Here is a 57049-nt window from a genome sequence, read left to right on the forward strand (position 1 = left end):
GCGGCCAGCTCACGGCCCTCGGCGGGCAGCGGCTTGCCGTCGATGGCGATCTCGCCCGAGTCGATCGTCTCCAGCCGGTTGATGGCCCGGCACAGGGTGGACTTGCCGCCACCGGACGGCCCGATGACGACGACGACCTCGCCGCGGTCGATGCTCAGGTTGATGTCCTTCAGCACGTGCAGCGCGCCGAAGTGCTTGTTGACGTTGCTCAGCACCACCAGGGCGCCGTGCGTGTCCACCGTGTCATGTGTATTGGCCACTGCTGCTCCCTCATCGGCTTCATCCTCCATCCGCCTCCCGCCCGCCGCACGCCGAGACCGCGCCGGGAGGGACGGGCGGTGGCGGACCGGCCGGGAGCCCCGCCGCCGCCGTGACCGGGCCGGACACGGGCGCGCTGGTACATTGGGGGCACGCTTCGACACCGCCGGGGCCCGTACCGAGGGGTACGGGCCCCGGCGCGTTCCGGGCGCCCGACCGAGGAGAGTTCCCCATGAACGCGAAGCCGCCCGTGCCCGGACACGCCCGTGCCGGTAAGCCCCAGGAGCCGACCGCCGCCGCGCGGGGCGACCTGCCGGCGCCGGGCACGGTGGTTCCGGGCCGGCAGCCGGCCGAGTCCTTCGAGGCGCTCGGGCTGCCGCCGAAGCTGCTGGAGACGATGACCCGTCTCGGGGTGACGGAGCCCTTCCCTATCCAGGCCGCCACCCTGCCCGACGCGCTGGCCGGCCGGGACGTCCTCGGCCGCGCGCGGACCGGGTCCGGCAAGACGCTCGCCTTCGGTCTGGCGCTGCTCGTCCGGACGGCGGGCCTTCGGGCGGAGCCGAAACGGCCGCTCGGCCTGGTGCTGGTGCCGACGCGGGAGCTCGCGCAGCAGGTGGGCGACGCGCTGGCGCCGTACGCGCGGGCCCTGGGCGTACGGATGGCGACGGCGGTCGGCGGGCTGTCGATCAACCGGCAGGTGGCGGAACTGCGGACCGGTGCCGAGGTCGTCGTGGCGACGCCGGGGCGGCTGGCCGACCTGCTGTCGCGCCGGGACTGCCACCTGAACCAGGTGCGGATCACCGTCCTGGACGAGGCGGACCAGATGTGCGACCTGGGGTTCCTGCCGCAGGTCTCGGAGATCCTGGGCCAGGTCCGCCCGGACGGGCAGCGGCTGCTGTTCTCGGCCACGCTCGACCGTGACGTCGACGAGCTGGTACGGGGCCACCTGCACGACCCGGTGCTCGTCTCGGTCGACCGGGTGGCGAGCCCGGTCGACACGGTCGAGCACCATGTGCTGAACGTCCACGCCGCCGACAAGTACGCCACCGGCACGGAGATCGCCGCGCGGGACGGCCGGGTGCTGATGTTCCTGGACACCAAGGCCGGCGTGGACCAGTTCACGCGCCACCTCCGGGCCGTCGGCGTGCAGGCCGCCGCCCTGCACAGCGGGAAGTCGCAGCCGCAGCGCACGCACACGCTCGCCCGGTTCAAGGAGGGCGAGATCACCGTGCTGGTGGCCACCAACGTCGCGGCGCGGGGCATCCACATCGACGCGCTCGACCTCGTCGTCAACGTCGATCCGCCGGCCGAGGCCAAGGACTACCTCCACCGGGGCGGGCGCACCGCGCGCGCCGGGGCGTCCGGGAAGGTGGTCACCCTGGTCACCCCGGGTCAGCGGCGCGAGGTGAACCGGATGATGTCCGAGGCCGGCATCCGGCCCACGGTCACGCAGGTGCGTTCCGGCGAGCAGAGCCTGACCGCCATCACCGGGGCGAAGCGTCCGCCGACGCCCTCCGGTGAGCGGACCGGCAACGGCAACGCGCCCTTCCGCGGCCTCGGCACCCGTCCGGGCCGCCCCGCGAAGGAGTCCCGTAAGGCCACCGAGGCCCGCAGGATCGCCGAGGCCCGCGCGGCCGCCCGGGTACGCAAGGGACGCTGACCCGGGCGGGCCGGGGTGCCTGCCGCACGGGACGCTGACCCCGGGCGGGCCGGGTGCCTGCCGCACGGGACGCTGACCCGGGCGGGCCGGGTGCCTGCCGCACGGGACGCTGACCCGGGCGGGCCGGGGTGCCGGCCGGGGCGGGTCAGCGGCCCCCGTCGCTCGCCGGCCCGATGCCCTTGATCGTGGTCGGGGTTCCGTCCGGGGCGAACGGGTGGCGGAAGGTGAAGGCGTGCGGCGCGGAGCCGTGGTCGCGGAGGTTCTCCAGCCGGGAAACGCCCTCCTGCCAGGTGGGTATCACGCCGTCGGACACCCACCAGAACACGTGGTTCGGGTGTTCCGTCCGCTCGAACCAGTCGTACCGCCTGTTCAGCGCCTCCCGGTGGAGACCGGTGTAAATGGCGTCGAAGGCGGGGCGCAGGCCGGTCCAGAGCGAGAGGGACGCGGCCAGGGCGGTCGTTTCCACCGTACGGCCCTTGGTGTACCAGGCCGGTACGGCGAATTCACCCCATGCGCCCCAGTCCAGATCGAAGTGCGAGCCCGCCTCGCCGTCTGCCGCTTCGGCGTGAGCGAGGTACCCGGGGTGCCGGCTGATCCTCTGGTAGATGGCCTCGCCGCTGTCGTGGAACGCGCGCGTGAGAGGTGCGGGATCGGCGAGAGGTGACTTCAGGACGCCGAACGTGTACAGCGCGAGATGGGGCATGCGTCTCTCCCTGGGGGGTGTCGTGGGGACCCGGTGCGGGCCTGCGGGCGACGGCTCTTGGGCGTGACCGACCGGCCCCGTCGCGGGTGGTTCGGCCCGGAGCAACTCCGGTGCGACCGTGGGCGATCGCCGGAGACCCGGTGAAGGTAGCCGCCTTCGCGGGCGCTGTCGAAGTTGCGTTTTCCCTGTTCGGATGGCCTTTCGCACCGGTCATCGCGGGGCCTGGGCGGGACACGTCGCGAGCCTGGACGCAAGGGGTGGGCGGGATCGCGTACGGGCGGTACGGCGCGGACCGCCGGCCCGGCGTCGGGCACGAGAAGTGACCCGTTCGCCGGTCCGGTCGGTGGAACACCCCTTACGTCACCGCTCTACCCGTGAGTAACATGCGCGCACCACCCGGCCCCCATCCGCCCGCTGCCCCCAACGGCGGCTAGGAGCACGTCCATGTCCCATCAGCACCCCTTCCCGGACCCCCCTCCGTACCGCCACCCGGACGAGGTGGCCCGCTCCTTCTGGGACGCACCCGCGCCGCAGCATCCGGAACCCCGCGAGCCCCGCCGCCCCCACGGCGACCTGGACGCGCTCCGTTCCGGATACCGCAGGCTGCGCCGCGTCTCGACGCTCACCGCCCTCGGGTACTTCACCCTCTTCCTCCTCCTGGCGGCCTTCGCGCCCGGGCTCATGACCAGCGAGATCTCCGGCGGCCTCAACGTCGGTCTGCTGCTCGGGCTCGGCCAGTTGCCCGTGGCACTCGCCGCCATCGCGCTGTACGAGCGCATCGCCCGCCACCGCCTCGACCCGGTCGCGGCGGCCGTCCGGGAGCAGCACCCCTGGCAGTCGGCGGCCGAGACGCGCGGCCCCGCGGCCCGTGGCGGTCACCCCGGCGGGCAGGAGCAGTGGCCGTGGGCGAGCGGCCGCGCCGGAGGTGGCCGGTCATGATCGAGTTCGGCCCCGACGCCCAGACCATGTCGCTGGTGGCCTTCATCGCGGTCATCACCGTCACCCTGCTGGTGTGCGTGATGACCGGGCCCGCCCACGGCGACCTGGACGAGTTCTACACCGGCTACCGGTCGCTGTCGCCCGTACAGAGCGGCCTTGCCATCGCCGGCGACTACATCTCCGCCGGCACCGTGCTCGGCACCGTCGGCATCATCGCGCTCCTCGGCTTCGACGGGATCACGCTCACGCTGAGCACCGTGCTCTCACTGGTCCTGCTGATGTTCCTGCTCGCCGAACCGCTGCGCAACACCGGCCGGTTCACCACGGGCGACGTCCTCACGCGACGTACCCCCGGCCCGGCCGTACGCGTCACCGCGGCCCTGGTCACCCTCACCGCGCTGCTCCCGCTGGTCGTCTTCCAGCTCGCCGGCGCGGGTGACCTGCTCGCCGTGGTCCTCGGCTTCCACGCCGACGGTTTCAAGACCGGGGCGATCGTGTTCCTCGGTGTGCTGATGATCGCGTACGCGGCGATCGGCGGGATGAAGGGCACCGCGTTCATCCAGATCGTCAAGACCGTCGTCCTGCTCGGCGCCTCCACCGCGATCGCGCTGCTCGTGCTGGACCGGTTCGACTTCAGTCTGCCGGTGCTGCTGGACGCCGCCAAGGACGGGAGCGGGGCGGGAGACGCGTACCTCGCCTCGGGGCTCCAGTTCGCGGGCGACGACATCGACATGATCGGGACGCAGATGACGGTCGTGCTGGGCGCGGCGGTGCTGCCGCACATCACGATGCGCATGTTCAGCTCGCGCAGTGCGGCGGCCGTGCGGCGCTCGATGTCCTGGGCCGTGTCGACCGTCGTCGTCACCTGCCTGCTGCTCGCGCTGATCGGCCTCGGCGCGGCCGCGATCGTCGGCCACAAGGGGCTCGTCGCGGGGGATCCGCAGGCCCAGACCGCGTTGCTGATGGTCAGCCAGGCCGTGATGGGGACGGACCCCTCCACGGTCGAGACCCTGCTGTTCACGGCGGTGACCACGGCCGTCTTCCTCACCCTGCTGGCCTCGGTGGCCGGGATCACCCTCGCCTGTGCCAACACACTGGCGCACGACCTCATCGCGCACGGAGCGCGCAGGAACCCTCTGAAACGCTCCACGGAGATGGCCCTGGCCCGGGCCGCCACCGTCGGCGTCGGACTCGCGGCGATCGCCATCGCGGCCGGCGCGCGGCATCTGAACCTCCAGGCCCTGCTGACCCTGTCCTTCTGCGTCGGCGCCTCCGCGATCGCCCCGGCGCTGGTCTACAGCCTCTTCTGGCGCCGCTACACCCGCACGGGACTGCTCGCCACCCTCATCGTGGGCACCGCCGCCACCCTGCTCCTGATGAGCGGCAGCAACCTGGTGTCCGGGTCACCGCAGTCGATGTTCCCGGAGCGGGACGCCAACTGGTTCCCGTTCACGACGAGCGGCATCGTCTCCGTCCCGCTCGGCTTCCTGGCCGGCTGGCTCGGCACGATCCTCGGCGAGGGCCGCGACACGGCGGGCGGCCATCGCCGGTACGAGGAGGTGGAACCGACGATCCTGGCCGGCGCGCCCACCCCGACGACCGGCGACGCCCCCTGAGGCCCGGCCCGTGGCGGGTCGCGGCCCCGCCACGGCACCGGAGGTACTAGTACGGAACGCCGGCCAGGGGTGTCCCGGCCGCGCCCTGTGCGCGCACCCGCCGTGCGACGCCCGCCACCGCACCGGCCATCAGCATGGCGGCGGTCAGCCGGCGCATCGCGGTACGGCGCCGGCCGCCCCATCCGCCGTGCGCGGCGCCCGTACCCGGCGCCGGGACGTGGAGGTTGCCGTGTCCCGCGGGGGCGGACTCCTTGCGGGACAGGTGCGCCCTGTCCACCTGGCGGGCCATCATCCGCTCCGCCAGACCCGGCACGATCCTGGACTCCAGCACCATGGAACGGCCCGTGGGCCCCACCACGACCTCCCGCCGGGGCGACCGCACCAGGTCCACGATGGTCCGGGCGACCCGCTCGGGGCTGTACACCGGGGGCATCGCCAGCGGCTTGCGGCCCGTGTAGTTCGCGGCGTGCTCGAACAGCGGGGTGTCGATGGTGGCCGGCAGCACCGTGCACACGTGCACGCCCTTCGCCCTGTCCAGCCGCAGCTCCTGGCGCAGGCTGGCGCTCAGCGCCCGGACGGCGTACTTGGACATGCCGTAGGCGTGGGTGTACGGCTGGCTCACCACGCCCACGACGGACGACACGTTGATCAGCGTGCCGCTGCCCTGCTCGCGCATCACCCGCAGGGCGGCGCGGGCTCCGTGCACGTACCCCATGACGTTGACGTCCAGGACCTTGCGGAAGTCCTCCATCGGGACCTGTTGGAAGGGACCGAACACGGTGACGGCGGCGCAGTTGACCCACACGTCGACGCGGCCGAAGCGCCCCACCGCGCGCCGGGCGAGGTCGTCGACCGCCCCGGCGTCCGTGACGTCGGTCGGCACGACGAGGGCCTGCGCGCCGCGGTGCCGTTCGCACTCCCGCGCCACGGCCGCCAGGGCCTCCGCCCGCCGCGCCGCCAGGACCACACGGCCCCCCTTGCGGGCGAACGCCAGGGCGGTCGACCGCCCGATGCCGCTGGACGCGCCGGTGATCACGACCACGGAACCCCGCACACGCATGGATGACCCTTTCCTCGCATATTGTCCGATACATCACTTAAGCATCGACCCCGGGCCTTCACCTGTCGGCGAGCACCTGTGGGGTGGGGGCCGCTTCAGCCCCGCCGAGCGAGCGGGAGTAGACGGCACCCCGCCAGTCCGTGGCCGCGGCCCAGCGCGGGGACTCCCGCCCGGCGCGCACGCCCGTCATCTGCTCCTCGTCGGACTCGGTGCCCGCCTTGTCGAGCTCCTTGGACTCCGGTGAACCGCGTTGCGGCAGCCAGACGGTGGCGAACACGTAGAGGAAGAACTGCAGGCCTGCCCGGCCGACTGCTCCAGTTCCTCCTTGCTGGAGGGCGCGAGAGCGGCGCACAGCCGCCCGTACCGTCCGGCGTCCAGGGCCTGCTCGAACCGGGTGACTTCCTCGCCGACGCGCTCACGCCGCTCGGGCGGCGATCCGCATCCCACCACGAGCACCGCCACCACCACCGCCGTGATGCCCGGCCCGGACCACCGTCGTGACATCCCGCCTCCCGCGCGGCCCCGGGCCGGCGCCCGGCCGCCCGGCCGTCCCTGTGCACAGCGGCTAACCGCTCGTCGCGCATCCACCCGTCCGGTTCCGGCCGGGGCCACGGCGACGGCGGAGACGCCGCGGGGACACCGGGGTGACGCGGCCGTCACGGCCGTCTTGGCACACTGCGCCGGAGTGTCCCTGGAGCACCGGCTCCTGTCGCCACCGACGTGCTGTGGGGAGGGATTCCGTCCGATGCCAGCGCCGAAGGCTCTCGCGGTGCGGCCGGCGGCGTCGACGGCGGTGACCGCGCCGGCGAAGCAGCGGCCGGAGACGACCGGTTCCGCCCGGCCCCCGGCGGGTCACTCCAACGCGGCGGTGACCGCCGCGCTCGCGGGAAGAGGGGCACCGGCGGCACCGCCCTTCCCCGCCCGGCTCACGCCCACCGCCCAGGACATGGTCGGCAACGGCGCCGTCGCGGCGGCCGGCCGTGGCGGCCCCGGGACAGCCCCGCAGGCGCCGGCCGCGGAGAGCGAGGCGCCGGCGCCCGCCGGAGGGGACCGGAAGGCGAAGGCGCGGCCCGGCCCGGAGGCCGACCCGAAGTTCGCGGCGCTGAAGAAGGACGTACGGAACAAGAAGCGGGCACTGGCGTCCTCGCATCCCCCGCCGCGTACCGAGGCGGTGGCGGCGCAGGACGCCGCACTGCCGCCCAAGGACGACGAGGTGGCGCAGGGCAAGACCGCCAACGCCGAGAAGATGAACGAGGCCGAGCCGAAAGCGTTCGACAAGGACGCGTTCATCAGGGCGGTCGAGAAGGCGATCGCGGACAAGGCCCCGAAGAACCTCGACGAGGCGGACAAGTTCGCCGGCTCCGGCAAGGCGGACGAGGTCCGGGCGGAGGTGCACGGCAGGGTCGGCGAGGGCAAGTCGGACTCGGCGGAGCAGATCGCCACCACGACCGCCGCCCCGCCGGACACGTCGGCGGCCGCGCCCAAGAAGGTCGTGCCGATGAGCCCGGACCGGCCGCCGGGCGCCCCGGGCGCGCCCAACCCCGCGCACGCCGTGCCGGACAAGCTGCCGGCGTCGGCCACCGACATGTCGGCCGGGCCGGCCGACGTCGAGCGCCGGATGTCGGACGCGCAGGTCACCGAGGGCCAGTTGCAGAAGTCCAACGAACCGGCGTTCACCAAGGCGCTCGGCGAGAAGAAGGCCGCCGAGCGGCACTCCGGCACCGCGCCCGGACAGTTGCGCAAGCACGAGGCCGCGGAACTGCGCGCCTCCACCGCGCAGGCGAAGCGGCTCGGCACCGCCGCCATGGGCGCGATGGGCGCGCAGCGGACGCGCACCGGGCAGCAGGTCGACACGGGCAAGAAGGGCACCAAGAGCCGGGACGAGGAGAAGCGGGCCCAGGTCACGGCGGTCCTGCAAGGCGTCTTCGACACGATGAAGAAGGACGTCGAGGCGATCCTGGAGGGCCTGGACAAGCTGGTCGACGACCAGTTCGGCCGGGGTGAGAAGGCGGCCAGGGACGCGTTCACCGCCGAACACCGGCGGAAGATGGACGAGTACAAGGACCGCCGGTACTCGGGCGCGACGGGCAAACTGCGCTGGGTGCGGGACCTGTTCGCGGGGCTGCCCGCCGAGGCCGACAGGATCTTCGAAGAAGCGCGCGACAACTACGTACGCCGCATGCGGCAGGTGATCTCCGACGTCGCCGACACCATCGGGGCGGAGCTGAACCGGGCCAAGCGGCGCATCGCCCAGGGCCGGGCCGAGATGCGGGACGCGGTACGCAAGCTTCCGGCCGACCTGCGGAGCATCGGGCAGCAGGCGGCGGCCGAGTTCACGGACAAGTTCGACGAGCTGACCCAGGCCGTGGACGACAAGGGCACGCAGCTCGTCGACACCCTGGCCACCAAGTACACCGAGGCGCTCAAGTCGGTCGACGACGAGATCGCCGCGGAGAAGGAGAAGAACAGGGGGCTGGTCGCCAAGGCCGTGGACGCGGTCAAGGCCGTCATCAACACGATCCTGGAGCTGAAGCGGCTGCTGCTGGCGGTCCTCGCGAAGGCCGCCCAAGCGGTCATGCTGATCCTCAAGGACCCGATCGGCTTCCTGCGCAACCTGGTCTCGGCCGTCGGCGCCGGTCTGCGGCTGTTCCTCCAGAACCTCGGCCGCCACCTCCAGCAGGGCATCCTGTCGTGGCTGCTGGGCAGGACGGCCGAGGCGGGCCTGGAACTGCCCGCGAAGTTCGACACCCAGGGCGTGGTGAAGATGCTCGGCGGGCTGCTCGGCCTGTCGTGGCAGAACATCCGTGCCCGCATCACCCGCAAGGTCCCCGAACCGGCCGTCGCGGCGGCCGAGACGGGGGTGCCCCTGCTCGCCGACGTCCGCAAGCGGGGCGTCACGGCGATGTGGGACGACCTCAGGACACGCGTCGGCGACCTGCGGAAGAAGCTGCTCGACGACGTCATCGCCTATGTCACGCCGACGATCGTGGTCGCCGGCATCACGTGGGTGATCTCGCTGCTCAACCCGGCGTCGGCGTTCGTGCGGGCGGTGAAGCTGATCATCGACTTCATCCGGTTCATCGTCACCCAGGCCCGCCAGATCTTCGACTTCGTCAACGCGGTCCTCGACGCGGTCATCGCCATCGCACGCGGCGGCAGCGGCGGCGTCCCCGCCCTGATCGAACGCGCCCTGGCCCGTTCCATCCCCGTCCTGCTGGGCGTCCTCGCGGCCATCCTGGGCGTCGGCGGCATCGCCGGCCGGGTCCGCCAGATCGTCCAGCGCCTGTCCGCCCCGGTCAACCGGGCGGTGGACTGGGTCATCGACAAGATCGTCGGCCTGGTGAAGAAGCTGTGGGCGAAGCTGAAGCCGAAGCCGGGCAAGAAGAAGCCCACGCCGAAGCCCGTGCCGAAGCGCCGCCCGGACCGGAAGCGGCCGGGCGGGCCGCGCCGGCGGAAGCGCCCGGACCAACGGAGGCGTCCAGACCAGCGGCGACGGCCGGACCGGCGGAAGCCTCAGCGGAAGGACCGTCGCGACCCGAACAAGAAGCGGACCGACAAGCGGTCCGAGGCGGAGAAGAGGGCCGCACTTGACGCCGCCCTCCGCGAGGCGAACCAACTCATCGGCGAGGACTCCGCGACCGTACGGTCCGTCCGGCAAGGACTCCCCGCGATCAAGCGTCAGCACCGGCTGACCTCGATACGCCTCGTCAAGTCCGGTGAGCTCTACCATCTCAGACTGACCATCAACCCGGGTGCCGACTCCGATCCGGCTGCTCTGGATCTCCGGCTCGTCGAAGCCGCGAAGAAGTACGTGAAGGAGGTCCACGAGCACTGGTGGTCGCAGATCCTCAGCAAGGCGAAGCTCGGTTCTGCGGGCACGGCGGTGTGGAACCGCTCCGTTCTGAACAACACCGAATCCGCGGCGCTGAAGTACATCGAGGCGCAGGACGTAGCCGCGTTCAGGAGAGCTCATCCGCGCGCGGCAGCCGACAAGGACACCGTCAAGAGCTACCTGTTCGGGAAGACCGCCCCCACCCGCCACCCGTTCCTCGACAAACTCGGCGGCCAAGAGGGTGCGTTGGGGAAGCTCAAATCCGCCGGGAAGGCAGCAGCCGCGGGCGACGAGAAGACGGTGGAGATCATCGATGAGATGGCGTTCTTCGCCGACCGCCCGAGCTACGGTCGCTGGGACCCGTTCCCCGGCCGGGAAGCCGATGCCGACCAGGAACTGAGAGCAGCGGTCAACGCGAAGGGTCTGCGCGCGTTCCTGGAGGCCATGGTCCGGGCGGGTCAGGCCGGCACGATCACCTGGGCGAGGTTCCGTGACCTCTGGGACAACGACACCCCCAGCCGCGAGTTCGTCAAGAGCCGCTTCCGCGACCTCGATGACGGAAAGCACGAGTGGATTCCCACGGATCACCTGCTGGAGGTGGTCGAGTCCGCGATCGACCACCACAAGAAGGGTGACCTCGAGAAGGGCCTGGACTGGCTGCGTCTGCAGGATGCCCTGCGGTCACCGACGAATCACGTCATCTGGCGTGTTCTGGACCCCGAGGGTCTTCTCTCGCTGGGGGCCCACGTCGGTACCTTCTACACGAGGGAACGCAAGTCCACTCTCACCAATGGCACCAAGGAGTTCCACGACGGTCTCCGCAACCTGTACATGCAGAACAAGTCGGGCACGGCGCGGGCGTTCGTGGACCTGCTGCTCGGCATCCTGGACAGCGACGCGACGGCCGGTGTGGCCGGGTTCAAACTCGTCTGGAGCGGCGATCTCGGAGGCGTCCCGACCGCCGTACTCAACCAGCCGATCAACGCGCTCTTCCGCGTGCAAGCGGGCTCATTCCTGGAACTCACCCTGGCGGAACTCGGTACCCGGCAGAAGGCGGCCTTCGAAGCCGTACGGAATGATTTCCGGAGCGCCAAAGCCGCACTCAAGCGATGACCGAACAGAGGAAGACCGATGGAACCCGCGATCGCCCGAGCGATCTCCCTCGAGGTGGGACACCCTGAGCCCTTCGCTGACGACGAGCTCGACACCATCGTGACCCTGGGGGTTCTGCATGCCCGCAGCATCTCCGGACTCGAGCGCTGTCCCTCCCTCCGAGTCCTGGTCCTGTCCGGCTACGGCGCCGGTGACCTCCCCGACCTCGGAAGGTTTTCCGACCTGTCCAGCGTCACGGTCTCGGACAGCGACCTTCGCGATCTCAGGCTGGTGCACACGGCGACCTCGCTGCTTTCGCTGAACGTGGAACGCAGCCTCGTCTCGGACATCTCTCCCACCGTGGAATGCGCCGGGCTGGGTTGGCTCGACGTCACGGGCAACCCCCTGTCGGACGAGTCGTACCGGGAGGTTCTGCCCGAACTGCGCGCCAAGGGCGTGGACGTACGGGCTTCGGAGGAACGGGAGTGGTCCCTCACCCGCGCGCTGCACGATGCGGGCCTCCCGTTCGCCTACTGCCTTCACGGCGACCACCACCGTCTGTCCCGTCCGGGCCTGACCCGCACCGGCAACCCCGAGGGGGGCCACATCAGCATCTCCCCCGAGGAGTTGGAGCACCTCCTGGCGACCAGCCCCGAGGACATCGAGCCCCTCTTCGACGACCCGAACCGGACACCGCGTCACGTGTGACGCCACGAGGCGAGTGAGAGGATCTCACCGACCGGGGGTGTCCTTCCGCCGCGTCGCCAGCGGCACCATCGGCACATGCGGTGCGGCCCCGGCTGCCTGCGTCACGGCTTTCGCCACGGCGGCGTTACCGGCCTGGTCCTGAGCAGCCGCGAGCATCGGTGCTCCGTGGATCGGCGGCTTCGCGTGCGCGGCCCGGGCTGTCAGAGCGTTGCTCACCAGCACCGGCACCACCTGTACCGGCACCGGTGCCGGGGTGGTGGCCGGTGGGGAGTGGTGGGTGGCTGTCGCGGTGTCCTGGGCGCGGGCCGGGGGGACCGGGGCGAGGAGGCGGTGCAGCGAGAGCGGGGGTTCGGTGGGCAGCATGCGGGTCACCCCTGGTGTGCGGCGTCGAGGAGGTGGGCGTGGGGGCCGAGTTCGGAGGGGCGGAGCAGGCGGGCCTCGCGCTGGAACTGGCGCGCCACTCCGCGGACCACGTGCCGCATGTGGATCGCGTCGCCGCCGCTGTCGGCCGCGGCCAGGGCGGCGGTGCGGGCCGCGGCGGTGATGCCGGCGCCCGTCATGTCCAGGCGGGCCAGCGCGTCCAGGTCGACGTTGGGGGCGAGCGGGGCCTCGTCGGGGAAGGCCAGCCGCCACAGGCGGCGCCGCTCGGATGTGCCGGGGCGGGGGAAGTGGACCACGAAGTGGAAGCGACGGGTGAACGCGGGGTCGATGTTGTCCTTGAGGTTGCTGGTGAGGATCACCAGGCCGTCGCTCGCCTCCAGGCGCTGGAGCAGGTAGCCGACCTCCATGTTGGCGTAGCGGTCGGTGCCGTGCTTGACGTCGCCGCGCTTGCCGAACAGGGCGTCGGCCTCGTCGAAGAGCAGCACCGCGTGGCTCTCCTCGGCCTGCCGGAACGCGGTCTCCATGTTCTTCTCCGTCTCCCCCACCCATTTGGAGACGACCTGGGCCAGGTCCACCTTGAGCAGTTCCAGGCCGAGCATGCCGGTGACGATCTCGGCGCTCATGGTCTTGCCGGTGCCGGGCTCGCCGGTGAAGAGGGCCTTGACCCCGCCGTGCGCCGAGCGGCGGGCGAAGCCCCAGGTCTCGGAGATGCGGGGCCAGGCGCGGAACGCCGAGGCGATCTCCAGGATCTGCTGGAACTGGACGTCGGGCAGCACCAGGTCGTCCACGGTGCGCCGGGGCGCGATGGAGCGGACGGCGCTGCCGCTGCGCCCCCGGGTGACGGTGGCGATGGCGGGTTCCACGTGGTCGGCGACCGGTTCGGGCTGTCCGTTGCCGGCGAGGCGGGCCCCGGCGTCCGCGACCGAGGCCACGGCGCGCAGTTCGCCGCCGCTCATCCGGTACCGCACGGCGAGGTCCTCCAGGAGGGTGCCGTTCAGGTCCGGGAGCGCGGCCGACCACATGGCGCGCCGGTCGGTGAACCCCGGTGCGGGCACCGTGAGTTCGGCGTACGCACGGGCGGCGAGGAGGGGTGCCGGGCGCCATGGCTTGAGGCCGGTCAGGCACACCGGGACGCGTGAGCGCAGCAGCGCGGCGGACAGGTGGTCGGCCCGCTCCCGCCCCTGTTCGCCGAGCAGGTCGTCGGTGGGGACCCACAGCACCGCGCCCAGGGCGCCGGCCATCCGCAGGTCGGCCTCCGGGTCGCCGGTCAGGGTCCGCAGCGGTGTGCCGGCCGCCCGTGCCAGGGCCTGTACGGCGTCCATCTGGCCGTCGGGCGGGGAGCCCCACAGCCCGGCCAGGTCGATGCCGCCCGTGGCCAGTGCGCGGCCGAGGCGGGTGAGCCGGTCGGAGGCCAGGTGCGGGGCCAGGAGGCGGTGGTCGGGCGGCGGGACCTCGCCGGGGTCGTGGCCGAGCAGTCCGGCGTCGGTGCCCCAGCCGAGCAGGAAGTCCAGGACGCCGGGGCCCAGGACGAGTTCCTGCGCGAGCTCGACGGCGGACTCGCCGTGGGTCCGCAGCAGCCCGTACCGCCGCAGGGGCCCGGCCGGTCCGAGGGCCCGGCGCAGGGCGAGCCGGGCGGACGCGCCCGTGTCGCGGTCGCCGCCGCCTGGGTCCTCGGCGCTTACCGGGGCCTCGGGGTGCTGGGAGCCCGCGGTGTTCAGTGCGCCGACCGTGACCAGCAGTTCCACGCTCGGCAGCCGCCGGTTCAGGTTGTCGACGATGTACGCGTAGATCCGTTCGTACCCCCGGTCGAGTTCGGGCGCGGCCACCAGGAGCAGGGCGTCCTGTTCGGCGCGGGTCAGGCCGAACCTGGTGGCGAGCGCGTCCAGGGGCAGGACCGCGCCCCGGGCCGAGGTGCGGCGCCTCAGCTCCCGCTCGGCCTCCGGTTCGGGGCGCGGGGGTGCCTCCGGTCCGGGCAGGGCGTCGGTGAAGGCGTGCACCTCGCCGAGCAGCACGTCGACCTGCTCGTCGGTCACGCAGTACGGCGTGAGGTCCGGGCGGGTGAGGCGGGCCGCGAGCCGGGCCTGCCGCTCGACGGCGGCGCGCAGCGCCCGGTGCAGGTCCGCGAGGCGGATGCGCAGGTGTTCCAGCGCCGGTTCCCCCATGTGGGTCACCCTCCCGAGAAGGTCAGGGCCCGCCCGCCCAGCCACGGCACGTCCGCGACGTCGGCGAGCAGCCCGCCGCGCAGGAGGTCCGCGTGGCGCCGTCCCATGGGGACGCGTACCCGGACGGCGGCGCGCTCGAACCGGACGGTGGCCTCCAGGTCGGCGAAGCGGTGCAGGGCGGACAGCGGGTCCGGGGTCTCACGGTCGCGCCAGAGCGTCCAGGCGATGGTGGACAGGCCCAGGGCGGCGGCCAGGGTGACGGTGCGCTCCAGTGCGCCGTCGGCCGCGAGCGGTACGGCCCGGCGCTCGGCCACCAGGGCGGTGACGAGGTCGGCGCACCGGTCCGCGTGGGCGGGCAGTGAGGCGGCCGGGCGCGGGTCGGCCGGCCGCCGGGTGGCGCCGGTCCACAGGGGCGTGCGCCAGGGCAGCCGCGTGACCGGGTCGCCGCGCAGCGGCCGCACGCCGGTCAGGAACGGTACGCCCGCCGCGTCCAGTTCGCGCAGCGTGCCGGTGGGCAGGGGGCCGTCGCAGATCAGCACGGCCGGCCGGCCGCAGGCCCGCCAGTGCGGCAGCAGTGCCGCGGCGTCCGTGGTCCAGGCGACGGGGAACATGCCCTGGGCGTCGACGAGGAGGAGCCCTCCGTCGGCGCCGGTGAGCAGCAGGGGGTCGGCGGGGTCGTGGCCGCGGCACACCGCGAGCGCGAGGACCCCGTCGAGTACCGGGAGCGCGGGGCGGGCGAGGCGGGCGAACGCGGCCAGCCGCTCCTCGGGGACGGGCGGTTCGAGCCCGGCGAACACGGCGGCCGTCTCGGTGTCGTGTTCGCCGCGCCGCCAGCCGCGCTCGGTCACGCCGAGGACCTTGTACGCGAGGGCGGCGGCGAACAGCGGTGCGTACTCGGTGAGTTCGGCACCGGCCAGGGCGGGGCCGATGGCGTCGAGGTACCCGATCCGGGCCAGTGGGCCGGTGAGCAGGAAGGGCAGTGCGGAGCGGACACGCACCTCTCCGGTGGCGCGCCCGGCAACGGGGCCCGGCGGCGGGGCCGGTTCGGCGGTGTCCGGGGAGGGCTCGCCCGCGAGGGCGCGGGCCAGGCGTGCCACGTCCTCGCGGTCGGCCGTGGTGACGTAGGCGGCGAGCAGTCCGGGCAGGTCCCCGGTGGCGGCGCCCGCGAACGGGTCGCGGAGGGGCTCGGGCAGCAGATCGGCGGGCCACCCGGGGCCGGCCCGCCGGGCGAGTTCGGTGAGGAGCCGGGCGGCCGCGGTCCGGTCGTCGGCGAGCAGGGCGGTCACGTAGGTGACGAGGGACTCCTCGGGCAGCAGGGCGAGCAGCGCGTCCAGTTCGCCCCGCTCGGCGAGTTCGCCGAAGAGGGCGGCGGCCACGGGCGCGGCCCACGGGGCCGCCGGGGCGGCGAAGGACTCCTCGAACGACACCTCGTCCGGGGGCGGCCCGGCGGGGACCTCGGCCATGGTGACGGGTGAGAAGCGGACCTCGGCGGAAGTGGCTGAGCGGCCGAACCGGCCGAATGCGCCGGGCCGGACGGTGACGATCACCGGTTCGGTGATCTCCACGTCCGGTCCGTCGCCGGCCAGTTGGGGCGCGAAGTGGTCGGCCAGCAGGTCCGGGAGGGTGTCGACCACGTCGCGCACCAGGGCGCGCGGGTCCGGTCCCCAGCTCCACCCACCGCGCCGGACCACCGTCACGGTGCACCGGTGCACCGTGATCTCACCGGTGTCCCCGGTGTCCCGGGGGTCGCCGGTGTCCCCGGTGGTCCGTGCGGCGGGCCCGGTCACGTCACGGCCTCCTTCTCCAGGCGGCCCGCCCAGCCCGCCACCAGCGCCAGCACGCCGTGCGTGCCGCCGGAGGTGAGGGTCAGGGGCAGTGTCACCTCTCTGTGCTGGGCGGGGATCTCCCCGGCGAGTACGTGCGTCTCCTGGTCGTCGGAGACCAGGACGACCGCCTTGGCGGCCCGGGGCACGGGGACCTTCACGGTGAGGGTGACCCCGTCCGCCGCCAGGGCGATGCCGCCGTCGCCGGTCCAGGCGGGCAGGCGCAGCAGGGTGGGTTTGGGCTTGCCCTCGGGGCTCAGCTCCACGCCGAAGGCCAGCGGGTCGGCGAGGACCCCCGGTTCGTCGTCCACGGACGCCACGGCGAGTTCCCTGGCGTTCAGCGGGAGGGTGGCGGTGCGGCCGCCGCCGAGGGAGACGCGCAGCGGCAGCTCGCGTCCGACGAGCGTCTCCGGGCCGGGCGGGGTGCCGCCGGCCCCGGTCAGGTCGAGCGCGCCGACGACGTGGCCCGTGCCGATCGCGTACACCACGGTGAGAGCCACCGTCAGCCACCTCCGTTCGTCGCCGCGACCGTCGCCAGGACGAGGAAGTCGACGGCTCCGGGTCGTTCGACCACCGTGACCGGGATGGCCAGAGGGTCGTACAGACGCTGCCGGCACCTGACTCTGCGGTCGTCGTCCACGGCCGCCTCGACGGTGCTGACGAGGGTGGAGTCCGTGGCGGTGGGCGGTGTGCGCGGGGTGAGCCGCACATGGATGACGACCCGCCCGTCGGCGACCTGTTCCGGGGTGACGCCGGACGGCAGCGGCAGCAGCATCCCGTCGGTGGCGGTACCGGACGTCACCCGGTTGCTGCCGCCCGCCGTCCGGCCGCTGACGCTGCCCTCGACGGTGAGGTTGCCGTTGGCGGCGACGGTCAGCAGCGGGGCGACGGTGCCGCTGCCCTGGTACAGGCCGAAGACCAGGCTCGGCCGGTCGCCGCCGGACAGGACGAGCGCGGGCTCGCCCTCGGTGACGGCCGGGGCCGTGCGGAGGGTCAGTGAGCCGGACCGGGCCGAGACGGTGTCCGCGCGGACCCCGGCGAACCGCACCGGCACGTGGCGCGCCTCTCTCTCCACGCCGCTGAAGTGGCCGTCCGTCCAGCGGACGTAGCCGAGCAGGACGAGCCAGCGGGCGGGCGGGGCGGACGGCGGGGCGCCGGTCGCGGGCGGGCGCTGTTCGTCGACGAGCCGCTCGTCGCCGAGGCGGCCGAAGAGGATCTGGTACGACTCCTCCACACGCGTCCGGGTGGCGCCGCCGGTGCACGGGACGGGGCCCGGGGCCCTGGCCGGTTCGCGGTCCGCCGCGGTGAGGAAGACCGGGTAGGGCTCGTCCGTGGGCCGGTCGGCGCCGTTGACCTCCTCGAAGTCGCTTTCGCGCAGCACCACCGGGTCGGTGAGGACCACCTCCCGGCCGGTGCCGTCGAGGGCGACCCCCGGTGCCACGCTGACCTCGACGTACCGGGCGTTGGTCCGCGGGTCGGTGCGGGCCTGCGTGACCAGGTCCAGCCCCTCGGCGATGCCCCAGTCGTGCAGGTGCCGCGCGTGCCGGGCGGCCAGGCCGCGTGCGTACTCCACGGTGGCCGACAGGTCCGAGGCGGCCAGCACCTGGCCCTCGTGGAACGTGGGGCGCAGCGGGCCGGTCATGGCGTCTCCCCGGGCTTCTGGCCGCGCGAGGAGCGGCCGCGCCTGGCCGGGCGCCTGGTGGGCTCCTCGCGGTCGGGCGGCGCGTCCGGCGTCTCCTCCGGTGCCCCGTCCGCCGTACCGTCCGGCGCGCCGCTCGTCGTGCCGTCCGTGCCGCCGGCCGGTCCGGCGGGTGCCCGGACCTGCTCGCGGAGCCGGGCCATTTCGGTCTGCGCGCTGCCGAGCTGGGTGCGCAGGCCCTCCAGGGCGGAGGTGAGACCGGCGACCTGCGTGCGCAGCACGGCCAGCTCGTGCATGCTGTCGGTCACTTCGCTGGGGGTCGTGTAGACCTGTTCGTGCAGCGCCTTGGGCGGTGTCTCGCCGGGCGCGGGGGTGAGCAGCAGGGACAGCATCTCCTCCAGGTCCCCGGTGCGCGGCCAGTCGCCGAGCAGTCCCGTGGCGTACGGCCGCGGCACGTCGCCCTCCGGCGGGAGCTGCGGCCCGGGGTGGCGGGGCGCGGGCCGGCAGCACAGCCGCTCGGCAAGCTCCCGCAGCCGGTACAGCTTGGGCAGCCACTCGCCGTACGCCGACCCTCCGGGCAGTACCTGCTCCCGGGTGGCCGAGCAGATCCGTACGACGTCGCAGCCGTCCAGTTCGACGTGGGCGAGCAGGACGTCGGTGTCCGTGCAGTCGCCGCAGGGCGGGTTGAGCGTGGCGCACGCCGTGTCGGTCAGGAAGCGCCGCAGCGCCACGGTCAGCGCGGCCGTCGCCTCGGCGATCCGCTGCACCTCGGCGACGGTCGCGCGCTCGGTGCTGTCCGGCGGCGGGGCCGGCAGCGGCGGTGGTACGTCGACGGCGGCGACCTCCGTGCGCAGCCCGCAGTCGCCGCCCCCGCCGGACTGGTCGAGCCGGCACAGCAGCCACTCCCGTACCAGGCCGAGGTCCGCGCGGAACTCCACGCGCAGGGCGTGGCTCAGGGGGGTGCCCTGGGCCAGCATGCGCACTTCCAGCGGCGCGTCGGCGTCGCCCTGTTCGGGGACGATCCGGGTGGCCGTCTCGGTGACGACCGCGCGGGCGAGCGAGCGGCGCAGGGGGTCGGGCCACGCCGCCTCCTGGTCGGTGGCGGCGAGCCGGCCGCAGGCCGTGCCGAGCAGGCCGCGGGCCTCCTGGACCGTGCCGAGGTCGGGGTACTCGCCGGTGAGCCGTCGCCGCCCGGCCGCGTCGTGGGTGTCGAACCGGGCCACGGCACTGGCGAGGGCGCGGACGTGCTCGGTCATCTCCCGGGCCGCCGGGGGCGGCGGCGGGCCCTCGCCGGCCGCGTTCTGCCGCAGCCAGGCCAGGGAGGTGGCGTACCGCCCGGCGTCGGCGGCGTCGAAGCGGAAGGTGCGGCCGATGGCCGCGGCGGCGGTGGACAGGGCGTCCAGGTAGTGCTGGAGCCGCCGGTCGCGGGTGCGCGCCCGGTCCGCCCGGGTCAGGTCGCCGATGCCGGCGAGGAGGCGGGTGCCGGGGTTGTGGCGGTGGTCCTCGTCGTCGGCGCACTTGACGACGAACCGGAACCCCTCCTGGACGCGGGAGGGCACACAGCCCGGCGACGGGCAGGGCTCCTCCGTGGCGTACGGTGCCACCGGCTCGACGGGCTGCTCGTGGTAGCGCACGTAGAGGCCGTAGCGGCGCCCGCCCTCGTCGTCGCAGTCCTCCCCGCAGTCCACGCCGAGGGCGCTGACGCGCCGCTCCCGCACCAGGGCCTGCACGTCGACCTGTTCGGTGCACGACACCACGATGTCGTTGCCGGCGCAGTCCAGGGCGTGCCCGGGGTGCACGGCCACGGTTCCGCCGCCGCAGGGCGCGCAGGTGACGCCGAGGCCGCAGATGACGCCCGGCCCGTACAGGGACCGGTTGTGCAGTCTGCTCTTCGCGGTCGTGTAGTCGACCAGCAGGCCGAGGTCGTCCTCGGTCAGCAGTTGGCCCGCGAAGAAGCGAGGGCGTACGAAGGCGGAGGTGCGGGTGGCGTCGCCACCGCAGCCGCATCCGCAGTCTGTTCGCATGATCAGCGCTCCTTCACGAAGAACCAGCTCTCGAAGACGTCCCCGCCGGCGCCGGTGCCGGACGTCCAGGGACCGATGCCTGACGGCGGGAGGTCGCATCCCGGTGGGGATGCCGGGCTCGTGGCGCCGTCGGTCGTCCCCGCGTCCGTCGCCGCGCCGGCGTCCGTGGTCGTGCCGGCGTCGTCGATGAGCGGTACGCGTCCGCCGACGTGGGTGCCGTCGACCGGGCGGCAGCAGCGGTCCAGGATGAAGGCGGACCGGACCGTGATCATGACGCGGTCGCCGTCCTGGAGCGTCTCGCGGGTGGTCTGGCGGTAGCGGAAGCGTTCGGTGAACTCGTCGCAGTCGTCGTCCGGTTCGGCGAAGGTGCCGCCCATGTACCAGGTGGAGGCGTTGCGGCCGCTGCCGCCCTCGATCACCTGGAGCTCCACCACTCCGGGGCGCAGGCAGTCGGTGCGTACCCCGGCGGAGAACCGCACCACCAGCCCGCCGTCCTCGTCCTGGGTACCGAGCAGCGCCTTGGCCTCGTCGATGGTGTAGGTGTGCCCGTGGATCCAGTTGATGCCGGTGATCACCGTGGGCAGGTGGCGGCCGAAGGGGCGGCGTACGTTCATGTGGATCTGGTGCCGGCGCACCGGCCGGTGCCAGTCCACGCAGTCGATCCGCGCCAGCCAGAGCACCTTGTGGTCGCACGGGGCGCAGCAGGTGTCGCAGCGATCGTCCACGGGCGGTTCGCACCCGGTGACGCGGATCTTGTAGCACTCCTCCGTCCAGCCGTACTCGCAGTCGGAGGTGTCCGCGCAGGCGTCGTTGTAGACGGCCCGGGTGGGTTCGACGGCCCGCTCGCCGTACGTGATGCCGACCCACACCGTGTCGGTGTCCCGCTCGTGGTGGGGCAGGGCCTTCCACAGGTCGACCACGCAACCGCCGCGCACCACGACCTCGTTGCCGTCGCAGTCCACGGCGAGGCCGGGGGTGATCCGCACCTTGGCCTTGCGCTCGGTGTGCTCGGGCCCGGTGCGGCTCTCCCCGGCGGGCGCGGAGTGCTCCTCGGTTCCGGCGGCCGGGTGCTCCTCGGCCGCCGGTTCGTCGGCCTCCGCGGCCGGGCCGGCCGCCGTCCCGCCGGGCGGGCAGTCGTCATCCGCCGGAACCGGCTCCACGAACAGGCCGCACACCACGCCGTAGCCGAGCAGGCAGCGCATGCGCAGCTTCAGCTTCTCGCGGTGGTAGTCCTGCTCGCGCTGGAAGTCCCTGGCGCCCAGCATCTGTCCGTGGAAGTAGCGCAGCCTGCGCAGCGGCGGTGCGTCGAGCCCCGCCGTCCTCGGTGTTCCCGTCTCCGTCATCTCCCCGTCCTCTCACGACACTTGTGTATGCACACCGACGGCGGAGACGACTCCCACGCCCACCCCTCGGCGCATTCCTGCGGGTCCCGGCCTGAGCACCCCGTCGCGGTTGAGCCGCAGCGGGTTCCGGCCGCCCAGCACGGGCGGCGGCAGTGGTACGAACGCGGTGTCCACGCCGACCGTGGACCGGGAGCCGACCACGAATCCGGCTCCGCCGGTCCGTACCGACCCCACCGTGTGGGCGGGCGCCTGGCGCTCCACCAGCCGTCGCAGCGCCCCCGGATCGGCCGATCCGGCGGGCAGGAGCACCCGGAACCGGTGCGCGTGCGCGGTCAGTGGATCGGTGTCGGGGTTCCCGTACGCGCGCAGTGGCGCCGCGCCCAGGGCGGAGCCGCCGGCCCGGAAGCGGCTCGCCGACCGGCCGAACAGCCGTACCGAGCCCAGGCCCTGTGCCCGCGCGGGGAGCCCTTCCTGACCCGGCGCCGGTCCCGGCCGCCCCTGCTGCCCCACGGCCGCGCGCAGGTGCGCCCAGCGGCGGTCCGTGGCGAGTTCGTCGATCACGGGGGCCATCCCGAACACGATGCGCACCGCTTCGCGCAGCGCCCAGGGCGTGCCGCGGCGCCGGTACAGCTCGGGGGCGGCGGCCAGGAGCGCGCGCCGGGTCCGCGCGTCCCATCCCGCCTCGAAGGACAGCCCGAGCAGCCCGGCGAGCCACGGCAGTACCCGGTCCGGGACGCCGGCCGGGTCGAGGAGCGCCGGGTAGCGCTCGATGACCCGGTCGACGTCGGCGAGCGTGGCGTCGAACAGCGACAGGAACCGCTCGGTGAAGTCGTCGGCCGCCGGGTCCTGGCGGAAGGCGGGCGGCAGCAGGTCGGCGCTGGTCGCCCGGGGGAAGTCCAGCCGGACGCGGTGCACGAGCGGAGTCGCGCCGCCGTCGCCCGACAGCCGCAGCCGCAGCCGCAGGTAGCGGCCGGGCGGCTGGTCGACGAGGAAGTCCGTGACGCCGGGTGGCGACACCTGCCAGTCGCTCTCCTCGTACCGGCCGTCCTCGGTGACGACGACACCGACCGACACGGCCGTGCCCGCCGGCACCTCGGCGTCCACGCGCACGCGGTGCCAGCGGCAGCGTGACAGGCCGCTGTCGACGAGGGTGGTGAGGTACGAGCCGCTCGTCACGTACGCGCCGGCCGGCCGGGGCGCGGTGTCCCGGGGCAGGCCGTGCCAGGTGTGGCCGTGGGTCCGCGGCCCGTCCGGGCCCTTCTCGGTGAGGCGGAACCCTTCGTCGTCCACCGAGGTGAGCGCGGACGGCGGCAGCGCCCGGGCCAGTTCGGCAGGGGTGACGGTACGGAAGGGCCGCCCGCGGCCGCCCCGGTGGATGCGCAGCCGGGTCCCGTCGTCGGTGAGCAGCCACACCGTGCGCCCCGGCCCGGTGCGCAGCCCGGCGATCTCGCCGCGCGCCCCGGTGCGCAGCGTGCCGCGGAAGCCGCCGGACGAGCCGTACCGGAGCAGGTCGGTGCTGCCCTGACGGGCGATCAGGACCTCGTCGGCGGGGCCCGGCGCGGCCCACCGGGGCCGCCGCACCGGGATGACCGCGGCGAGCTGGGCGCCCTCGCGGCGCCAGACGAGCACCCGGTCGGTCTCCACCACGGCCAGCCGGTGGCCGCGCGCGGCGACCGAGACGGGAGCGCGCAGCGTGCCGGGGTCGCACGCGGGCGGCCACACGGGGCCGAACGCGCCGGTGCACGGGTCGCGGCGCAGCAGCCGCCGCTCCCCGGGGACGAGCAGGTACCAGGAGCACGGCCCGCACCCGGGTGCGAGGCGCGGGTCGGGGAACCAGGGCAGCAGCTCGTCGCGGGTGGGGCCCTCGGGCGCGGCGCCGGGGTGGGCGAGCCGGATGCCGGCCGGGTCGTCGAAGCCGACGACGCCGCCCGTGCCGGGCTCGCCGTCCGGGGTCTCGTCCCAGCCGACGTACGCGTCGAGCAGGCGGAAGGTCGCGGGGTGGGGGGTGCACGTCATGGCCGGTCTCCTACCGGGATCAGCAGCGGGCGCTCCGGCCAGACGAGGTCGTGGGGGCCGATCGCGTGGTCGGCGCAGGGCGGCAGCCGCGTCCCGTCGACGGTGAGCGAGAGCCGGGAGACGGCCAGCACCCCATCGACCGCGAGGAGGCGCCGGACGAGCGCGGTGTGCCGCAGGGCCCCGCCGAAGGGCCAGCCCGCGCCGTCCTCCCCGCCGCGCAGCGGGTCCAGGTGGGTGCGGATCGCGTCACCCGCGGCGGCCAGCACGACGGCCCGGTCGAGGCCGGGGTCGAGGGCGACCCAGGACTCGACGGCGACCCTGCGGTACGACGGGGCGGCCGCGACGACCGTGACCCCGGCGGGGGCCGCCTCGCGGGTCAGGAAGTCGGCGACGGCGCGCAGCGTCGCCGCGGTGGGGACGGGCGGCTCGGCGCCGCCGTCGGCGGGCGGCACGACGAGGACGCCCACGACGCCGGGGATCGGCGCCCCGGCGAAGTCGGGGTGCAGGCCGGGGACGCCCCGGGCGCGGGCGACCGACGCGCCGGGCGCGCGGGGGGCGAGCAGCCCGTAGTCCGCGGGGGCCACGGCGCGGCCGCGGGCGCGCAGTTCGCCGACGCCCCGGCGCATGGCGTCGGCGTCGGGCTCGGGGTCCGTGCCTCCCGAGGCGGGGAAGGGGTTGGTGACCCCGATGACGTACGGAAGGGCGGTCACCACGGAGTTGACGGCGCCCTCGGGCACGGCGCCGGCGCTGCCTCCGCCGACGCGGTAGCGGACGGCGCGGACGTTGCGGAATCCGGGCGGTACGGCGGCGCCGTGGACGCCGTCGCCGAAGGTCACTTCGCCGGTCGCGTGGTCGACGGTGAAGACCCGGTCGTCGGCGCCGTGCGCGGCCAGGCTCTCCACCTCCTGCCAGCGGGAGGCGGTCGCGGTGGTGGTGCCGAACACGTCGGCGCCGGGGTCGTCGTCGACCTCGATGACCACGGAGCCGGCGAGGATCGGTACCTGACTGAGTCTCATGCGGCGCCGGCCGCTCGCCCCGGGTTCCTGGATCGGTTGCAGCGGCTCGTCGCGGACGGTGCGGGCGGCCGTTGCGGCGACGGTGTTCAGGCGCAGCCCGGACAGCACCGGGGCGGGCCCGCCGAAGGAGCCGTGCGCGATCCGCAGGCACAGCCAGCGCAGCGGCGGACCGGTCCGGGCGGCGGGCGGGCCGCCGGGTTCCCAGGTGTGCGGAACCCGCAGCTCCACCGTTCCGCTCGCGCGGAAGCCGTCGGTGGAGTCGCGCACCAGCTCGGCGGGGACGAGCCGGGTGCCGTCCAGCACGTCCCAGCGCAGCAGGGGCGCGGGGGGCAGCGGCAGGGGGGTGAGGCCGCCGGAGCCGGCGGGCGCGGGCGGGGCGGGGGCGACGACGAAGCCCAGGGCGAGCCGCGGGTGGGGGGCGGCCGGGGCGGCGAGCCCGATCCACAGGCCGTTGCCGGGCTCCGGGTCGTGGCCGAACGGCGCGAACGGGCGGCTGGGTCCGGCCGGTCCGGTCGGCAGGGTCTGGAGCTTCCCGCCCTCCTGCACGGCGAGGGCGGCGAGGGTGGCGGGGGTGGCGTACAGGTCGTGGTCGGTCTCGTACACCACCTGTCCCGCCGGGCCGGACGCCGCGCTCTGGAAGCCGGCCGGTACGAGGACGGAGGCGCCGTCCGGCGGGTTCACGGTGAACTCCAGGAGGGCGGCCGCCGCTCCGGCCGGGCGCCGCCGCACCCCGGCGGTGGCCAGGTGTTCGGCCAGTACCTTCTCCGGAAGACGGTTGACGCGCGAGAGCACCGGCTCGGCCTGGGTGCCGAAGAGGCGGACGAGCGCGACTCCGGCGTCCTGGCGGTCGGGGTCGGTCCAGTCCGGGGTGTAGCCCGCGATCCGGCCGCGTACACCGGCCCGGACCGCCTCTCGGGTGGCGTCGGTCAGCTCCGGCTGGACACCGGTCGGTCCGGGGGCGGGGACGATCCGCCCCTCCTCGTCGCGGGCCGCCTTCTCCCACCACACGTCGCCGCTCATGCCAGCCCCTCCCCCGGTTCGACGGCGGGCACGATCCGGGTGCGGACGGCTCGCAGGACCGGCAGGTCGACGGGGCCGAGGGGCACTTCGCGGCAGTCCTCGCCGGGTTCCGCACCGTCGAGGCCGATGGCCACGGCGGTCACGACCGCGAGGTCGCCGAGCGCGCGCTGGGCGGCCCGCAGCAGGACGGAGGGGTGCAGCGGCTGTCCGAACGGCCAGCCGTCCCCTTCCTCACCGCCCACCAGCGGGTCCAGGTGGCGGCGCAGCGCCTCGGTGAGGACGGCGGACACGCGGGCCCGGTCGGCCGGGTCGCCCGACAGGTCGGCCCGCACGGCCACGTCCCGGTAGCGGGGCGCCCGGACGAAGACCTCGGTGGTGAGCAGCCGGGCCCGCTCCAGGTGGGCGGCGACGGCGCACAGCATGCCCGGGTCGGGCAGCGGCGCGGCGACGAAGCCCTCGCCCGTCGTGTCGTCGCGCGGCACGGCCGGGACGAGGTGGACGGTGACCGCGCCGGGCACCGGGGTGCACGGGTGGCCGGGGTGCTCGCCGAGGGAGGCGTACGCGCGGGCGACGGCGACGCCGGGTGTGGTGCGGGCGAGGGTGACGAAGTCGTCGGCGGTGACGGCGCGGGTCACCTCGCCGAGGGAGGCGGCGGCGCGCCGGCGCGCCTCGGTGACGGTCTCGGGGTCGGCGCCGCCTTCGGCGCGGACGAGGCTGGCGGCGGTGACGGCGGCCGGCAGGTCACCGGCCGGGACCCAGTTGGCGGTCATGCCGCCGTTGCCGGCCCGGCCGCCGCCGGTGGCGTACGTGACGCTCGCCTCGCGTCCGGGGCGGGGGATGCGGCCGGTGAGTCCGTCGCCGAACACCACGGCGCCCTCGGTCCGGTCGAGGACGAAGATCCGGTCGGCCGGGCCGCCGAAGGTGAAGTCCGGCACCGGCCGCCATTCCTCGTCCGCGAGGCTGACGCGCGCCTCCAGGAGCCGTTCGGCGGCCTCGGGCAGGAGCAGGTGCTGGCCGGGCAGTTTGAGCCAGGCGTCGGTCTGCTCCTGGAGGTGCTCGCCGCTCGCGGTGTGCCACTGGCGGTGGTGCGCGGCGGCGGCGTTGACGGCGAGGCCGAGCAGGCGCGGGGGTGCGGCGTGGGTCGCGGCCGGGGTGGACAGGAGGATGCCGGTGTCGCGGGTGGTCCAGTCGGCGGGCGGGTGGAGCCGGACGACGCCGGACCGCCTGAGCCCGCCCGTGCCGTCCTCGACCTTCGCGAAGGGTCCGTGGACGTCGGTGCCCGGCCGGAACCAGGACCAGGTCAGTTCGGCGGGCGGCGGTACGTCGGCGACGGCGCCGGGCAGCCAGGACGGCGCGGACGCGGCGGGCGCGTCCAGCTCGAACAGCAGGCCGATCGGGCCGGGCGCGGGGTGCGCCCCGGTGAGCGGCAGGGTGAAGCGGGCGCTCGCGGGGCCGCCGTGTCCCGCCAGGAGCGGGACGCCCCGGCGGGCGGGCAGGTCGGCGGTGCGGTCGCGGTCGGTCCACACGGTGACCGGGGTGCCCTCGGCGAGGGGGAAGACGGCCAGGTCGTCGTCGAGGGTGAAGACGATCCGCCCGGCCGGGTCGCGGGTGAGGGCCGTTCCGGCGGGCAGGACGGGGACGGCGGTGCCCGTCCGCCGGGCCGTGACGTGCAGGACGGTGGCGGCGGGGCGGGCCGGGCGCGGGGGTTCCAGGCCGAGCAGCCGCAGGATGGCGACCACGAGCGCGTCCGGCACCTGGTCGAGCCAGTACAGCCGTTGTTCGAGCAGGTAGGCGAAGAGTTCGAGGAGGGTGACGCCGGGGTCGACGGGGGCGTGCAGGGTCCAGGTGCCGTCGGACTCGGCGGGGATGCGGCGGCGGATGGCCGCCATCATGTCGGCCCAGGTGAGGTCGTCCAGCTTGGGTGCGGGCAGGGTCACGGCGTCCTCCCCGGGGAACCGGAGGGGCCGGAGGGCGCCGGGCCGGGGGCGGCCAGGGGCCCGCTGAGTCCGGTGAGTCCGGCGTAGAACGGGAAGACCAGGTTGGCCTTGGTGTTGCTGCGGCGGATGCGGTAGACGACGGAGACGGTGATCCGCGACGCGTCGGCCGGGTCGGCCTCGGCGCGGACCTCGTCGAGCTCCACCCGGGGCTCGTGGTCGCGGACGGCGGCGGCGATCGAGTTCTCCAGGTCGCGCAGGTTCTGCACGCTGCCGGGCGCGAAGACCAGTTCGTGCGCCCGCGTGCCGAGTTCGGGCCGCATGACGCGCTCGCCCGTGCCGGTGAGCAGCAGCGCCCGCAGGCAGTGCTCGATGCTCTCCTCGCCGACGGCGTACCCCAGCCGCCCGGACGCGTCGGGCAGGATCGGGAACCGCCAGCCGGTCCCGAGGAACTCCTCGCTCATGCGGTCCTCGCCTTCTTGGCCAGCACGGCGGGGGTGAGCGGCGGGGTGGGCGGTCCGGTGGGCCCGGCGGCGGACGGGTGGGTGTGCGTGTTGAACGCCTGGAGCAGCGCGTGGCCGAGGACGAGTGGCTCGGTGGCGCCGCCGCCGAGGTCGATGGAGGGGGAATCGACGGTCACCCTGGGCGCCTTGAGGGTGATCTCCCCCTGCGCGGTCACGGTGACGCTGCCGCCCTCGGCGGCGGTGATCCGGATCTCCTTGCCCTGGTCGTCGAGCTCCACCACGTGGCCGGCGGCGGAGGTGACGCGTACGGCGGCCTGGGAGCGGGTGTCGTCGAGGAGCACCTCGTGCCCGTGCCGGGTGCGGATGACCTTCTGGTCGCGGCCCTCGGTGCGGGCGGTGGGCGGCTTGTCCTTGCCGTTGTAGAGGCCGCCGAGCACGATCGGGAAGCGCATGTCGCCGTGGACGAAGGCGACGAGGACCTCGTCGCCCTTCTCGGGCACGAACACGGTGCCGTAGCCGTGGCCGGCGTAGAGCTGGCTGACGCGGATCCAGTCGGTGACGGTGACGTCGTCGAACCAGGGGAACTTGAGTTTCACCCGTCCCTCGTCGTCGCCCTCGTTGTCCACGACGAGCGCCTCGACGACGCCGTAGTACCGCTTGTCGGTGCTGCGGGCCCGCGGTGTGGTCCTGGTGGTCACTGGTCCCCCTGGTGGATGCGCCGTCCGGTGAACTGGGTGAAGAAGCCACCGGTGTTGAGCGTGTGCTCGACGCGTTTGACGAAGTACATGCCGGAGAAGCGGCGCCCGAGGCCGTGGATCTCCAGGTTGTCGCCGGGGCGCAGCTCGGGCAGGCCCGCGACCTTGCCGGTGGCGGTGATGAACTCGTACGCGCGCTCCCGCAGCAGGCTGATGGCCAGTTCGCGGGCCTCCTGGTCGCTGCCGACGGGTGCGTCGACGAGGACTTCCTGGCGGCCCTGGAGCGTGGACTCGGCGACCTGCGGCCCGCTCTGCCCGTCGGCGGTGTTCTGTCCGGCGGGGAGGTTCTCGGCGGTCGCGGTGAAGGCGATGGGCTGTTTGGTACGGGGGTCCCAGCCGCGCACGGTGACCTTGCTGACCTGCTGGGAGACCGTCAGGGTCGGGGTGAACTCCAGCAGGTTGGGGATCAGCCCGGCGGGCTGGGCGGTGGGGCCGGTCGACAGTCCCGGGGCGTAGGCCAGCCGGTACACCCGCATGGGGCGGCCGTCGCGGCCGTCGGTGGGCCTGATGAAGTACAGGGTGTCCTCGCCGGTCCGGGGGTCCGGCAGGATGTAGCAGTCGAAGTCCAGCCGCTTGGCCCGCTCCAGCAGGAACGTCGCGTCGTCCTGGTTCTTCTGCACCACCCGGTCGTGCGTGGGGCCCTCGCGGGTGACCTCGACGCGGAGGTGGTTGCGCTGGGCGATCTGCTCGGCGATCCGCCAGTCGGGCAGATTGCGGTAGATCTTGGTCTCGTTCTCGGTGGGCTTGCGGTCCTTGAGCCGCAGCAGCCCGTCCACCCCGCTGACCTGCACGGTGGGGGACGCGCTCTCGGTGAATTTGGGGCTGAGCGTGGAGATGGTCCCGGTGGCGACGGTGAGCAGCTTGTCGGCGTAGCCCAGCCGCACCGAGACCCGGCCGCCGAGCCGGAAGTCGGGCGAGTCGCTGTGCTTGAAGCGCAGGTTGGCGTCGTCCCAGTTGTTGAGGGTCAGGTCGAAGCCGGACATCTCGTCGATGTCCCGGTTCACCTTGATGTCGATGATGTCGTTCTTGGTGGAGGGGTCCATCTCCAGGCCCTCGATGCGCACCTCGAACTCGGGCGCGTACCGGTCGGGCGAGGCGACCTCGGGGGTGGGAGAGCTCATCACGCGCTCCTCACGGCAGCCGGGGCACGGTGAGCACCCGGCCCGGCCGCAGGTCCCGTGGGTCGGTGATGCCGTTGGCGCGCGCCAGCTCCCGCCAGGCGTCGGGCCGCCGGTACAGGGCGTGGGAGATGGAGCTCAGGGTGTCGCCGCGGCGCACCACGTAGCTCTTCTCCACCGTGGGCGAGGAGCGGGGGGTCTCGGCGACCTGGACGGCCGCCGGCCGGAACTCCTTGAGCGTCAGGTCCAGCATGGCCCGCAGCGGTACGCCGTCGGGCCGGAAGAGCTGGTAGTTGACGTCCAGCTTCTCCACGACGCCGGTGAAGACCTCCTCGTCCCACACGAACCGGACGACGGGCGGGGCGTGTTCGCGGCTGTCGGGCCGCAGCAGGTTGCGCAACGCGTCGACATAGGTCCTGCGGACGTTCTCCAGGGTGTCGGAGGTGTCGACGAGCGCCTGGAGGGTGAGGGTCTCGGTGCCGCCCCGCACGTACTGGAGGGGCGGGGTCTCCAGGCCGGGGATGGTGATCTCGGCGAAGGTGTTGGACTTGCTGAGCTTGTAGTCGGTCGGGTTGAACCGCAGCGGGATGCGCCGCCGGCGTTCGTCGGCGATCACCGGCCGGACGATCTCCAGGTGGGCCTGGGCCGAGCCCTGGCGGGCGAAGGACACGGGCGTCACGCTCACGGCCGGTCCTCCCCGTCGCCGAAGCCGCGTTCGCCGCGGGTGTGCCTGGCGCGGGCGCAGGCGTCCTCGTACAGCTTCGACCACGCCTGGATGTGCTTGTTGAACAGGCGGGTGAACACGGCACCGTCGTCGCCGTCCACCTGGAACCGCACTTCGAGATGGTGAATGGTCACCTTCGGCACGTCGGTCACCTCCCTCGGTTCAGTGGCGGCAGGGCGCTCGCCGCGGTGTCCTGAAGGACCCTGGTCAGTCCCTCGTGGGCGATCTCCAGCGACTCGATGGCGATCGCGTTCTGCTCGGCGTGCAGGTCGGGGCCGGTCCACTTGGCCGCGAGGCCGCCGTGGAACGCCCAGGCCGCGCCGGGGGTGCCGTCCGGGGCGAGCACGATCACGGCGCCGTCGCGGCGGGCGCCCAGCGAGTCGGCGAGCCCGGCCTGGTACCAGGACCACAGGCCCGGGTCGCGCACCACGCCGCGCTTGAGGGTGATCCGGTTCCACGAGTGGCGCACCGGGAGCTGGTGCACCGAGTCGTTGCGGCCGCCCTCCGGGTAGCCGGTCACCTCGAGCTGGGCGCCGAGCCCGGCGACCTCCTGGAACGCGCCGGAGGCGACCAGGGGCAGCAGCAGGGCCTGCGCGGGCGGCAGGTAGGCGTCGCCGGGGTCGAGGGTGACCAGGAAGCGGTACTTCGGCAGCGGGTCCTGCATCATGCCTCGATCACCTCCAGTCCTCGGTCCTGGCCGAGTACGAGTCGCAGGCGGATGAACTCCATGGGCACGGCCGGGGCGACCTCGACCTCGCAGACGAGCTGCCCCGGGTCCTGCCCGGGCGGGTTGGTGGTGTCGTCGCACACCACCCGGAACGCCTGCTCGGGCCGGGCCCCGGCGAGCGCCCCGGCCCGGAAGGCGGAGAGCAGCACCGAGGTGACCGCCCGGACCAGCGTCAGGCGCAGTTCGGGCGAGTTGACGTCGAACACCAGTGGGCCGGCCACCCTGCGGATGGCGCGCACCAGGAGGTGCACGAGCCGGCGGTGGGCGATGTAGCGGGTGCGGGGATCGGCGGAGAGGGTCCGGCCGCCCCACACCGTCAGCCCCCGCCCGCGGGTGCAGCGCACCAGGTCCACGCCCGCCTCGAACAGCCGCACCTGCTGCGGCTCGGGGAACTCGTCGGCCAGGTCGACCGCCTCCAGGATCACGGCGCCGGCCGGTGTGTGGTGCGCGCCCCGCTCGGCGTCGAGGCGGGCGATGACGCCCAGGACGTGTCCGGAGGCGGGGACGGTGCGCAGTCCGTGCCCGTCGGGGGTGCGCAGCGCCGGGTGGTAGACGGCCGCGCAGCCGAGGAGCGCGCTGTCGCCCGTCGCGGTGAGCGTCCGCACCCAGCCGGCCGCCTCGTCGACGGACGCCAGCCCGGGCGGTACGTCGAGGACGGCGAGCCGGTCGTGCAGCGGGGCGACGCTCCGCAGCAGTTCGAGCACCACCTCGGTGTGCGTGCCGCCGTGCAGGTCCGTGCCGAGGTCCGGCAGCGCCACCAGCGCCGGTTCGGGCAGTTCGGCCTGGACGGCCACGGCGTCCTCGTACGCGGCGCGGGTGGGCGGGGAGTCGGTGCCGCCGGTGAGCGTCAGGTCCCAGGACACCGACAGGGGGCCGGGCCGCCCGGGTTTCGGCGGCGGCCCGTCCGCCACGAGCCGGATGTAGCGGGAGGCGGCCAGCCGGCCGGGCGCTTCGGTGAGCGGCAGCCCGGGGAACGACTCGGGCGGCTCGCCGGGCACGGTGACCCGTACGCTCACCGTCGGCGGCCCGGCGACGGTGCTGGCCTGGTAGCGGATGGCGACGCGGGTGCCGTTGGCCCAGGCCCCGGGGCTGGTGGCGACCGCCTGGTAGCAGGTGGCGGGGAAGCCGCTCAGCGGGCCGGTGGCCCACCTGGCGCGGGCGGTGGCGGCCGGGCCGGACACGCGCACCACCCAGGCGGTGCGGCCGCCGTTCTCGAAGAACCCGCGCAGGGCGTACGGGGTGGCGAAGGCGCCGTCCTGGGGTGTGTCCCCGCCCGGGGGGCCGGGGGGCGGCCCGAAGGTGCCCACGACGTCGTTCCAGCTCTCCACCCGCACCGGGACACCGACGGGTCCCCGGCGGAGCCGGCCGAGGAACGCCGCCACGTCCGTGCGCAGCGGCTCCGCCTCGAAGCCGCGCGGTGCGGACGTCAGGGACACCCCAGGAAGCGCTTCACCGGTCATGTCAGGTCGATTTCCAGCTTCTCCACCGCGAGGACGAGGGTCTCCATGGCGACCTCGTTCTTGGTGGCGCTCAGGGTCGGGCCGGTGTACTTGGTCGGCCAGGCGCGGTTGAACTTCCAGCGCATGACCGGCCGGCGGTTCTCGTCGAGGAGCTCGATCTGGCCGGAGGTGCGCTTCACCTTGCCCTCGAGTGCGTCGAAGACCCACTTCCAGAAGTCGACGTGGCCGGTGATGCCGCGCTTGAAGGTCAGGTTGGTGAACTTCTTGAGCCCCGGGATCTTGCGGACGGTGATGTCCTCGCTGCCGTTGCGGTACTCGATCGGCGGGATCTCCAGCTCGAGGCCGCTGACCTCGGTGAAGGACCCGCTCACCGCGGTGCCGTCGTTGCTGACGTTGCTGACGATGATGCGGAAGTTGTAGGACGCGTAGGGATCGTCCCTCAAGGCAGGCGGCATGGTGGCCTCTCCTCACTCCTCGGTCGGATGCTCAGGCGAGCTGGGTCTCGCGGGTCTTCTGCTGGATACGGAAGATCACGAACTCCGCGGGGAAGACCGGCGCGACGCCGATGACGCAGACGAGGCGGCCGTTGGCCAGGTCGTCCTCGGTCATCGTGGTGCGGTCGCAGGCGACGAAGAACGCCTCTTCGGCGGTGGTGCCGGCGAGCGCGCCGCTGCGCCAGACCGTGGTGAGGAAGTCGCTGACCGTCTGGCGGACCAGGGCCCACAGGGACTCGTCGTTGGGTTCGAAGACCACCCACTGGGTGCCCTCGTCGATCGACTCCTCCAGGTAGAGGAAGAGCCGCCGGACGTTGACGTACTTCCAGGAGCTGTCCGAGGAGAGCGTGCGCGCCCCCCACACCCGGTGGCCGAGGCCGGGGAAGTACCGGAGCGCGTTGATCCCCTTGGGGTTCAGCAGGTCCTGGTGGCGCCGGGTGATGTCCTGGGCGAAGCCGTCGGCCTGCCGTACACCGCGGACGACGACGTTGGCGGGTGCCTTGTGCACGCCGCGCTCCACGTCCACGCGGGCGTAGATGCCGGCCATGTGGCCGGAGGGCGGCACCTCGACGTCCCGGTTGGTGGACGGGTCGCGGGTGACCAGCCACGGGTGGTACAGCGCCGCGTACTTGGTGTCGAAGGGCTCGCGGAAGGTCTGGATGCCCTCCATGTCGAGGCCGTCGCGCGGGTCGAGGATCGCGAACCGGTCCCGGAGCAGTTCGCAGTGGGTGACCAGGCTCGATTCGACGGTGCCGGACCACATGCCGGGGACGGCGCAGACGGCCACCTCGTCGATGTCCTCCAGGGCGACGATGCCGGTGCGCCGGCCGCTGCCGCCGTCGGCGCCGACGAAGTCGGCCACGCTCAGGGACTCGTACGCGTCGTCGCCACCGTCCAGGGTGAGCCAGGAACCGGTCGCGGGGACGGGGAACTTGGCGGGGTCGGTGGACAGGCCGGGCAGCGCGGTGGCGCGCACGAGCCGGGAGCGGCTCTCCAGGGCGGTGGCGAGGGCCGCCGGGCTGTCCCCGGAGAGGCGCAGGTTGCCGAAGGTCTCGGTGACCGTGGCGCCGCCCGGGTCGGTGAACCGGGTGCTGACCTCGGCCTCGACGAGGTGGACGCGGTCGGTCTCGTAGAACGTGCCGGGGACGTCGCGGTCGAAGGTGACGGCGTCCCCGTTGACGGTGCCGACCGCCACGGCGGTGAGGGCGGTGCCGTCGTCGAGCTGGACGACGGCGCCCTCGTACAGCCGGCTCGCACCGCCGATCCGCAGGGTGGGGCCGGTCGCGGTGTTGCCCCGGCGGACCCGGCGCACCGTCAGGCCGGTCTCCCACGCGGCGTGCGCGGTTCCCGCCGGGAAGGTGAGCGTGACCTTGCCGTCGGCGGGCTGCCCGACCTGGACCTTGTACCGGCCGGGGCCGATCTGCACCCACACGTCGGCGGGCAGGTCGTCGGGGTCGAGCCCGGTCACCGCGGCGACTTCGGCGGTCCCGCCGTTCTCTTCCGCGTCCGCGACCAGGCGGGTGACGAACAGGCCGCCCTCCTGCGGGTCGGGCAGCACCGGCAGGGAGGCGCCGACCACCGGCTGGACCCGGACCTGGACGCCGGCGCCCCAGGTGCCGGGGCTCACGGCGGAGAAGCGCAAGGTCTGTTCGCCGCCGCGCTCGCCGATCTGGACGTAGTCGCCCCGGGCGCTCCTCACCTCGGCGGGCAGCGGCTGGGCGAGGGTGACGCGGCGGGCGGTCATGTCGTAGCCGGAGACGGTCACGGTGTGGATCGCCTGCTGGTCGTCGCCGCGGAAGACCTGGATCTGCTGCCCGGCCCCGGTGAAGCCGATCAAGTGGCCGAGCTGGAGGCGGTCGGCGCCCCGCGCGGCGTCGGCGGTGACCGGGCTGACCAGGCCCTGGCCCAGGGAGCCGGAGGCGGCCCGGGCTCCTGCGCTGGCGACGCGCTTGACGTACAGGCGCTGGCCGCCGTTGTCGAAGAAGCCCTTCACGGCGAGCGGGAACAGCCACCAGCGGCCGCCCTCGGCGGGGTTGTTCGCCCATGCGTCGCGCACGGAGACGTCGGGCTCGGGCAGGAAGCCGCCGAAGGTGTTCTGGAACTCGAGGAAGTTGGTGACCAGTTTGGGTTTGCCGGTGTACGGGCCACGAGCGGTGACCCCGACCATTCCGGCGGTGCTGGTGCTCACCCCCGCGATCGGCCGCGGGCCCGCGTCGATCTCCTCGATGTAGACCCCGGGGCTCAGGTACTCGGCCATGAATGGGCTCCTCACTGCTCGCGGATCTCGATGACGTGCTGACGCTCTGCGTCCTGGGGCAGGTGCACGGCCAGCGCCCCGGTCCGGCCCGGCCGTTCGGTGGCCTCGAGACGGAAGGTCTCCTCGACCGCGTGCTCGGATGCCCTTTCGCCCTCCCACCGCAGGGCGAGCCGGAAGGCTCCCCGCGTGTCGGAGAGGGTGCGTTCGTGCCACGGTGCCCCGTCCTGGCCGGTCCGCCCCCAGGCCTCGACGAGGGCGTTCACCACGGGCGCCCCGGTGGTGGCGTCCCGGACGACGCCGTGGACGGTGCGGGTGCCCGGCGGGTAGGGGTGGGCGGTCGCCGGCAGCAGCCGCACCAGCCGGGGGGCCACCTCGACGGCGGGCGGGTGGGTGTCGTTCCAGGGGTGCGCCAGGAACTCGACGCCGGTCAGGGCGGCCGAGAAGGGCTCGTCGTCGGCCGGGTACAGCGCCTGGTACCCGGGCGCGGTGACGAGGGCCCGGTGGCGCTCGGGGCGGGCCGCCCACGGCTCGGCACGCCTGCCGAGGCCGGGGAACGCGAGGGCGCCGCCGGGTGTGCGGGTCACCCGGTCGTCCAGCCGTACCCAGCCGCCGCCCTGCTCGTCGAACCGCTCGAGGCGGACCTGCACGCCCGCGGTGCGGACCTGCCGCGCGAAGTCGTCGAACGGCACCAGCCACAGGGGACTGTGCAGGGTGGACCGGGTGACGGGCATGAAGGCGCTCATGGGGTCGCCGTCCCCTCGATGGTCCGGCTGCGGACCGGTCGTACCGGTGTCTCCAGGGCGGAGTCCAGGTCGACGACGCGGACCTCGTAGTTCAGCGAGAGCCGGTACGGCTTCTGGATCGCGTACCAGACCCAGGACTTCTGGTCGAGGGTGAGCGGCGTCAGGGTGAGGTGGAGGGTGTCGGTGCTGCCGGCCAGGCCGCCGGAGAGCTGGGCGCCGTCCAGGATCGCGTCGTCGTAGAACGTCTGGAGCGCGCGCCCGAGCATCCGGTGCTGGGTCGCCTGGTCGCCGCCCCAGGGGGTGATCAGGTACCGCAGGAGCAGCGCCATGGGCGGCTTGCGGGTGGTCGGCGGGGCGGGCGGCAGGGAGCGCACGGGGGGCCGGTTGCGCGAGACGGGGTCCTCGGCGATCTCGTAGAGGAACACGGTGAGTTTGGGGGGCGGTGTCTGCACCGTCTCGGAGAGGTCGTTGAGTTCCGCGATGGGCGGTTCGACCTGGCTCAGCCCGCGCAGGGACTGGGTAAGAGTGTTCACGATGATCGACGAGACGTCGGCGATCACACCGAAGTCACCCAAAGCGAAGCCCCCCTCGGCCCGGCGTGCCTGACCACTTCCGCGCAGAGCATGCAGGGTTGCCTGTGATCCGTCCGCGACTCACCCGTCGCACCAGCGTCACCGGTGCGTCCTCGTCACGGGCCATGACGTCACCGGACACGGATCGACGACGCCGGGGTGACACCGGTGCGGGACACTCTGTCCCCATGGAGACCCCCTCAACGCGGTCCGGCGTCCTGATACTCCGGGTATGGGTGGAAGGCGGCGGTCCGGACGGCTTCCGTGCGCGCATCCTTCAGACCGTCGACGGGGAGGAGAGGCACCCGGCGGCGGCCTGCCAGAGGACGGACGTCCTCCTGGCCGTCCGTGACTGGCTCGATGAGCTGCTGGAACGGGACGGGTGACGTTTCGGCGACGTTTGATTGATTCCGTTGTGACGCCCGTACCACTAAAGAGTCGAACCTGCGGTCAGAACTTGCCCGTAACATGGCTCCGAGAATTCAATGAGCCGAGCCGATAGTTCACCAGACCGACATCGGTACCGGGGGCGTCGATGAACGGACAGGCACATCTCATTACCCTGAGGCTCCTCAAGGGCTTCACTCTCGCGGTCGACCACACGCGCATTCCGGTCTGTTCCAGCACGCAACGCCTTCTGGCGTTCCTTGCTTTACAGGACATGCCGAGGTCACGGGCGTACGTGGCCGGCATCCTGTGGCCGGACGTCACGTCGTCCCGCGCCAGCGCGAACCTGCGGTCATCGCTGTGGAGAGCGGCTCGTACGGGCCATCCCATCATCGACGCGTCCGCCCGTGAGCTGGCCCTTTCCGGGGACATCGCGGTGGATCTGCACGAGGCCGTCGCCGATGCCCACCGGCTGCTCGACACCTCGCGGCCGTGCGACGACATCCTCACCATGCAAACGTTGTCAAACCTTTCGGCGGACCTTCTTCCGGAATGGCCGGAAAACGACTGGATGCTGATCGAGCAGGAGCAGTACCATCAGCTCCGCCTATATGCGCTGGAAGCGATGACCGAACGGCTGACATCGGCCCAACGGTACGGTGAAGCCGTCGCCGCCGGACTCGCGGCGGTCCGTACCGAACCTTTGCGGGAAAGCGCCCACCGTGTCCTCATAAAGGCGCATTTGGCCGCCGGCAATAGGGGCGCGGCCCTGCGCCAATACGAACAGTGCCGCCGCATCCTGCGGGAAGAACTCGGACTGGAGCCCTCCTCCGCGCTGAGGGCGCTCGTCCCCGTGCCCGGCACCGGCCACGGCGAGCCCTCCCGCCTCCAGCCCTCCTCCACGGCCTGACACGCGCGTGTGCACGGCCGCCCCCACGACGGCCGCGCACTCGTGCGGTCGCGATCAGCTCGGGGGCGCGCCCAGGGGGGATCGCTGCAGGGCCGTGGCCACGCCGTACAGGTTCGCCGCCATCGCCCGCCCCGTCTTGTCGGACCAGTCGTGGCCCCGCTCGTCGTCCAGGTAGTCGGGGCCCGCGCCGGGTCCCAGGTGCCAGTACGTCCACGCCTGGCCCGGGACGGTGTAGCCGATGTCGCCCAGTGCGCCGGCGATCTCACTGATCACGTGGTGCGCGCCGTCCTCGTTGCCGGTCACCACGACGCCCGCCACCCGGTTGTACGCCACCGGGCGGCCCTCGTCGTCCGTCTCGGACAGCATCGCGTCCATCCGCTCCAGCACCCGCTGGGCCACCGAGGACGGGCGGCCCAGCCAGGTCGGGGAGGCGATGACGAGGATCTGGGACTCCAGCAGCGCGCGGTGCACCTGCGGCCACTGGTCGCCCTCCCCCTCGTCGCTGCTCACGCCCGGCTTGATGGCCAGGTCGACGGCGCGGACGAACCTCACCTCCACGCCGTACGACGTGAGCTGGTCGGCCACGACACGGGCCAGGGCGTGGGTGTTGGACGGCTCGGGCGACGCCTTGAGCGTGCAGTTGATCACCAGTGCTTTCATGCGGTTCCTGCTACCCCTCGCGTCCCGGGTCGAACGGACCGCCTCAGAGCAGCCTCATCGCGAAGGAGACCGTGCTGCCCTCCGGGCCGCGGGTGATGGTGAGGCGGTCGGTGATCAGGCGGGTCAGCCACAGGCCCCGGCCCTGGCAGGCGCCGTTGAGGCCGGGGGCGAGGTCGGGGATGACGTCCTCGGTGAAGCCGGGGCCGCGGTCGCTGACGCGGCACTCCAGCTCCTTGGTGGTCCGCGCCAGGACGAGCACTCCGTGCCCGCCCGCGTGCTGCACGACGTTGCCCGCCACGGCGTCCATGGCCACGACGAAGTCGCCGCGCCGCGGTTCCGGGAGCCCGGACACGGCGGCGTAGCCCTCGACCAGTACGCGCAGCCGCGGGATGTCCGCGCCGCCGAAGCGGCGGTGCAGCAGGAGTTCCTCACCGATGCCGGGCGATCCGCCGGCGGAGTCCAGGGTCATGGCCTACCTCGTCACGTCGAGGGTGGCCGGGTCCGCGCCGAGCCGGCGCAGCAGCGTCGCGTGCCGCTCGGAGCAGCGGATCCGTACGGACCGGTGGGCGGGCGCCCGGCCGGGCAGGCGGACGAGTTCGCTCGCGCACTCGGCGCCGAGGAAGCCCGTGCGCAGCAGGTCGACCGTGAGGGGGCCGGCCGGTGGAGCGGGGTCCTCGAGCAGCTCGGCCAGCGCCAGGGTGAGCTCCCCGCGGGTCACCGCGTCCGCCTCGCCGATCACGCTCAGCGTGCCGTCGCCGTACCGGCAGCGCAGGTGTCCGAGCCGGGGCAGCAGGTTCTGCGGGTGCGCCCGGCACATGGCCTCCAGGACCGGCCGGGGGAAGCGCCGCCGGTCGTACGCGCAGATCTCGCTGTAGAAGCCGTCGGTGAAGAGGTGACCGGCCCGGCACTCGCGGTCCATCATCATGTCGAGGTCGGCTCCGAGGTCCGCGACCCAGCCCATGTCGATGTACGTGCGCAGTCCGGTGTACCCCTCGTCGCGGGCGGCGCCGCACTCCTCCACGATCCGCTGCCACTGCCGGTCGGCGGTGAATCGCCGCGCGGGCAGGATCAGTTCCCGCATGCTGCTCAGCTCCAGTTGCGCCCTCTCGTACCCGGCGGCGACCAGCAGCCCTGGGACGTCCCGCAGCCGCGACCGGACCTGTGCCTCGGTCAGACGCGGCGGCCCGAAGACGATGACCTTCTCGCCACGGGCCAGACCGGACCAGACGAACGCGGCCAGGACGTCCCAGCCGGGGGCGTCCTCGTCGTAGGACAGGAACGCATGGTGACCGGGGCTCATGTGCTGCACGGGAAGCGTCCCGGGATGGTGCTCATCGTTCACGAGCACGCCCACCTCACCCCATCCCCGCGTAACCGCCGTGTGGCTCTACGTTACCAAGCGATGCGGGGGCCGGTGTTCACTGGCGCTCTTCGGCGTCCGGGTGCCTCTCGCGCAGCGCGTCACCGGGCAGCGGGCCCTTCGGCGGGGCCGGCTCGGGGGGCTGCTCCGCACGGTCGGCGGGGTCGTCGCCGGTCCGGTGCCCGGCCCGCCGCTTCTCCTCCTCGAGCCGCTTGCGGACCTCTTCGGGCTTGTCGCCGAGCTGGTTCATGGCCTTCTCCGTCAGGTCGGAAGAGTGGGACGGCCCCGCTCGCCGCCAGCGTCACACAGACCCGCACCGCCCGCATGTCCCCGTGGCCCGAACCGGCGGGCCGCATCGCCCCTCGCGAGGACCGCGCCGGGCGGCGTCCGGCTCAACGCTCCCTCCGGGTACGGCGGTCATGGTCCTGTCTGACGTGGGCGACCGCGAGCGACACCTTGTCGATGAGCCAGATCGCGCCGAGCGAGAAGACCGCGAAGCAGACGAGGAACGCCACGGCCGCCGCCACGACGAGCAGCGGGCCGCCCGCCGAGCTCACTCCCCGCAGCAGCGGCCCCGCGGCACCCCCCGCCGCGCCGACGACGGGGACCAGCACCGCCATCAGCAGGACGTGGCCCCTGCGGGGAGGGGCGTCGTCGTCCTGTGCGCGGGGATGCGCGCGGTCGTCGTCCGGATGATCGCTGCTGTCGTTCACAGGGAAAGTGTGCGGTGTGCACCGTCCTTGCGGAAACCGCGTTCCACGCCGCGCCCGACCGTCCGGGCCACCCTCGGACCGAGCCAGCGCTTGAGCCTGCGGAGCGTTTCGAGCCGCTCGGCCGCCCGGTCGATCCGGTAGTAGAGCTGGGGCGGGACGTACGGCAGCAGGGGCGAGTGGCGCTGGCCGAGCAGGGCGAACATCCGCGGGGGCGCGAGGTTGATGTACCGCGGCAGGTCCTCGTACCAGCGGGCGCTGTAGCGGGCGGCGCTCTGGGGGGCGAGCAGCGCGGTGCGGCGTTCGCGTTCGTAGCGGGCGAGGGCGGCTCGCGTGTAGGGGGCGGTGTGCAGGGCGCCGGTCAGGGCGATGGCGTCCTCCAGGGCGAGGGTGGTGCCGGCGCCGATGGAGTAGTGGGTGGTGTGGGCGGCGTCCCCGATCAGGACCAGGTTGTCCCGGTACCAGGTCCGGTTGGTCACGGTGCGGAAGGTCTGCCAGCGGGCGCGGCCGTCGGCGCGCGGCCGGCCGATGAGCGGGTGACCGTCGAGGGGTTCGGCGAACAGGCGCTGGAGCAGGGCGAGGCAGTCGGCGTGGCTCGCCTCGTGGAGGCCGAGCCCTCTCCAGGTGTCGGGGGAGCACTCCACGACGCAGGTGCTGCGGTCCTGCGCGTACCGGTAGCCGTAGCACCAGATCCAGCCGTGCGCCGTCTCGACGAAGGCGAAGGTGAAGGCGTCGAAGACCTTGGTGGTGCCGAGCCAGACATAGGTGTTCCGCCCGGCCGTGATGTCGGTGCCGAAGTGGCCGGTGTGGCGGGCGCGCAGGGCGCTGTTGACGCCGTCGCCGGCGACGACCAGGTCGGCCCGGAGCCGCTCGGGGGCGTCGGTGACCGGGTCGCGGAACCGGACGCGCACGCCGAGGGATTCGGCGCGCTCGGTGAGCAGGGCGAGGAGGGTGTGCCGGCCGATGCCGTGGCCCTGGTCGCCGTGGTGCACGGTCGTCCGGTCGCGGACGTACGCCTTGCCATCGCTCCACCGGACCGAGTTCTCGCCGATGGCGCGGGCGGAGACGGGGTCGTGACGGTGCAGCGTGTCGAGCAGGTCCGCCCAGTAGGTGACTCCCCAGCCGTAGGTGGAGCCGGCGGGACCGCGCTCGTGGACGGTGATGTCGTGGGACGGGTCCCGCAGCTTCATCAGGATCGAGAAGTACAGGCCGGCGGGCCCGCCGCCGACGATGGCGACCTTCACGCGCGCTCCCCTTGGTGACACAGTGACGACACAGCGGTCGGGTGAGCACGAAACGTAGCAGCCACGCGGCCAGGGATGTGGCATTTGGACGGTTTGCGCCTGTTCTGACCGGGGAGCTTGTGTAGTGGGACTTCCCTGATCGGAGGCGTCATGATCATCCTGGGCCTCATCCTGCTCATCATCGGTGCCGTGGCGGGCATCAGCATTCTGTGGACCATCGGACTCATCCTGCTCGTCATCGGAGCGGTCCTGTGGGTGCTGGGCGCCGTGGGGCACTCGGTCGGCGGACGGCGTCACTACTGGTGAGCCGTCACCTCATCCACACCGGGCCGGGTTGGACCGTCGCCTTCGGCGTCGTATCCCTCGGGCGTGGCCGCGCCTCGGGTGCCGTCGCCCGTTGGGCGCCGACCCTTGGGCGTGGCCACGACTGGGGCGTGGTCGCCCGTAGGGTGTGGGCGCCGCTTGGTGGGGTCGCCCCCGGGCGTGGTCGCCCCAGCCGGTGCCGCCTCAGCCGGTGTCGCCGTTGCCCGCGCCGTTGTCGTCGGTGTCGCCCCCCGCTTCGGCCTGGTCGATGGCGCGTTTCCCGACCACGGCCGCCGCGGCCAGGGCGCTGGCGACGAACGCCGCCGCGAGCGTCCACGGCTGGTCGAAGTGGTGGCGGGTGGCGTGGTCCAGGGAGTACCGGCCGGCGCCCGCGACCCCGATGGCCGCCGCCGTGAAGCCGAGGAACGCGGGGTACTCGAAGCCGCCGGACTGGTTGAAGAACCCGGCCGGGGCGTGCACCGAGACCGCGCCCGCCATGGCGCCCGCCGACACCGCTCCGGCGGCGGGAGTGGCGAGTCCCAGCATCAGCAGCGTCCCGCCGCCCGCCTCACCGAGTCCGGCGGCCAGAGCGCTCTGCCGGCCGGGCCGGAAGCCCATCGCCTCCATGGCCTTGGACGTGCCCGTCAGACCCCCGCCGCCGAACCACCCGAACAGTTTCTGCGTCCCGTGCGCCGCGAGCACCGCGCCGGTGCCGACGCGGAGGATGAACAGGCCGAGGTCGCGTCGGTTGACGGCGCTCATAGGGGCTCCCGGGCGTGAGGCGTTGAGCTGCGTACGCTCCCACTGTGGCCCCGGGGCGCCCCGCCGGAGCCCCGTTGCTACGCCGCCCGGGTGACCCCCGGCCGTCGGGCCCGCCGACGGAACCGTGCGCGACCGCGGGGGGCCGCCGCCCGGGCCGGGCCCCGGTGCCACCCCGCGCGGGCACGGAGACCGGTCACGGGGCGCCCCGGGGCGGCGGGGACGGTTCGGCCTCGAGGAAGCGGCGCTTACGGGGGCCCCGGTACAGCAGGCACTCCCAGCCCAGCCGGTCCAGGGCACGGGCGCACTCGGCGAGGGCGGCGTCCTCCTGCTGGGCGGCGCCGCTGCCCGGGGGGCCGAGCCATTCGACCCGTACCGTGCCCGGCCCCTCCCCCGGCACCACGCGGTAGCCGGTCGCCACGCGGCGCCCTTCCGCGTCGACGGCCGAGGGGGCGAGCCCGGCGGCCTCCAGCGCCAGCGCGACCGCCCTGACCGGCCGGTTGCGCTCCCACGCGGCGGGCACCGCGGCCGGGTCGCCGCCCGCCGGGTTGGTCAGGCGCCGGATCTGGAGCAGCCCGTCGAAGGCGACCCGCACCTCCGCCGCCCTGCGGTCCGCCGCCCCGGGCGCGGCCGCCGGGGCGGGGCCGTCCCCGGTCGCGGCCTCGAACCCGTCATCCGTCACAGGAGCCTCCTGATGTCACCCCGCACCCGGTAGAAGCCGCCCGACGCGGCGTGCAGCGCGTCCACCACGTACCGCGCGCCGGGCTCCCGTATCGCCCGCGGGAACTGGACGTTCCACGACCGGTCGTAGCCGTCCGACACCACGTGCACGCGCATCCGGCCGCCCTCCTGGACGCACTCCACGACCACCGCGCCGGTGGGCGCCGCGGTCACCGTCGTCACCGAGGCGGCGGCCGTGGCAGGCGCGTACGTCGGCAGCGCGGCGGCCAGCTTCACGTCCCGGGCGACCGGCACCGTGCCCTGCTGGGCGGCCGTGATCGCCGCCTCGCTCGCGTCCACGCACACCAGGGAGCCGTCCGTGGTGACGAGGTAGAGCCGCTCGTCGTGGTACTGCATGGACAGCGCCGAGCCGCCGCCCGTGCCGAGCTTCCACAGGCGCGTCCCGTCACGGTCGAAGCAGTACACGGACGACGCCGCGTCCCCCGCGAACACGAACCGGCCACCGGGCGAGGTGGCGCACGAGTACACCGCGCTGTCGCAGGCGTACGTGACCTCCAGCGCCCCGTCCGCCTTCGACAGCCGCTGGACCACCCGGTGACCCGTGCCCGCGTACACGGCGTCGGCCTCCTGCCAGCCGAACAGCACGGCGCCCTTGGTGGGCGTGTGCCACAACTCGCCGCCGCCGTCCGGCGCGTACGCCGTCACGCCCCGGTGGTGGCCGTGGTAGACGGCCCGGTCGTCGGCGCGCACCATCCAGGCGTGCTCACCCCGGCCGCCGCGCGCCCACTGGTGCTCGTCCTCGTGGTCGATCACGGTGAGGCGGCCGCCCCGGTCCGCCACGTTCAGCACGCCCTCGTGGATGTCGAGCCAGAAGATGTCCACGTCGGCGGCGATGTCGTACGCCGCGAACGGCAGCTTGGACGACAGGTCGTACACCCGGCCGTCGTCACAGCCCGCGTAGATCCAGAAGTCGTCGGCGACCAGGCACTTGACGCCGTCGGGCAGGCTGTAGCGGGCGAGGACCTCCCCGTTGTGGTCCAGCGTGTACACGTCCCCCGACTGGTTGCCGACCCAGGCGCGCTCGTCGTCGACGTGGATGCCGAACGCGGACGAGCCCGTACGGAACCGCCACAGCACCGGCGCGACCGCCCGTGCGGTGGAGGGCGCCGAGGAGACCTCGCGCCGGGTGACCGCACGGGGCGCGCGCTGCCCGGGCACGGCGGGCGCGTACCCCTTGCGCACCTTCTCGCCCACCTTCTTCGCCGCCGCGGCCTGCGCCTTCTGCGGCGTGGGGAAGGTGGACGTCTGGGTCTGCCCGGCGGCACCGATCCGCCCATAGCGCACGGACACGACCTGGCCCTGCACCGTCACCTCGTAGAACTTGTGCGCACCGCCGCCGTCCTGTGACAGCTCCAGATACGTCGTCGACGTCGTCGACATGGCAGACCCCTCCCCAGGACGGACCGCGCGGCCGATTCCGCGGGTCCCACTTCCTGAACGGTAGAAGGCACCACTGACAATCACCCTGCCCCACCGGGCGGTTCGCCGCCGCTACGGTCGTGCACCATGACGGAAGCACCCTACGTACGGACCACCAGGCAGTCCTACGACGCCGTCGCCGCCGACTACGAGGCGTACGCCCGGGGGGACCTCGACACCAAACCGCTGGACCGGGCGATGCTCGCCGCCTTCGCCGACGGCGTGAAGGGCGCCGGGGGAGGCCGGGTCGCCGACATCGGCTGCGGCCCCGGCATGATCGCGGGACACCTGCACGCCCTCGGGCTCGACGTCCACGGTGTCGACCTGTCGCCCGCGATGCTGGAGCTGGCCCGGCGGGCGTACCCGGACCTGCGGTTCACCGAGGGGTCGATGACCGCCCTGGACCTGCCGGACGGCAGTCTGGGCGGCGTCGTCGCCTGGTACTCGCTCATCCACGTCGAGCCGGAGCACGTGCCCGGCGTGCTGGCCGGGTTCCACCGCGTGCTGGCCCCGGGCGGGCACCTGCTGCTGGCCTTCCAGGTCGGCGACGAGCCGCTGCGCCTGACGGAGGCGTGGGGCCACACCATCGCGCTCGCCTTCCACCGGTGGTCGCCGGACCGTCTCGGCGGCCTGCTGGAGGAGGCCGGGTTCACCGTGGGCGTGCGGCTGGTGCGGGAGGCGTACCCGGCGGAGAGGACCGCGCAGGCGTTCCTGATGGCCCGCAGGCCGGCGGACCGGACGTAGCCACTTGGAGCAGTCCGGCGGGCGCGAACGCCCCGGGCGCGGCGAGGATGGCACCGGGCGGCGCCGGTCACCGGCGGGGTGCGGCACCACCGCGGCCGCGCGCCGACGAGCGGAGGGTGGAGCATGCAGCTCATGCGGAGGCGCCGGTACCGTAGCGCCGCCGCGCTGGCGGTGCTCGTGCTCCTCGCCGGCACCACGCTGTGGCTCCGCCCCACCGGCGGCCTGTCCGGCGGGGCCTCGTCGCCACCGGAGCGCGCACGGGCGCGGCAGGCGGTCCACCAGGGCGCCAGACCCGTCATCGTGCCGCGCCGGGCCTGGCACGCCGAGAGCGTGGACACCGCGCCCGGCGCCCGCTACGCGCCCTCGGTGAGGGCCGCCGTCATCCACCACACCAGCACGCCGAACGGCTACGACTGCGCCACCGTCCCGCGCACGCTGCGCGACCTGTACGCGGGGCACGCCTACGGCAGGCACTGGGACGACATCGGGTACAACTTCCTGGTCGACGCGTGCGGCACCATCTACGAGGGCCGGGCGGGCGGGGTCGACCGGCCGGTGGTCGGGGCGCACACGAAGGGCTTCAACGAGGGGACCGTCGGCATCGCCGCGATCGGGACGTACACGCGCGGGGAGGCCGTTCCGGAACCGATGCTGGACGCGATCGCCCGGCTGGTCGCCTGGAAGCTCGGCCCCCGGGGCCCCGATCCGCGAACCGAGGTCGCCCTGGTGTCCACGCACGACGAGGCGCGCTACCCGAAGGGCACGAAGGCGGTACTGCCGGTGGTCGGCGGCCACACCGACGGCTACCCCACCCGGTGTCCGGGGGCCGCGCTGTACGCGAAGCTGCCCGACATCGCCGCCCGGGCCGCCCGCCTCCAGCACCGGTGACCGCCCGCCTCCGGCACCGGTGACCGCTCGGTGCCGGCAGGGGAGCGGTACGGGCCGGTCATTCGGTGGTGGCGAAGTTCTGGACCCACCAGGGGCCGTTGGACCGGAGGTTCACGCCCACGCCGATGTCCTTGAAGGAACAGTTCACGATGTTCTCGCGGTGGCCCGCGCTGGCCAGCCAGTCCCGCACGGCCCGGCCGGGGCTGCGGGGGCCCCGGTGGATGTTCTCGCCCCACATGCCCCAGTCGTAGCCCGCCGCCTCCATCCGGTGGCCCGCGTCCCGCCCCTCGGGGCTGTTGTGGGCGTAGTAGTCGCGGTCGGCCATGTCGTCGGCGTGGCCCTGGGCGGCGGCGCGGAGGCGTCCGTCGACGCGCACGGGCGGGCAACCGGCTTTGGCGCGGGCGGCGTTGACCAGCGCGACGACCCGTTCCGCGTACCGTGCGGCGGCGCCCACGGCGGGAGCGCCCCCCGCGCGGGGCGTGCTCGCGTCCCCGCCCGTCCCGGGGCCGGCCGCCGTCCGGGTGGCCGCGGGGGCGTCGCCGGCCCGCGGGGACCGGGCGGAACGGGAGGTATCGGTGGCGTGGTGGGACTCGCCGGCCCGGGGGGACCGCGTGGCACGGGAGGACTCGGCCTCACCGGTTCCGTCGCCGGACATCAGGATGCCCGCGCATACGACGGCGGCCGCCGCCGTGGCGGCGACGAGGGTTCCGACGAGTCGTGGGTGGGGGTGCGGCTGCACGGGGACTCCGCTCCGCTCTTCGGCTCGCTTCCGCGCGTTCTGCGCGGTTCTCGCGAGGAGATGACTTCCGTACCCGTCCCCGCCGGAAACCGCCCGCCCACGGAAACAGGCCACATGAGGCGGTCGTCCAACCCCGACCGCCCCGCTCCGATCGAGCCAGCCATGGGGCAGGATGTGCGAAGGCTCGCCGGACTTGTTCGATAAAGGCCGTCCGGCGGTGGTGGGTTCAAGCCGCGAGAGCGGAGCCGAAGCAGAAGGGACATCCAGGGTGGCAGCCCCGCACGTGAGCACTGAGAGCGCCTCGTCCGCCGACCGTGTCGTGGACGTCGTGCTGTCCGTCGTGGCCGAGGTGACCGGCGCCGGGCCCCACCGGTTGACGGACAACTTCTACGAGTTCGGCGGCACCTCCCTGGACGCGATACGCATATGCCTGCGGGTGGGACGCGAACTCGGCCTGGACGTCACCCCCGAGACCCTGCTCGACAGCGACGACCTCGGTGCCTTCGCCTCGGCCGTGGCCTCCGCCATGGACGCCGCCGTGGACGCGCGGTGACGGGCGCCGCCGTGGCGCCCGGGGCCACCACGGCACCCGCTCCGGTCGGGGCGACCGCGTCCCCCGTGGCGCCCGCGTCCCCCGTGGCGTCCCGCGCCGGTGCCCTGGCCGTGGACGGACCGGGCGCGGAGGCGGGCGGGGCGTCCCTGATCCACGAGGCGGTCGCGCGGCACGCCGCGCTCACCCCGGACGCCGTCGCCCTCGTCGACGGTGCCCGGCGCGTCGGCTACGCCGAGCTGGACGCGGCGGCCGACGCCTGGGCGGCCGAGCTCTCGGCCCTGGGGGCCGGGCCGGGCGGGTTCGTGCCGGTCGTCCTGCCGCGTTCGGCGACGCTGGTGGCTGCCCTCCTCGGCGTACTGAAGACGGGGGCCGCGTACGCCGCGCTCGACCCCGGCTGGCCCGTGGAACGGCTGCGCGCGGTGACCGGAATGCTGGCGCCCCGCGTGGCGGTGGCGCCGGACGCGGCGGGCGGCCGGGAGCCGTGGCACGGGCCGCTGTGCGCGCCGTCGCCGGGTGGCCTCGGCCCCCGCAGCGCCGCACCCGCGCCCGGGCGTCCCCGTCCGGTACCGGCGCCGCGCCCGCCGGTGGACGGCTCGTGCCCCGCCACGGTCTTCTTCACCTCCGGCACCACCGGCCGCCCCAAAGCGGTGGTGTCCGGGCACCGGGCCACGCTCAGCCTGTTCGACGGCCGCTTCGCACCCTTCACCGCCGACGGTGTGCGGGGGCCGGTGATGCCGCAGGCGGCGCCGGTCTCCTGGGACGGCTTCACGCTGGAGACCTGGGGCCCGCTGATCAACGGCGGGACCAGTGTGCTCCTGGACAGCGGTTACCTGCTGCCCGGTACGCTGCGGGCCCTCGTCGAGCGGGAAGGGGTCGACACGGTCTGGCTCACCGCGTCCCTGTTCCACCTCTTCGTCGACGAGGACCCCGGCTGCTTCGCGGGGCTCCGCCACGTCCTGACGGGCGGTGAACGGCTCTCCGTCCCACGGGTGCGCGCCTTCCTCGACCGCCACCCGGACGTCGGCCTGACCAACGGTTACGGGCCCGTCGAGACGTGCGTGTTCGCCACCGCCCGGCGCGTGGGCCGGGCCGACTGCGACGTCCCGTCGGGCATCCCGGTCGGTGAACCGGTCCCGGGCCGCCGGGTGCACATCCTCGCGCCCGGCCGGCGGCCGGCCGCCCCCGGCGCCACGGGCGAGATCTGCGTCTCCGGCGACGGCATCGCCCTGGGGTACCTGGGCGACGCGGAGCTCACCGCCCGCGTGTTCCCGACCGTCACCGTCGACGGCGTACCCACCCGGCTGTACCGGACCGGGGACCTCGGGTTCCAGGACGGCGACGGCGTCGTGCACTTCACCGGGCGCGCCGACCGGCAGGTCAAGGTGCGCGGGCACCGCGTCGAGCCGGAAGAGGTGGAGGTGGTCGTGCGCGCCCTGCCCGGCGTGGCCGACTGCGCGGTGGTCCCCGTCCCCGGTGCCAACGGGGGGTACGAGCGGCTGGCGCTCTTCTTCACGCAGGGCCCCGCCGACGAACCGATGCCTCCCTCGGCCGTGCGCCGGGAGCTGGCCGCCAGGCTGCCCCGGCACCTCGTGCCGGACCTGGTGCGCCGGCGGGCCGACCTGCCGCTCACCGCCCACGGGAAACTGGACCGGCCCGCGCTGCTGCGCACGCTCCGGGCGCCCGCCGGCGTCACGGAGGCGGACGCGCCGGCGCGTGCGGGAGCCGGTTCGCCGGCGCGTCCCGCACACCCGGGGGCCGACGCGTGAGCGCGCCGCACGGGGCCCGGGAGGGGTGGGCCACCCACCCGATGTCGTTCGAGCAGGAGTCGATCTGGCTCAACGACCAGTTCCAGGCGGGGGCCGGGCGTTACGTCGAGTCGTGGGTCCACCGGCTGCGCGGCGACATCGATGTCCGTGCCGTCCGGGCGGCCCTGGACGGCATCGTCGTACGCCATGAACCGCTGCGCACCGCCCTGGTCCTGGAGGACGGCCGGACGGTGCAGCGGGTGGCGCCTCCCGGGCCGGTGCCGCTCACGGTCCGGCGGATCGACCCCGGTGCGGTGGCCGGGGAGGTCCGGGCGGCCGTCTCGGTACCGCTGCCCACGAACCGGCCCCCGCTCGTGCGGGCGACGCTGCTGCGCACCGGCGAGCGGGAGGCCGTCCTGGCGGTCGCGCTGCACCACGCGGTCGTCGACGGGTGGTCGTTCCGGGTGCTCGACATGGAGTTCAGCGAGCTGTACACGGCCGCCGTCGAGGGCCGCGCCCCCGAACTGGCGGACATGGCCACGACGTTCGGCGCGTACGCGCGTGCGCAGCGCCGGGCCGCCGCCGCCCGGGAGGAGCGGGGCGCGGCGGACGAGGGGCTGGAGTACTGGCGCCGGACGCTGGAGGGCGCGCCCGCCGAGTGCACGTTCCCGCTGGACCGGCCCCGTCCCGCGGTGCCGGACCACCGGGGCGGGATGGTCGAGTTCGCCGTCGGCCCGGAGCCGGCCGGTGCCGTACGGGCGGCCTGCCGCCGGCTCCGTACGACCCCGTTCGTCGTGTTCACCGCCGCGCTGACGGCCCTGATGTCGCGGCTGGGCGGGCAGGACGACATCGTGCTGGGCACCCCGGTCACCCGGCGGGACCGGCTGGAGCTGGAACCGCTGGTGGCCTGCCTCAGCGACGTCATGCCGCTGCGCCCGCGCGTCCGTCCGGGACAGACGTTCCGGGAGCTGGTGCGGGAGAGCGCCGCCGCGGTGCGCGGGGCCATGGCGCACCGGCACGTCCCGCACAGCAAGCTGGTGGCGGAGCTGGCGGGCGAGCGGGTGCCGGGGCGGTTCCCGCTGTTCCAGGTGGTGTTCACGGTCGACGACTCCGGGGCGCCGGGGCTGCGGCTGCCGGGCGTGTCCACCGAACGGCTGTACGGCCACAACGGCACCGCCAAGTTCGACGTGTTCCTCGAACTGGTCCCGCACGCGCGCGACGGCGGCTATCGGGCCCTGCTGGAGTACGCGAGCGGTGTCTTCGACCGGTCGACCGCCGAGCGCCTCGCCGGGCGCTTCCTGGCGGTCGTCGCCGACGCGGTGCGGGACCCGGACACGGCCGTGGAGGACCTGGCCGTCATGCCGGAGGCGGAACGGCGGCTGGTGACCGGGACGCTGCCCATGGGCCCCGAGTCGGAGGGCGGGCGTCCCCTGCCGCACGCCCACGAGCTGGTGGCGCGCGCGGCACGGGAGGTGCCCGGCGCGCCCGCGGTCGTGCACGCCGGGCGGACGCTGACGTACGCCGAGCTGTCGGGCGCCGCCGACGCCCTGGCGCACTGGCTGGTGTCCCGGGGACTGGCCCGGAAGCGGATAGGCATCCGCATGGGGCGGTCGGCCGATGCCCTCGTCGCCCTCCTGGGCACCCTCCGGGCGGGCGCCGCCTGCGTCCCGCTGGACCCCGCCCTCCCGGACGGCCGCACCGGCTACATGGTCCGGGACAGCGGGACGGCCGCCGTGCTGACCACCCGCGCCACGGCGGCGCCTCCGGAGACGGGCGTACCGGTGCTGTTCCTGGAGGACGTCCCCCGCGCACAGCCGTCCCCGGATGTCCGCCTTCCCAGGACGTCGCCGGAGGACCTGGCGTACGTCGTGTACACCTCCGGCTCCACCGGGCGCCCCAAGGGGGTGGCCATGCCGCACCGGTCGCTGGCGGCGCTCCTCGACTGGCAGTGCCGCCGCTCGGACGCGGGCGCCGGTTCGCGGACGCTCCAGTTCGCGCCGCTCGGCTTCGACGTGGCGTTCCAGGAGGTCTTCGCCACCTGGGCGGGCGGCGGGACGCTCGTCGTCCCGGACGACGGGACCCGGGGGGACCCGCACCGCCTGCTCGACCTGATCGGGCGGCACGAGGTCGACCGGCTCTTCCTGCCGTACGTGGCCCTGCAACAGCTCGCCGACTACGCGGTGGCCACCGGCGGCTCGGCCGCGAGCCTGCGGGAGGTGATCACGGCCGGTGAGCAGTTGTACGTGACTCCCGCGATCCGGAGGTTCTTCGCCCGCGCCTGCCCCGGGGCGCGGCTGGAGAACCAGTACGGCCCCTCGGAGACCCATGTGGTCACCGCCCACCCCCTCACCGGTGCGCCGTCGGCGTGGCCGGACCGCCCGCCGATCGGGCGGCCGGTGCCGGGGAGCCGGGTGTACGTGCTCGACGGCCGGCTCCGGCCGGCTCCGGTGGGCGTGACGGGCGAGATCTGCGTCGCCGGGGACGCGGTCGCCGCCGGCTACCTCTCGGAGGAGGGCGCGGGGACGCGCCGGTTCGTGCCGGACCCGTTCGGTGACCCGCGTCGTGCGGGCGGCGCCGACCACCCGGACGCCCCGGACCGGCCGGGGGGCCTTCTGTACCGCACCGGCGACCTGGGCCGGTTCCTGCCGGACGGCACGATCCAGTTCCTGGGCCGCGCCGACGACCAGGTCAAGATCCGGGGGTACCGGGTCGAGCCCGGCGAGGTGGAGGCGGCGCTCAAGGCGGTGCCGGGCGTGACGGACGCCGTCGTGCACGTCGACGGCTCGGACGCGGCGGAGAAGCGGCTCGTGGCGTACTTCACGGCGGCCGTCCAGGACGGTCCCGGACCGGACCATGTGCGCGCGGCGCTCCTGGAACGGCTCCCCCGCCACCTCGTCCCGGCGGCCCTCGTCCGCGTACCGGGCCTGCCGCTGACGGCCAGCGGCAAGACGGACCGGGCGGCGGTCCACCGGCTGTACGCGCCCCCGGCGCCCCACGCACCCACCGCCTCCGCCACCGCTTCGGGCGCCGCCCAAGGCGCGTCCACCGCTCCCTGGGCCGCCACGCCGTCGCACGGCCTGGCGGCCATCTGGGCCGAGGTGCTGCGGACCGCGCACCCCGACCCGGAGCGGTCGTTCTTCTCCCTCGGCGGCGACTCCCTCCTGGCGGTGCGGCTCTCGGTCCGCCTCCGCGACGAGCTGGGGCTGGACATCCGTCCCGCCGACATCGTCGCCGCCCCCACGCTGGGCGCCCTGAGCGCGCTCGCCGCCTCACGCGGACGGGCCGTCCCGGCCATCGCGCCCGAGACGCTCGCCGCCGACATCGTGCCCGCCCGGGAAGTGGTCCGGGTGGCGGCCGGCCCTCGCCACATCCTGCTGACGGGTGCCACCGGGTTCCTGGGCGCGTTCCTGCTGCACGAGCTGCTGGAGCGGACGGGTGCCGTGGTGCACTGCCTCGTCCGCGCCACGGAGACGGCCGCCGCCGAGAAGCGGCTCCGCACCGCGCTGGAGCGCTACGGCTTGTGGGACGACTCCCGCGCGCCGCGCGTCCGGGCGGTGCCGGGCGACCTGTCCCTGCCCCGCCTGGGGCTCGGGCAGGAGCGGTTCGACGAGCTGGCACGGACCGTGGACGCGGTCTTCCACTCCGGTGCCGAGGTGAACCTGGCGTACGGCTACGAGCGGCTCAGGGCGGCCAATGTCGACGGGACCGCGGAAGTGCTGCGCCTGGCCGCCGCCCACCGCACGGTCCCCCTGCACCACGTCTCCACCGTCGGGGTCTTCCCGCCGGCCGGTCCGCCGGCGGGACGGGTCCGGCCGGACCAGCCGCTGGGGGACGTCACGCTGCTGCGGAACGGGTACGCCGAGTCGAAGTGGGTGGCCGAGACGCTCGTCGCCCAGGCCCGGGAGCGCGGCCTGCCCGTCACGGTGTACCGCCCCACCCGGATCTCCGGCGCACGCGGGACCGGCGTGTGCCAGACGTCCGACTTTCTGTGGCTGCTGGTGAAGGGCTGTGTGGAGGCGGGCGCCGCGCCCGGCGACTACGTCTCCGACTTCGACCTGGTGCCGGTGGACCACGTCAGCGGGGCGATCGCCGCCCTGGCCGCCGACCCGTCGGCCACCGGGCGGACGTTCCACCTCTCCAGCGAGCGGCTGCGCACGTTCACCGGCATCGCCGAGCGCCTGAGGCTCCTGGGGTACCGGCTGGACGACGTACCCCTGGAGGACTGGCACCGCCGCCTGGAACGGGACCCGGCGAATCCCGCGTACCCGCTCCTCGGTCTCCTGCCGCCCACGGGCACGGACGCGCCCCCGGGGGCGCCCGGCCGGCCGGGGTCGCCGCTCTTCGACGCGTCCTCCACCCGTCGGGCGCTGCGCGGGGCGGGGGTCGTGTCCCCGGAGGTCGACGACACGCTGTTCGACCGCTATGTCCGCTATTTCCAGCGCGAGGGGTTCCTGCCGCCACCCACCGCTGGAAACCGACTGGACCCCTGTCGAGAAGCGGTCGATCACGAGATATCTTGATGTCGAGCAATGTTGCAGACGTGGAGCGGAGCACCCGGTGACTGACTCGACCATCATCTACACACACACTGACGAGGCCCCGGCCCTGGCCACGCACTCGTTCCTGCCCGTGATCCAGGCGTACGCCTCGACGGCCGGGGTCAGCGTGGAGACCCGGGACATCTCGCTGGCGGGCCGTATCATCGCCGGTTTCCCGGAGTACCTCCAGGAGGGCCAGCGCATCGACGACGCGCTCGCCGAGCTGGGCGAGCTGGCCAAGACGCCCGAGGCCAACATCATCAAGCTGCCGAACATCTCGGCGTCGATCCCGCAGCTCAAGGCCGCGGTCGCCGAGCTCCAGGAGCAGGGCTACGCGCTGCCGGACTACCCGGACGACCCGAAGACCGACGAGGAGCGGGACATCCGCGCCCGTTACGACAAGGTCAAGGGCAGCGCCGTCAACCCGGTGCTGCGCGAGGGCAACTCCGACCGCCGTGCCCCCGCGTCGGTCAAGAACTACGCCCAGACCCACCCGCACCGCATGGGCGCGTGGACCGCGGAGTCCAAGACCAACGTCGCCACCATGGGCCAGAACGACTTCCGCTCCACCGAGAAGTCCGTGGCGATCGGCGAGGCCGGCTCGCTCCGCATCGAGCTGGCCGGTGACGACGGCTCCACCACCGTCCTGCGCGAGTCGGTCCCCGTCCAGGCGGGCGAGGTCGTCGACGCCTCCGTCATGCGCGTCGCCGCGCTGCGCGAGTTCCTGACCGCGCAGGTCGCCCGTGCCAAGGCCGAGGGTGTGCTGTTCTCCGTCCACCTCAAGGCCACGATGATGAAGGTCTCCGACCCGATCATCTTCGGTCACGTCGTACGCGCCTTCTTCCCGAAGACGTTCGCGAAGTACGGCGAGACGCTCGCCGCGGCCGGTCTGACCCCGAACGACGGTCTGGGCGGCATCTACAAGGGCCTGGAGTCCCTGCCCGAGGGCGCCGAGATCAAGGCGTCCTTCGACGCCGAGCTCGCCGAGGGCCCCGAGCTGGCCATGGTGGACTCCGACAAGGGCATCACCAACCTGCACGTCCCGTCCGACGTCATCGTCGACGCCTCCATGCCGGCCATGATCCGCACCTCCGGCCACATGTGGGGCCCGGACGGCCAGGAGGCCGACACGCTCGCCGTCCTGCCGGACAGCAGCTACTCCGGCGTCTACCAGGTCGTCATCGACGACTGCCGGACCAACGGCGCGTACGACCCGTCCACGATGGGCTCGGTGCCCAACGTCGGTCTGATGGCCCAGAAGGCCGAGGAGTACGGCAGCCACGACAAGACCTTCGAGATCCCCGCCACGGGCACCGTCCGTCTCGTCGACGAGGCCGGCAACGTCGTCCTGGAGCAGGCCGTCTCGGCCGGCGACATCTTCCGCGCCTGCCAGACCAAGGACGCGCCGATCAAGGACTGGGTGAAGCTCGCCGTCACCCGCGCCCGCGCCACCGGCGACCCGGCGGTGTTCTGGCTCGACGAGACCCGCGCCCACGACGCCGTGCTCATCGAGAAGGTCCAGCGGTACCTGCCGGAGCACGACACCGAGGGCCTGGACATCCGCATCCTGTCCCCGGTCGAGGCGACCAAGCTGTCCGTCGAGCGCATCCGCCGCGGCGAGAACACCATCTCGGTCACCGGCAACGTGCTCCGCGACTACCTGACCGACCTGTTCCCGATCCTGGAGCTGGGCACCAGCGCCAAGATGCTCTCGGTGGTCCCGCTGATGAACGGCGGCGGCCTGTTCGAGACGGGTGCCGGTGGCTCCGCGCCCAAGCACGTCCAGCAGCTCGTCAAGGAGAACTACCTGCGCTGGGACAGCCTGGGCGAGTTCCTGGCCCTCGCGGTCAGCTTCGAGCACCTCGCGCAGACCACGGGCAACGCCCGCGCCCAGGTCCTGGCCGACACCCTGGACCGCGCGACCGCGACGTTCCTCAACGAGGACAAGTCGCCGAGCCGTCGCCTGGGTGGCATCGACAACCGCGGCAGCCACTTCTACCTGGCGATGTACTGGGCGCAGGAGCTGGCCAAGCAGACCGACGACGCCGACCTGGCCAAGGCGTTCGCCGCGCTCGCCCAGACGCTCACCGACAACGAGCAGAAGATCGTCGACGAGCTGATCGCCGTACAGGGCAAGCCGGCCGACATCGGCGGCTACTACCGCCCCGACCCGGCCAAGGCCTCGGCCGTCATGCGCCCGTCGGCGACCTTCAACGAGGCGCTCGCCACCCTCGGCTGACGCCTCCCGCGGCAGCCCGCGCGCACCACGCGACCGCCCCGGCCGGACTCTCCGGCCGGGGCGGTCGCATGCCGTCACCCGCGCGGCGCGCCGTCCGCTCGTGACAAGGGGAACCGCACAGGAAAGGGCCCGGCACGCATGTGCCGGACCCTTTCCCCGAGGGCGCCTGATGCCTGATCAGGCGGGTGGCGTCCAGGGCGTGTCTTTCGGATCAGGCTGGATCAGGGACACGCCCTAGTCCCCGATGAAGTAGAGGTAGCCCGAGCGGCGGATCGCCTCGTGGGCCTCCTCGATGACCCGCCTCACCACCGGGGTCTTCTCCTCCTCCGGCAGCCCTTCCAGCTCGACGACGAAGCGCTCGAGCTGGGGGGTGTTGAACATGGTCAGGTCGTACGGCGAGATGCCCCGCCGCAGACTGGTCTCCGGCGCGCGCACGCACAGCGCGAGGAACGAGTCCTCCGCGTCGTCATCGAACTCCGCGACGACGTCCTGCGCGCGGTTCAGCCGCCGCATTCCCAGGCCCATGCCGGCTCTCCTCTCTTCTCAGCTCGTCGGAACGATGGGGTACAT

At 73.9% G+C, this 57049-nt stretch carries 51 protein-coding genes (2 of these 51 cut by a window edge); 14 read left to right on the forward strand and 37 right to left on the reverse strand.

Annotated features, from left to right (window positions below):
• Positions 1-290 carry the start of an amino acid ABC transporter ATP-binding protein gene (locus E2B92_RS28805; RefSeq protein ID WP_399432243.1) on the reverse strand. It extends 508 nt beyond the left edge of the window, so the window shows 290 of its 798 coding nt (coding positions 1-290); it begins with the start codon at positions 288-290; the stop codon falls past the left edge of the window.
• Positions 291-490: 200 nt separating this feature from the next.
• Between E2B92_RS28805 and E2B92_RS28810 the strand changes: the two genes are divergently transcribed.
• Positions 491-1918: a DEAD/DEAH box helicase gene (locus E2B92_RS28810; protein WP_126889083.1), complete on the forward strand. Its 1428-nt coding sequence runs from the start codon at positions 491-493 to the stop codon at positions 1916-1918.
• Between the two features lie 145 nt (positions 1919-2063).
• Here E2B92_RS28810 and E2B92_RS28815 read toward each other — a convergent pair whose 3' ends face one another.
• Positions 2064-2621 carry a DUF3291 domain-containing protein gene (locus tag E2B92_RS28815; protein WP_126889082.1) on the reverse strand — a complete coding sequence of 186 codons (558 nt, stop codon included), beginning with the start codon at positions 2619-2621 and terminating at the stop codon, positions 2064-2066.
• A gap of 444 nt (positions 2622-3065) precedes the next feature.
• On the opposite strand from E2B92_RS28815, the gene E2B92_RS28820 reads away from it, so the two are divergent.
• Both E2B92_RS28820 and E2B92_RS28825 read left to right on the forward strand, forming a co-directional pair.
• Positions 3066-3560, forward strand: a complete 495-nt coding sequence (locus tag E2B92_RS28820; protein WP_133087744.1) for a DUF485 domain-containing protein — start codon at positions 3066-3068, stop codon at positions 3558-3560.
• Positions 3557-5176: a sodium/solute symporter gene (locus E2B92_RS28825; RefSeq protein WP_126888802.1), complete on the forward strand. Its 1620-nt coding sequence runs from the start codon at positions 3557-3559 to the stop codon at positions 5174-5176. The genes E2B92_RS28820 and E2B92_RS28825 overlap by 4 nt, the downstream gene beginning before the upstream one ends.
• A gap of 46 nt (positions 5177-5222) precedes the next feature.
• Here E2B92_RS28825 and E2B92_RS28830 read toward each other — a convergent pair whose 3' ends face one another.
• Both E2B92_RS28830 and E2B92_RS28835 read right to left on the reverse strand, forming a co-directional pair.
• Entirely contained in the window at positions 5223-6236 is a 1014-nt protein-coding gene (locus tag E2B92_RS28830) for an SDR family oxidoreductase (protein WP_126888803.1), read from the reverse strand.
• A gap of 58 nt (positions 6237-6294) precedes the next feature.
• Positions 6295-6588: a DUF6766 family protein gene (locus tag E2B92_RS28835; RefSeq protein WP_399432239.1), complete on the reverse strand. Its 294-nt coding sequence runs from the start codon at positions 6586-6588 to the stop codon at positions 6295-6297.
• A 393-nt stretch (positions 6589-6981) separates the two neighbouring features.
• On the opposite strand from E2B92_RS28835, the gene E2B92_RS28840 reads away from it, so the two are divergent.
• Both E2B92_RS28840 and E2B92_RS28845 read left to right on the forward strand, forming a co-directional pair.
• A complete protein-coding gene (locus E2B92_RS28840; protein WP_185923760.1) occupies positions 6982-11181 on the forward strand; it encodes an HPC2 multi-domain protein in 4200 nt (1399 codons plus the stop codon).
• Positions 11182-11199: 18 nt separating this feature from the next.
• A complete protein-coding gene (locus E2B92_RS28845) occupies positions 11200-11868 on the forward strand; it encodes a hypothetical protein (RefSeq protein WP_126888804.1) in 669 nt (222 codons plus the stop codon).
• A 24-nt stretch (positions 11869-11892) separates the two neighbouring features.
• Here the strand turns inward: E2B92_RS28845 and E2B92_RS28850 are convergent, their stop codons facing one another.
• The 21 genes from E2B92_RS28850 to E2B92_RS28950 are packed head-to-tail and all read right to left on the reverse strand — an operon-like array spanning position 11893 to position 36543.
• Positions 11893-12231, reverse strand: coding sequence for a hypothetical protein (locus tag E2B92_RS28850; protein ID WP_133087745.1), 339 nt, complete (start codon positions 12229-12231; stop codon positions 11893-11895).
• A gap of 5 nt (positions 12232-12236) precedes the next feature.
• Positions 12237-14411, reverse strand: a complete 2175-nt coding sequence (locus E2B92_RS28855; RefSeq protein WP_126888353.1) for an ATP-binding protein — start codon at positions 14409-14411, stop codon at positions 12237-12239.
• A 5-nt stretch (positions 14412-14416) separates the two neighbouring features.
• Positions 14417-16198: a hypothetical protein gene (locus tag E2B92_RS28860; protein WP_235024024.1), complete on the reverse strand. Its 1782-nt coding sequence runs from the start codon at positions 16196-16198 to the stop codon at positions 14417-14419.
• Positions 16195-16734 (reverse strand): hypothetical protein, encoded by a 540-nt coding sequence (locus tag E2B92_RS28865; RefSeq protein ID WP_126888352.1) that lies wholly within the window; start codon positions 16732-16734, stop codon positions 16195-16197. Before E2B92_RS28865 ends, E2B92_RS28860 begins: the two co-directional genes overlap by 4 nt.
• 2 nt (positions 16735-16736) lie before the next feature.
• Positions 16737-17876, reverse strand: a complete 1140-nt coding sequence (locus E2B92_RS28870) for a hypothetical protein (protein ID WP_126888351.1) — start codon at positions 17874-17876, stop codon at positions 16737-16739.
• The gene (locus E2B92_RS28875; RefSeq protein WP_126888350.1) at positions 17873-19897 is read right to left on the reverse strand and encodes a hypothetical protein; all 2025 of its coding nucleotides are present in this window, start codon (positions 19895-19897) and stop codon (positions 17873-17875) included. The genes E2B92_RS28870 and E2B92_RS28875 overlap by 4 nt, the downstream gene beginning before the upstream one ends.
• A gap of 2 nt (positions 19898-19899) precedes the next feature.
• Positions 19900-21240 (reverse strand): hypothetical protein, encoded by a 1341-nt coding sequence (locus tag E2B92_RS28880; protein WP_126888349.1) that lies wholly within the window; start codon positions 21238-21240, stop codon positions 19900-19902.
• 12 nt (positions 21241-21252) lie between these two features.
• A complete protein-coding gene (locus tag E2B92_RS28885; RefSeq protein WP_126888348.1) occupies positions 21253-23256 on the reverse strand; it encodes a phage tail protein in 2004 nt (667 codons plus the stop codon).
• Positions 23253-25292 carry a putative baseplate assembly protein gene (locus tag E2B92_RS28890; RefSeq protein WP_133087746.1) on the reverse strand — a complete coding sequence of 680 codons (2040 nt, stop codon included), beginning with the start codon at positions 25290-25292 and terminating at the stop codon, positions 23253-23255. The genes E2B92_RS28885 and E2B92_RS28890 overlap by 4 nt, the downstream gene beginning before the upstream one ends.
• Complete coding sequence (locus E2B92_RS28895) at positions 25289-27229, reverse strand: putative baseplate assembly protein (protein ID WP_133087747.1); 1941 nt, start codon at positions 27227-27229, stop codon at positions 25289-25291. The genes E2B92_RS28890 and E2B92_RS28895 overlap by 4 nt, the downstream gene beginning before the upstream one ends.
• Positions 27226-27690, reverse strand: a complete 465-nt coding sequence (locus tag E2B92_RS28900; RefSeq protein WP_133087748.1) for a GPW/gp25 family protein — start codon at positions 27688-27690, stop codon at positions 27226-27228. The genes E2B92_RS28895 and E2B92_RS28900 overlap by 4 nt, the downstream gene beginning before the upstream one ends.
• Entirely contained in the window at positions 27687-28388 is a 702-nt protein-coding gene (locus E2B92_RS28905) for a phage baseplate assembly protein V (protein WP_126887723.1), read from the reverse strand. The genes E2B92_RS28900 and E2B92_RS28905 overlap by 4 nt, the downstream gene beginning before the upstream one ends.
• Positions 28385-29566, reverse strand: coding sequence for a phage late control D family protein (locus E2B92_RS28910; RefSeq protein WP_126887722.1), 1182 nt, complete (start codon positions 29564-29566; stop codon positions 28385-28387). The genes E2B92_RS28905 and E2B92_RS28910 overlap by 4 nt, the downstream gene beginning before the upstream one ends.
• 10 nt (positions 29567-29576) lie before the next feature.
• Complete coding sequence (locus E2B92_RS28915; protein ID WP_126887721.1) at positions 29577-30248, reverse strand: CIS tube protein; 672 nt, start codon at positions 30246-30248, stop codon at positions 29577-29579.
• Positions 30245-30430 (reverse strand): putative phage tail protein, encoded by a 186-nt coding sequence (locus tag E2B92_RS28920; RefSeq protein WP_235024025.1) that lies wholly within the window; start codon positions 30428-30430, stop codon positions 30245-30247. Before E2B92_RS28920 ends, E2B92_RS28915 begins: the two co-directional genes overlap by 4 nt.
• 5 nt (positions 30431-30435) lie before the next feature.
• Complete coding sequence (locus E2B92_RS28925; RefSeq protein WP_126887719.1) at positions 30436-30954, reverse strand: phage tail protein; 519 nt, start codon at positions 30952-30954, stop codon at positions 30436-30438.
• Positions 30951-32474: a phage tail sheath family protein gene (locus tag E2B92_RS28930; protein ID WP_126887718.1), complete on the reverse strand. Its 1524-nt coding sequence runs from the start codon at positions 32472-32474 to the stop codon at positions 30951-30953. The genes E2B92_RS28925 and E2B92_RS28930 overlap by 4 nt, the downstream gene beginning before the upstream one ends.
• Positions 32471-32929: a phage tail protein gene (locus E2B92_RS28935; protein WP_126887717.1), complete on the reverse strand. Its 459-nt coding sequence runs from the start codon at positions 32927-32929 to the stop codon at positions 32471-32473. Before E2B92_RS28935 ends, E2B92_RS28930 begins: the two co-directional genes overlap by 4 nt.
• Positions 32930-32960: 31 nt before the next feature.
• A complete protein-coding gene (locus E2B92_RS28940; protein ID WP_126887716.1) occupies positions 32961-35225 on the reverse strand; it encodes a phage tail sheath C-terminal domain-containing protein in 2265 nt (754 codons plus the stop codon).
• Positions 35226-35236: 11 nt separating this feature from the next.
• Entirely contained in the window at positions 35237-35968 is a 732-nt protein-coding gene (locus E2B92_RS28945) for a carboxypeptidase-like regulatory domain-containing protein (RefSeq protein WP_126887715.1), read from the reverse strand.
• A complete protein-coding gene (locus tag E2B92_RS28950; RefSeq protein ID WP_126887714.1) occupies positions 35965-36543 on the reverse strand; it encodes a DUF4255 domain-containing protein in 579 nt (192 codons plus the stop codon). Before E2B92_RS28950 ends, E2B92_RS28945 begins: the two co-directional genes overlap by 4 nt.
• Positions 36544-36728: 185 nt before the next feature.
• Here E2B92_RS28950 and E2B92_RS28955 point away from each other — a divergent pair, with 185 nt between their 5' ends.
• Together E2B92_RS28955 and E2B92_RS28960 are read left to right on the forward strand one after the other, a co-directional pair.
• Entirely contained in the window at positions 36729-36926 is a 198-nt protein-coding gene (locus tag E2B92_RS28955; RefSeq protein WP_126887713.1) for a hypothetical protein, read from the forward strand.
• Between the two features lie 149 nt (positions 36927-37075).
• A complete protein-coding gene (locus tag E2B92_RS28960; RefSeq protein ID WP_185923685.1) occupies positions 37076-37837 on the forward strand; it encodes an AfsR/SARP family transcriptional regulator in 762 nt (253 codons plus the stop codon).
• 54 nt (positions 37838-37891) lie between these two features.
• On the opposite strand, the gene E2B92_RS28965 is transcribed toward E2B92_RS28960, so the two are convergent.
• From E2B92_RS28965 to E2B92_RS28990, 6 genes are all read right to left on the reverse strand, one after another.
• Entirely contained in the window at positions 37892-38497 is a 606-nt protein-coding gene (locus E2B92_RS28965) for a flavodoxin family protein (RefSeq protein ID WP_185923684.1), read from the reverse strand.
• Positions 38498-38540: 43 nt separating this feature from the next.
• Complete coding sequence (locus E2B92_RS28970; protein WP_126887712.1) at positions 38541-38966, reverse strand: ATP-binding protein; 426 nt, start codon at positions 38964-38966, stop codon at positions 38541-38543.
• 3 nt (positions 38967-38969) lie between these two features.
• On the reverse strand, positions 38970-39797 hold the full coding sequence (locus tag E2B92_RS28975; protein ID WP_160159798.1) for an MEDS domain-containing protein: 828 nt from the start codon (positions 39795-39797) through the stop codon (positions 38970-38972).
• A 118-nt stretch (positions 39798-39915) separates the two neighbouring features.
• The gene (locus E2B92_RS28980; RefSeq protein ID WP_126887710.1) at positions 39916-40107 is read right to left on the reverse strand and encodes a hypothetical protein; all 192 of its coding nucleotides are present in this window, start codon (positions 40105-40107) and stop codon (positions 39916-39918) included.
• A 142-nt stretch (positions 40108-40249) separates the two neighbouring features.
• Positions 40250-40570, reverse strand: coding sequence for a hypothetical protein (locus E2B92_RS28985; protein ID WP_126887709.1), 321 nt, complete (start codon positions 40568-40570; stop codon positions 40250-40252).
• Positions 40567-41811 carry an FAD-dependent monooxygenase gene (locus E2B92_RS28990; protein ID WP_185923683.1) on the reverse strand — a complete coding sequence of 415 codons (1245 nt, stop codon included), beginning with the start codon at positions 41809-41811 and terminating at the stop codon, positions 40567-40569. The genes E2B92_RS28985 and E2B92_RS28990 overlap by 4 nt, the downstream gene beginning before the upstream one ends.
• Positions 41812-41961: 150 nt before the next feature.
• Here E2B92_RS28990 and E2B92_RS33110 point away from each other — a divergent pair, with 150 nt between their 5' ends.
• Positions 41962-42117 (forward strand): DUF6131 family protein, encoded by a 156-nt coding sequence (locus E2B92_RS33110; protein WP_185923682.1) that lies wholly within the window; start codon positions 41962-41964, stop codon positions 42115-42117.
• Between the two features lie 201 nt (positions 42118-42318).
• Here the strand turns inward: E2B92_RS33110 and E2B92_RS28995 are convergent, their stop codons facing one another.
• The 3 genes from E2B92_RS28995 to E2B92_RS29005 form a co-directional block, all read right to left on the reverse strand.
• Positions 42319-42876, reverse strand: a complete 558-nt coding sequence (locus E2B92_RS28995; RefSeq protein WP_126887808.1) for a DoxX family protein — start codon at positions 42874-42876, stop codon at positions 42319-42321.
• A 193-nt stretch (positions 42877-43069) separates the two neighbouring features.
• On the reverse strand, positions 43070-43555 hold the full coding sequence (locus tag E2B92_RS29000; protein ID WP_126887807.1) for a hypothetical protein: 486 nt from the start codon (positions 43553-43555) through the stop codon (positions 43070-43072).
• Positions 43552-44994: a WGR domain-containing protein gene (locus E2B92_RS29005; protein ID WP_126887806.1), complete on the reverse strand. Its 1443-nt coding sequence runs from the start codon at positions 44992-44994 to the stop codon at positions 43552-43554. Before E2B92_RS29005 ends, E2B92_RS29000 begins: the two co-directional genes overlap by 4 nt.
• Positions 44995-45120: 126 nt before the next feature.
• On the opposite strand from E2B92_RS29005, the gene E2B92_RS29010 reads away from it, so the two are divergent.
• Positions 45121-45777, forward strand: a complete 657-nt coding sequence (locus E2B92_RS29010; protein ID WP_126887805.1) for a class I SAM-dependent DNA methyltransferase — start codon at positions 45121-45123, stop codon at positions 45775-45777.
• Between the two features lie 123 nt (positions 45778-45900).
• The gene (locus tag E2B92_RS29015; RefSeq protein ID WP_126887804.1) at positions 45901-46665 is read left to right on the forward strand and encodes a peptidoglycan recognition protein family protein; all 765 of its coding nucleotides are present in this window, start codon (positions 45901-45903) and stop codon (positions 46663-46665) included.
• Between the two features lie 58 nt (positions 46666-46723).
• Here the strand turns inward: E2B92_RS29015 and E2B92_RS29020 are convergent, their stop codons facing one another.
• Positions 46724-47404 carry a CAP domain-containing protein gene (locus E2B92_RS29020; protein WP_235024026.1) on the reverse strand — a complete coding sequence of 227 codons (681 nt, stop codon included), beginning with the start codon at positions 47402-47404 and terminating at the stop codon, positions 46724-46726.
• A 283-nt stretch (positions 47405-47687) separates the two neighbouring features.
• Between E2B92_RS29020 and E2B92_RS33620 the strand changes: the two genes are divergently transcribed.
• Genes E2B92_RS33620 through E2B92_RS29040 form a run of 4 tightly spaced genes read left to right on the forward strand, consistent with a single transcriptional unit; the run spans position 47688 to position 56479 of the window.
• Positions 47688-47957 carry a phosphopantetheine-binding protein gene (locus E2B92_RS33620; protein WP_160159799.1) on the forward strand — a complete coding sequence of 90 codons (270 nt, stop codon included), beginning with the start codon at positions 47688-47690 and terminating at the stop codon, positions 47955-47957.
• Positions 47954-49723 (forward strand): amino acid adenylation domain-containing protein, encoded by a 1770-nt coding sequence (locus tag E2B92_RS29030; RefSeq protein WP_235024027.1) that lies wholly within the window; start codon positions 47954-47956, stop codon positions 49721-49723. Before E2B92_RS33620 ends, E2B92_RS29030 begins: the two co-directional genes overlap by 4 nt.
• Positions 49720-54222, forward strand: coding sequence for a non-ribosomal peptide synthetase (locus E2B92_RS29035; protein ID WP_126887802.1), 4503 nt, complete (start codon positions 49720-49722; stop codon positions 54220-54222). Before E2B92_RS29030 ends, E2B92_RS29035 begins: the two co-directional genes overlap by 4 nt.
• A gap of 37 nt (positions 54223-54259) precedes the next feature.
• Positions 54260-56479, forward strand: coding sequence for an NADP-dependent isocitrate dehydrogenase (locus E2B92_RS29040; RefSeq protein ID WP_126887801.1), 2220 nt, complete (start codon positions 54260-54262; stop codon positions 56477-56479).
• 234 nt (positions 56480-56713) lie between these two features.
• Here E2B92_RS29040 and E2B92_RS29045 read toward each other — a convergent pair whose 3' ends face one another.
• Both E2B92_RS29045 and E2B92_RS29050 read right to left on the reverse strand, forming a co-directional pair.
• Positions 56714-57004, reverse strand: a complete 291-nt coding sequence (locus E2B92_RS29045) for a hypothetical protein (protein ID WP_126887800.1) — start codon at positions 57002-57004, stop codon at positions 56714-56716.
• Between the two features lie 18 nt (positions 57005-57022).
• Positions 57023-57049, reverse strand: partial view of a hypothetical protein gene (locus tag E2B92_RS29050; protein ID WP_133087749.1) — the end only. It continues 702 nt past the right edge of the window; the window shows 27 of its 729 coding nt (coding positions 703-729); its start codon lies beyond the right edge, outside the window; it ends in the stop codon at positions 57023-57025.

The sequence above is a fragment of the Streptomyces sp. WAC05374 genome (assembly GCF_004353505.1).
Classification (GTDB): Bacteria; Actinomycetota; Actinomycetes; order Streptomycetales; family Streptomycetaceae; genus Streptomyces.

What these genes read in the sequence shown, in the direction of transcription:
- E2B92_RS28810 (WP_126889083.1), top strand. Translation starts at nt 491, where the DNA reads ATGAACGCGAAGCCGCCCGTGCCCGGACACGCCCGTGCCGGTAAGCCC.
- E2B92_RS28815 (WP_126889082.1), bottom strand. Translation starts at nt 2,621, where the DNA reads ATGCCCCATCTCGCGCTGTACACGTTCGGCGTCCTGAAGTCACCTCTC.
- E2B92_RS28820 (WP_133087744.1), top strand. Translation starts at nt 3,066, where the DNA reads ATGTCCCATCAGCACCCCTTCCCGGACCCCCCTCCGTACCGCCACCCG.
- E2B92_RS28825 (WP_126888802.1), top strand. Translation starts at nt 3,557, where the DNA reads ATGATCGAGTTCGGCCCCGACGCCCAGACCATGTCGCTGGTGGCCTTC.
- E2B92_RS28830 (WP_126888803.1), bottom strand. Translation starts at nt 6,236, where the DNA reads ATGCGTGTGCGGGGTTCCGTGGTCGTGATCACCGGCGCGTCCAGCGGC.
- E2B92_RS28840 (WP_185923760.1), top strand. Translation starts at nt 6,982, where the DNA reads ATGCCAGCGCCGAAGGCTCTCGCGGTGCGGCCGGCGGCGTCGACGGCG.
- E2B92_RS28845 (WP_126888804.1), top strand. Translation starts at nt 11,200, where the DNA reads ATGGAACCCGCGATCGCCCGAGCGATCTCCCTCGAGGTGGGACACCCT.
- E2B92_RS28850 (WP_133087745.1), bottom strand. Translation starts at nt 12,231, where the DNA reads ATGCTGCCCACCGAACCCCCGCTCTCGCTGCACCGCCTCCTCGCCCCG.
- E2B92_RS28855 (WP_126888353.1), bottom strand. Translation starts at nt 14,411, where the DNA reads ATGGGGGAACCGGCGCTGGAACACCTGCGCATCCGCCTCGCGGACCTG.
- E2B92_RS28870 (WP_126888351.1), bottom strand. Translation starts at nt 17,876, where the DNA reads ATGACCGGCCCGCTGCGCCCCACGTTCCACGAGGGCCAGGTGCTGGCC.
- E2B92_RS28875 (WP_126888350.1), bottom strand. Translation starts at nt 19,897, where the DNA reads ATGCGAACAGACTGCGGATGCGGCTGCGGTGGCGACGCCACCCGCACC.
- E2B92_RS28880 (WP_126888349.1), bottom strand. Translation starts at nt 21,240, where the DNA reads ATGACGGAGACGGGAACACCGAGGACGGCGGGGCTCGACGCACCGCCG.
- E2B92_RS28885 (WP_126888348.1), bottom strand. Translation starts at nt 23,256, where the DNA reads ATGACGTGCACCCCCCACCCCGCGACCTTCCGCCTGCTCGACGCGTAC.
- E2B92_RS28890 (WP_133087746.1), bottom strand. Translation starts at nt 25,292, where the DNA reads ATGAGCGGCGACGTGTGGTGGGAGAAGGCGGCCCGCGACGAGGAGGGG.
- E2B92_RS28900 (WP_133087748.1), bottom strand. Translation starts at nt 27,690, where the DNA reads ATGAGCGAGGAGTTCCTCGGGACCGGCTGGCGGTTCCCGATCCTGCCC.
- E2B92_RS28910 (WP_126887722.1), bottom strand. Translation starts at nt 29,566, where the DNA reads ATGAGCTCTCCCACCCCCGAGGTCGCCTCGCCCGACCGGTACGCGCCC.
- E2B92_RS28925 (WP_126887719.1), bottom strand. Translation starts at nt 30,954, where the DNA reads ATGATGCAGGACCCGCTGCCGAAGTACCGCTTCCTGGTCACCCTCGAC.
- E2B92_RS28930 (WP_126887718.1), bottom strand. Translation starts at nt 32,474, where the DNA reads ATGACCGGTGAAGCGCTTCCTGGGGTGTCCCTGACGTCCGCACCGCGC.
- E2B92_RS28935 (WP_126887717.1), bottom strand. Translation starts at nt 32,929, where the DNA reads ATGCCGCCTGCCTTGAGGGACGATCCCTACGCGTCCTACAACTTCCGC.
- E2B92_RS28940 (WP_126887716.1), bottom strand. Translation starts at nt 35,225, where the DNA reads ATGGCCGAGTACCTGAGCCCCGGGGTCTACATCGAGGAGATCGACGCG.
- E2B92_RS28945 (WP_126887715.1), bottom strand. Translation starts at nt 35,968, where the DNA reads ATGAGCGCCTTCATGCCCGTCACCCGGTCCACCCTGCACAGTCCCCTG.
- E2B92_RS28955 (WP_126887713.1), top strand. Translation starts at nt 36,729, where the DNA reads ATGGAGACCCCCTCAACGCGGTCCGGCGTCCTGATACTCCGGGTATGG.
- E2B92_RS28960 (WP_185923685.1), top strand. Translation starts at nt 37,076, where the DNA reads ATGAACGGACAGGCACATCTCATTACCCTGAGGCTCCTCAAGGGCTTC.
- E2B92_RS28965 (WP_185923684.1), bottom strand. Translation starts at nt 38,497, where the DNA reads ATGAAAGCACTGGTGATCAACTGCACGCTCAAGGCGTCGCCCGAGCCG.
- E2B92_RS28970 (WP_126887712.1), bottom strand. Translation starts at nt 38,966, where the DNA reads ATGACCCTGGACTCCGCCGGCGGATCGCCCGGCATCGGTGAGGAACTC.
- E2B92_RS28975 (WP_160159798.1), bottom strand. Translation starts at nt 39,797, where the DNA reads ATGAGCCCCGGTCACCATGCGTTCCTGTCCTACGACGAGGACGCCCCC.
- E2B92_RS28980 (WP_126887710.1), bottom strand. Translation starts at nt 40,107, where the DNA reads ATGAACCAGCTCGGCGACAAGCCCGAAGAGGTCCGCAAGCGGCTCGAG.
- E2B92_RS33110 (WP_185923682.1), top strand. Translation starts at nt 41,962, where the DNA reads ATGATCATCCTGGGCCTCATCCTGCTCATCATCGGTGCCGTGGCGGGC.
- E2B92_RS28995 (WP_126887808.1), bottom strand. Translation starts at nt 42,876, where the DNA reads ATGAGCGCCGTCAACCGACGCGACCTCGGCCTGTTCATCCTCCGCGTC.
- E2B92_RS29005 (WP_126887806.1), bottom strand. Translation starts at nt 44,994, where the DNA reads ATGTCGACGACGTCGACGACGTATCTGGAGCTGTCACAGGACGGCGGC.
- E2B92_RS29010 (WP_126887805.1), top strand. Translation starts at nt 45,121, where the DNA reads ATGACGGAAGCACCCTACGTACGGACCACCAGGCAGTCCTACGACGCC.
- E2B92_RS29015 (WP_126887804.1), top strand. Translation starts at nt 45,901, where the DNA reads ATGCAGCTCATGCGGAGGCGCCGGTACCGTAGCGCCGCCGCGCTGGCG.
- E2B92_RS29045 (WP_126887800.1), bottom strand. Translation starts at nt 57,004, where the DNA reads ATGGGCCTGGGAATGCGGCGGCTGAACCGCGCGCAGGACGTCGTCGCG.